Annotated in this window: 66 protein-coding genes (1 of these 66 running past the window's edge); 50 read left to right on the top strand and 16 right to left on the bottom strand. The window is 44.8% G+C overall.

What is annotated here, in order from left to right:
• From rpsC to rplQ, 21 genes are all read left to right on the top strand, one after another.
• On the top strand, positions 1 to 240 hold the 3' portion of the coding sequence (gene rpsC / locus AOQ32_RS05325) for a 30S ribosomal protein S3 (protein WP_047975021.1). The gene continues 429 nt to the left of window position 1, outside the view; only the last 240 of its 669 coding nucleotides appear in the window; its start codon lies off the left edge, out of view; its stop codon occupies positions 238 to 240.
• Between the two features lie 14 nt (positions 241 to 254).
• A complete protein-coding gene (gene rplP, locus AOQ32_RS05320; protein ID WP_047975020.1) occupies positions 255 to 668 on the top strand; it encodes a 50S ribosomal protein L16 in 414 nt (137 codons plus the stop codon).
• The gene (gene rpmC / locus AOQ32_RS05315; RefSeq protein WP_059393923.1) at positions 668 to 874 is read left to right on the top strand and encodes a 50S ribosomal protein L29; all 207 of its coding nucleotides are present in this window, start codon (positions 668 to 670) and stop codon (positions 872 to 874) included. The genes rplP and rpmC overlap by 1 nt, the downstream gene beginning before the upstream one ends.
• A 22-nt stretch (positions 875 to 896) precedes the next feature.
• Positions 897 to 1,163, top strand: coding sequence for a 30S ribosomal protein S17 (gene rpsQ, locus AOQ32_RS05310; protein ID WP_059393922.1), 267 nt, complete (start codon positions 897 to 899; stop codon positions 1,161 to 1,163).
• A 51-nt stretch (positions 1,164 to 1,214) separates the two neighbouring features.
• Positions 1,215 to 1,583 (top strand): 50S ribosomal protein L14, encoded by a 369-nt coding sequence (rplN, locus tag AOQ32_RS05305; RefSeq protein ID WP_047975017.1) that lies wholly within the window; start codon positions 1,215 to 1,217, stop codon positions 1,581 to 1,583.
• A gap of 21 nt (positions 1,584 to 1,604) precedes the next feature.
• A complete protein-coding gene (gene rplX / locus AOQ32_RS05300) occupies positions 1,605 to 1,913 on the top strand; it encodes a 50S ribosomal protein L24 (RefSeq protein WP_047975016.1) in 309 nt (102 codons plus the stop codon).
• Between the two features lie 40 nt (positions 1,914 to 1,953).
• Positions 1,954 to 2,496: a 50S ribosomal protein L5 gene (gene rplE / locus AOQ32_RS05295; protein ID WP_047975015.1), complete on the top strand. Its 543-nt coding sequence runs from the start codon at positions 1,954 to 1,956 to the stop codon at positions 2,494 to 2,496.
• Between the two features lie 127 nt (positions 2,497 to 2,623).
• Complete coding sequence (rpsH, locus tag AOQ32_RS05290) at positions 2,624 to 3,022, top strand: 30S ribosomal protein S8 (RefSeq protein WP_047975014.1); 399 nt, start codon at positions 2,624 to 2,626, stop codon at positions 3,020 to 3,022.
• 24 nt (positions 3,023 to 3,046) lie between these two features.
• Positions 3,047 to 3,583, top strand: a complete 537-nt coding sequence (gene rplF / locus AOQ32_RS05285; RefSeq protein ID WP_059393921.1) for a 50S ribosomal protein L6 — start codon at positions 3,047 to 3,049, stop codon at positions 3,581 to 3,583.
• Between the two features lie 88 nt (positions 3,584 to 3,671).
• A complete protein-coding gene (rplR, locus tag AOQ32_RS05280; protein ID WP_047975012.1) occupies positions 3,672 to 4,025 on the top strand; it encodes a 50S ribosomal protein L18 in 354 nt (117 codons plus the stop codon).
• A gap of 20 nt (positions 4,026 to 4,045) precedes the next feature.
• On the top strand, positions 4,046 to 4,552 hold the full coding sequence (gene rpsE, locus AOQ32_RS05275; protein ID WP_059393920.1) for a 30S ribosomal protein S5: 507 nt from the start codon (positions 4,046 to 4,048) through the stop codon (positions 4,550 to 4,552).
• 11 nt (positions 4,553 to 4,563) lie between these two features.
• Positions 4,564 to 4,746, top strand: coding sequence for a 50S ribosomal protein L30 (gene rpmD / locus AOQ32_RS05270; protein ID WP_047975010.1), 183 nt, complete (start codon positions 4,564 to 4,566; stop codon positions 4,744 to 4,746).
• Between the two features lie 30 nt (positions 4,747 to 4,776).
• Entirely contained in the window at positions 4,777 to 5,211 is a 435-nt protein-coding gene (rplO, locus tag AOQ32_RS05265; RefSeq protein WP_059393919.1) for a 50S ribosomal protein L15, read from the top strand.
• Position 5,212: 1 nt separating this feature from the next.
• Positions 5,213 to 6,511, top strand: coding sequence for a preprotein translocase subunit SecY (secY, locus tag AOQ32_RS05260; RefSeq protein ID WP_059393918.1), 1,299 nt, complete (start codon positions 5,213 to 5,215; stop codon positions 6,509 to 6,511).
• Between the two features lie 23 nt (positions 6,512 to 6,534).
• Entirely contained in the window at positions 6,535 to 7,101 is a 567-nt protein-coding gene (locus AOQ32_RS05255; protein ID WP_059393917.1) for an adenylate kinase, read from the top strand.
• Between the two features lie 99 nt (positions 7,102 to 7,200).
• Positions 7,201 to 7,416 carry a translation initiation factor IF-1 gene (infA, locus tag AOQ32_RS05250; RefSeq protein WP_010691205.1) on the top strand — a complete coding sequence of 72 codons (216 nt, stop codon included), beginning with the start codon at positions 7,201 to 7,203 and terminating at the stop codon, positions 7,414 to 7,416.
• A 50-nt stretch (positions 7,417 to 7,466) separates the two neighbouring features.
• Entirely contained in the window at positions 7,467 to 7,586 is a 120-nt protein-coding gene (gene rpmJ / locus AOQ32_RS05245; protein ID WP_074717856.1) for a 50S ribosomal protein L36, read from the top strand.
• Between the two features lie 78 nt (positions 7,587 to 7,664).
• Positions 7,665 to 8,036, top strand: a complete 372-nt coding sequence (gene rpsM / locus AOQ32_RS05240) for a 30S ribosomal protein S13 (RefSeq protein WP_047975006.1) — start codon at positions 7,665 to 7,667, stop codon at positions 8,034 to 8,036.
• Positions 8,037 to 8,212: 176 nt separating this feature from the next.
• Entirely contained in the window at positions 8,213 to 8,599 is a 387-nt protein-coding gene (gene rpsK, locus AOQ32_RS05235; protein ID WP_047975005.1) for a 30S ribosomal protein S11, read from the top strand.
• Positions 8,600 to 8,645: 46 nt separating this feature from the next.
• A complete protein-coding gene (locus AOQ32_RS05230) occupies positions 8,646 to 9,590 on the top strand; it encodes a DNA-directed RNA polymerase subunit alpha (RefSeq protein WP_047975004.1) in 945 nt (314 codons plus the stop codon).
• A gap of 36 nt (positions 9,591 to 9,626) precedes the next feature.
• Positions 9,627 to 10,010 carry a 50S ribosomal protein L17 gene (gene rplQ, locus AOQ32_RS05225; RefSeq protein WP_047975003.1) on the top strand — a complete coding sequence of 128 codons (384 nt, stop codon included), beginning with the start codon at positions 9,627 to 9,629 and terminating at the stop codon, positions 10,008 to 10,010.
• 145 nt (positions 10,011 to 10,155) lie between these two features.
• On the opposite strand, the gene AOQ32_RS05220 is transcribed toward rplQ, so the two are convergent.
• Positions 10,156 to 11,379 carry an NAD(P)/FAD-dependent oxidoreductase gene (locus tag AOQ32_RS05220; RefSeq protein ID WP_059393916.1) on the bottom strand — a complete coding sequence of 408 codons (1,224 nt, stop codon included), beginning with the start codon at positions 11,377 to 11,379 and terminating at the stop codon, positions 10,156 to 10,158.
• A 243-nt stretch (positions 11,380 to 11,622) separates the two neighbouring features.
• On the opposite strand from AOQ32_RS05220, the gene AOQ32_RS05215 reads away from it, so the two are divergent.
• From AOQ32_RS05215 to AOQ32_RS05175, 9 genes are all read left to right on the top strand, one after another.
• Positions 11,623 to 12,489, top strand: a complete 867-nt coding sequence (locus tag AOQ32_RS05215; RefSeq protein ID WP_059393915.1) for an ABC transporter ATP-binding protein — start codon at positions 11,623 to 11,625, stop codon at positions 12,487 to 12,489.
• On the top strand, positions 12,489 to 13,355 hold the full coding sequence (locus AOQ32_RS05210; RefSeq protein WP_059393914.1) for an ABC transporter permease: 867 nt from the start codon (positions 12,489 to 12,491) through the stop codon (positions 13,353 to 13,355). The genes AOQ32_RS05215 and AOQ32_RS05210 overlap by 1 nt, the downstream gene beginning before the upstream one ends.
• Before the next feature lie 19 nt (positions 13,356 to 13,374).
• The gene (locus AOQ32_RS05205) at positions 13,375 to 13,989 is read left to right on the top strand and encodes a LytTR family DNA-binding domain-containing protein (RefSeq protein WP_239061187.1); all 615 of its coding nucleotides are present in this window, start codon (positions 13,375 to 13,377) and stop codon (positions 13,987 to 13,989) included.
• 8 nt (positions 13,990 to 13,997) lie between these two features.
• Positions 13,998 to 14,390 carry a DUF3021 domain-containing protein gene (locus AOQ32_RS05200; RefSeq protein ID WP_059393913.1) on the top strand — a complete coding sequence of 131 codons (393 nt, stop codon included), beginning with the start codon at positions 13,998 to 14,000 and terminating at the stop codon, positions 14,388 to 14,390.
• A 191-nt stretch (positions 14,391 to 14,581) separates the two neighbouring features.
• A complete protein-coding gene (locus AOQ32_RS05195; RefSeq protein WP_059393912.1) occupies positions 14,582 to 15,403 on the top strand; it encodes an energy-coupling factor transporter ATPase in 822 nt (273 codons plus the stop codon).
• Positions 15,379 to 16,278, top strand: coding sequence for an energy-coupling factor transporter ATPase (locus tag AOQ32_RS05190; protein WP_059393911.1), 900 nt, complete (start codon positions 15,379 to 15,381; stop codon positions 16,276 to 16,278). Before AOQ32_RS05195 ends, AOQ32_RS05190 begins: the two co-directional genes overlap by 25 nt.
• A complete protein-coding gene (locus tag AOQ32_RS05185; RefSeq protein ID WP_059393910.1) occupies positions 16,271 to 17,071 on the top strand; it encodes an energy-coupling factor transporter transmembrane component T family protein in 801 nt (266 codons plus the stop codon). Before AOQ32_RS05190 ends, AOQ32_RS05185 begins: the two co-directional genes overlap by 8 nt.
• Before the next feature lie 27 nt (positions 17,072 to 17,098).
• Positions 17,099 to 17,872, top strand: coding sequence for a tRNA pseudouridine(38-40) synthase TruA (gene truA / locus AOQ32_RS05180; protein ID WP_059393909.1), 774 nt, complete (start codon positions 17,099 to 17,101; stop codon positions 17,870 to 17,872).
• A gap of 84 nt (positions 17,873 to 17,956) precedes the next feature.
• Positions 17,957 to 18,364 (top strand): pyridoxamine 5'-phosphate oxidase family protein, encoded by a 408-nt coding sequence (locus AOQ32_RS05175; protein ID WP_059393908.1) that lies wholly within the window; start codon positions 17,957 to 17,959, stop codon positions 18,362 to 18,364.
• A gap of 344 nt (positions 18,365 to 18,708) precedes the next feature.
• On the opposite strand, the gene AOQ32_RS05170 is transcribed toward AOQ32_RS05175, so the two are convergent.
• A complete protein-coding gene (locus AOQ32_RS05170; protein WP_059393907.1) occupies positions 18,709 to 18,942 on the bottom strand; it encodes a hypothetical protein in 234 nt (77 codons plus the stop codon).
• A gap of 308 nt (positions 18,943 to 19,250) precedes the next feature.
• Between AOQ32_RS05170 and rplM the strand changes: the two genes are divergently transcribed.
• Positions 19,251 to 19,694, top strand: coding sequence for a 50S ribosomal protein L13 (gene rplM / locus AOQ32_RS05165; RefSeq protein WP_059393906.1), 444 nt, complete (start codon positions 19,251 to 19,253; stop codon positions 19,692 to 19,694).
• An 18-nt stretch (positions 19,695 to 19,712) separates the two neighbouring features.
• A complete protein-coding gene (gene rpsI, locus AOQ32_RS05160; protein WP_059393905.1) occupies positions 19,713 to 20,108 on the top strand; it encodes a 30S ribosomal protein S9 in 396 nt (131 codons plus the stop codon).
• 125 nt (positions 20,109 to 20,233) lie between these two features.
• Here the strand turns inward: rpsI and AOQ32_RS05155 are convergent, their stop codons facing one another.
• Positions 20,234 to 21,460, bottom strand: coding sequence for an MFS transporter (locus tag AOQ32_RS05155; protein WP_059393904.1), 1,227 nt, complete (start codon positions 21,458 to 21,460; stop codon positions 20,234 to 20,236).
• Between the two features lie 525 nt (positions 21,461 to 21,985).
• Positions 21,986 to 23,953: an ABC transporter ATP-binding protein/permease gene (locus AOQ32_RS05150; protein WP_059393903.1), complete on the bottom strand. Its 1,968-nt coding sequence runs from the start codon at positions 23,951 to 23,953 to the stop codon at positions 21,986 to 21,988.
• Between the two features lie 110 nt (positions 23,954 to 24,063).
• Here AOQ32_RS05150 and AOQ32_RS05145 point away from each other — a divergent pair, with 110 nt between their 5' ends.
• Positions 24,064 to 24,663, top strand: coding sequence for a TetR/AcrR family transcriptional regulator (locus AOQ32_RS05145; RefSeq protein WP_059393902.1), 600 nt, complete (start codon positions 24,064 to 24,066; stop codon positions 24,661 to 24,663).
• Between the two features lie 45 nt (positions 24,664 to 24,708).
• Here the strand turns inward: AOQ32_RS05145 and AOQ32_RS09065 are convergent, their stop codons facing one another.
• Complete coding sequence (locus AOQ32_RS09065) at positions 24,709 to 24,840, bottom strand: hypothetical protein (protein WP_275542755.1); 132 nt, start codon at positions 24,838 to 24,840, stop codon at positions 24,709 to 24,711.
• A 206-nt stretch (positions 24,841 to 25,046) separates the two neighbouring features.
• Here AOQ32_RS09065 and AOQ32_RS05140 point away from each other — a divergent pair, with 206 nt between their 5' ends.
• The 5 genes from AOQ32_RS05140 to AOQ32_RS05120 are packed head-to-tail and all read left to right on the top strand — an operon-like array spanning position 25,047 to position 29,360.
• Positions 25,047 to 25,352 (top strand): PadR family transcriptional regulator, encoded by a 306-nt coding sequence (locus AOQ32_RS05140; RefSeq protein WP_047975645.1) that lies wholly within the window; start codon positions 25,047 to 25,049, stop codon positions 25,350 to 25,352.
• A gap of 1 nt (position 25,353) precedes the next feature.
• Positions 25,354 to 25,911, top strand: a complete 558-nt coding sequence (locus AOQ32_RS05135; protein WP_059393901.1) for a DUF1700 domain-containing protein — start codon at positions 25,354 to 25,356, stop codon at positions 25,909 to 25,911.
• A 4-nt stretch (positions 25,912 to 25,915) separates the two neighbouring features.
• A complete protein-coding gene (locus tag AOQ32_RS05130) occupies positions 25,916 to 26,614 on the top strand; it encodes a DUF4097 family beta strand repeat-containing protein (RefSeq protein ID WP_059393900.1) in 699 nt (232 codons plus the stop codon).
• Positions 26,615 to 26,626: 12 nt separating this feature from the next.
• A complete protein-coding gene (locus AOQ32_RS05125; RefSeq protein WP_059393899.1) occupies positions 26,627 to 27,376 on the top strand; it encodes an ABC transporter ATP-binding protein in 750 nt (249 codons plus the stop codon).
• Between the two features lies 1 nt (position 27,377).
• On the top strand, positions 27,378 to 29,360 hold the full coding sequence (locus tag AOQ32_RS05120) for an FtsX-like permease family protein (protein WP_059393898.1): 1,983 nt from the start codon (positions 27,378 to 27,380) through the stop codon (positions 29,358 to 29,360).
• A gap of 259 nt (positions 29,361 to 29,619) precedes the next feature.
• On the opposite strand, the gene folP is transcribed toward AOQ32_RS05120, so the two are convergent.
• Entirely contained in the window at positions 29,620 to 30,717 is a 1,098-nt protein-coding gene (folP, locus tag AOQ32_RS05115) for a dihydropteroate synthase (RefSeq protein ID WP_059393897.1), read from the bottom strand.
• A gap of 143 nt (positions 30,718 to 30,860) precedes the next feature.
• On the opposite strand from folP, the gene folB reads away from it, so the two are divergent.
• The 4 genes from folB (at position 30,861) to AOQ32_RS05100 (ending at position 33,887) form a co-directional block, all read left to right on the top strand.
• Positions 30,861 to 31,241: a dihydroneopterin aldolase gene (gene folB, locus AOQ32_RS05110; protein ID WP_059393896.1), complete on the top strand. Its 381-nt coding sequence runs from the start codon at positions 30,861 to 30,863 to the stop codon at positions 31,239 to 31,241.
• 8 nt (positions 31,242 to 31,249) lie between these two features.
• Positions 31,250 to 31,729, top strand: a complete 480-nt coding sequence (gene folK / locus AOQ32_RS09000; protein WP_242976722.1) for a 2-amino-4-hydroxy-6-hydroxymethyldihydropteridine diphosphokinase — start codon at positions 31,250 to 31,252, stop codon at positions 31,727 to 31,729.
• A 15-nt stretch (positions 31,730 to 31,744) separates the two neighbouring features.
• The gene (gene folE / locus AOQ32_RS08995) at positions 31,745 to 32,311 is read left to right on the top strand and encodes a GTP cyclohydrolase I FolE (protein ID WP_047975639.1); all 567 of its coding nucleotides are present in this window, start codon (positions 31,745 to 31,747) and stop codon (positions 32,309 to 32,311) included.
• Positions 32,312 to 32,534: 223 nt separating this feature from the next.
• Complete coding sequence (locus AOQ32_RS05100; RefSeq protein WP_059393894.1) at positions 32,535 to 33,887, top strand: bifunctional folylpolyglutamate synthase/dihydrofolate synthase; 1,353 nt, start codon at positions 32,535 to 32,537, stop codon at positions 33,885 to 33,887.
• Between the two features lie 122 nt (positions 33,888 to 34,009).
• On the opposite strand, the gene AOQ32_RS05095 is transcribed toward AOQ32_RS05100, so the two are convergent.
• The 7 genes from AOQ32_RS05095 to argF form a co-directional block, all read right to left on the bottom strand.
• A complete protein-coding gene (locus tag AOQ32_RS05095; protein WP_059393893.1) occupies positions 34,010 to 34,831 on the bottom strand; it encodes an undecaprenyl-diphosphate phosphatase in 822 nt (273 codons plus the stop codon).
• Between the two features lie 404 nt (positions 34,832 to 35,235).
• Positions 35,236 to 36,621, bottom strand: coding sequence for an amino acid permease (locus tag AOQ32_RS05090; protein ID WP_059393892.1), 1,386 nt, complete (start codon positions 36,619 to 36,621; stop codon positions 35,236 to 35,238).
• Between the two features lie 410 nt (positions 36,622 to 37,031).
• Positions 37,032 to 38,198 (bottom strand): acetylornithine transaminase, encoded by a 1,167-nt coding sequence (locus AOQ32_RS05085; RefSeq protein WP_059393891.1) that lies wholly within the window; start codon positions 38,196 to 38,198, stop codon positions 37,032 to 37,034.
• A gap of 162 nt (positions 38,199 to 38,360) precedes the next feature.
• Entirely contained in the window at positions 38,361 to 39,095 is a 735-nt protein-coding gene (argB, locus tag AOQ32_RS05080; RefSeq protein WP_059393890.1) for an acetylglutamate kinase, read from the bottom strand.
• Positions 39,096 to 39,099: 4 nt separating this feature from the next.
• Complete coding sequence (argJ, locus tag AOQ32_RS05075; RefSeq protein WP_059393889.1) at positions 39,100 to 40,296, bottom strand: bifunctional glutamate N-acetyltransferase/amino-acid acetyltransferase ArgJ; 1,197 nt, start codon at positions 40,294 to 40,296, stop codon at positions 39,100 to 39,102.
• Positions 40,297 to 40,450: 154 nt separating this feature from the next.
• Complete coding sequence (argC, locus tag AOQ32_RS05070) at positions 40,451 to 41,482, bottom strand: N-acetyl-gamma-glutamyl-phosphate reductase (RefSeq protein ID WP_059393888.1); 1,032 nt, start codon at positions 41,480 to 41,482, stop codon at positions 40,451 to 40,453.
• A gap of 77 nt (positions 41,483 to 41,559) precedes the next feature.
• Positions 41,560 to 42,597, bottom strand: a complete 1,038-nt coding sequence (argF, locus tag AOQ32_RS05065) for an ornithine carbamoyltransferase (RefSeq protein ID WP_059393887.1) — start codon at positions 42,595 to 42,597, stop codon at positions 41,560 to 41,562.
• Positions 42,598 to 43,194: 597 nt separating this feature from the next.
• Between argF and AOQ32_RS05060 the strand changes: the two genes are divergently transcribed.
• The 5 genes from AOQ32_RS05060 to AOQ32_RS05040 all read left to right on the top strand — a co-directional run bounded on the left by AOQ32_RS05060 (position 43,195) and on the right by AOQ32_RS05040 (position 49,174).
• Entirely contained in the window at positions 43,195 to 43,728 is a 534-nt protein-coding gene (locus AOQ32_RS05060; protein WP_059393886.1) for an SAV1803-related protein, read from the top strand.
• 387 nt (positions 43,729 to 44,115) lie between these two features.
• Positions 44,116 to 45,288 carry a hypothetical protein gene (locus tag AOQ32_RS05055; protein ID WP_059393885.1) on the top strand — a complete coding sequence of 391 codons (1,173 nt, stop codon included), beginning with the start codon at positions 44,116 to 44,118 and terminating at the stop codon, positions 45,286 to 45,288.
• A 43-nt stretch (positions 45,289 to 45,331) separates the two neighbouring features.
• Entirely contained in the window at positions 45,332 to 46,507 is a 1,176-nt protein-coding gene (locus AOQ32_RS05050; RefSeq protein ID WP_059393884.1) for a metal-dependent hydrolase family protein, read from the top strand.
• 172 nt (positions 46,508 to 46,679) lie between these two features.
• Positions 46,680 to 47,867, top strand: a complete 1,188-nt coding sequence (locus AOQ32_RS05045; protein WP_059393933.1) for an aminotransferase class I/II-fold pyridoxal phosphate-dependent enzyme — start codon at positions 46,680 to 46,682, stop codon at positions 47,865 to 47,867.
• 92 nt (positions 47,868 to 47,959) lie between these two features.
• Positions 47,960 to 49,174: a PucR family transcriptional regulator gene (locus AOQ32_RS05040; protein ID WP_059393883.1), complete on the top strand. Its 1,215-nt coding sequence runs from the start codon at positions 47,960 to 47,962 to the stop codon at positions 49,172 to 49,174.
• A gap of 210 nt (positions 49,175 to 49,384) precedes the next feature.
• On the opposite strand, the gene AOQ32_RS05035 is transcribed toward AOQ32_RS05040, so the two are convergent.
• The 3 genes from AOQ32_RS05035 to AOQ32_RS05025 are packed head-to-tail and all read right to left on the bottom strand — an operon-like array spanning position 49,385 to position 51,930.
• A complete protein-coding gene (locus AOQ32_RS05035) occupies positions 49,385 to 50,308 on the bottom strand; it encodes a type II restriction endonuclease (protein ID WP_059393882.1) in 924 nt (307 codons plus the stop codon).
• The gene (locus AOQ32_RS05030; protein ID WP_059393881.1) at positions 50,305 to 51,072 is read right to left on the bottom strand and encodes a DNA-methyltransferase; all 768 of its coding nucleotides are present in this window, start codon (positions 51,070 to 51,072) and stop codon (positions 50,305 to 50,307) included. The genes AOQ32_RS05035 and AOQ32_RS05030 overlap by 4 nt, the downstream gene beginning before the upstream one ends.
• A 15-nt stretch (positions 51,073 to 51,087) precedes the next feature.
• On the bottom strand, positions 51,088 to 51,930 hold the full coding sequence (locus AOQ32_RS05025; RefSeq protein ID WP_059393880.1) for a DNA adenine methylase: 843 nt from the start codon (positions 51,928 to 51,930) through the stop codon (positions 51,088 to 51,090).
• Between the two features lie 293 nt (positions 51,931 to 52,223).
• On the opposite strand from AOQ32_RS05025, the gene AOQ32_RS05020 reads away from it, so the two are divergent.
• The 3 genes from AOQ32_RS05020 (at position 52,224) to AOQ32_RS05010 (ending at position 54,541) form a co-directional block, all read left to right on the top strand.
• Positions 52,224 to 52,988 carry a PHP domain-containing protein gene (locus tag AOQ32_RS05020; protein WP_148666523.1) on the top strand — a complete coding sequence of 255 codons (765 nt, stop codon included), beginning with the start codon at positions 52,224 to 52,226 and terminating at the stop codon, positions 52,986 to 52,988.
• A gap of 73 nt (positions 52,989 to 53,061) precedes the next feature.
• Positions 53,062 to 54,264 (top strand): AAA family ATPase, encoded by a 1,203-nt coding sequence (locus tag AOQ32_RS05015; RefSeq protein ID WP_059393878.1) that lies wholly within the window; start codon positions 53,062 to 53,064, stop codon positions 54,262 to 54,264.
• The gene (locus tag AOQ32_RS05010) at positions 54,248 to 54,541 is read left to right on the top strand and encodes a hypothetical protein (RefSeq protein ID WP_059393877.1); all 294 of its coding nucleotides are present in this window, start codon (positions 54,248 to 54,250) and stop codon (positions 54,539 to 54,541) included. Before AOQ32_RS05015 ends, AOQ32_RS05010 begins: the two co-directional genes overlap by 17 nt.
• Positions 54,542 to 54,548 lie beyond the last annotated feature (7 nt).

The raw sequence follows: 54,548 nt of genomic DNA, 5'->3' as shown, positions 1-54,548 counted from the left end.
GGTGCTATCCAACGTGCCCGCCGTGCCGGTGCTAAGGGAATCAAGATTGTTGTTTCAGGTCGTTTGAACGGGGCAGATATGTCACGTATCGAACAGTATACTGAAGGAACTGTTCCACTCCACACACTTCGTGCAGACATTGACTACTCATGGGACGAAGCAGCTACTGCTTACGGAAACTTGGGTATCAAGACTTGGATCTACCGTGGTGATGTGTTGCCAAAGAAGAAGAACAAGTAAGGAGGGAAGCAGACATGTTAGTACCAAAGCGTGTTAAATTCCGTCGTGTACACCGTGGTCACATGCGTGGCGAAGCTAAGGGTGGAAAGACGGTGGCTTTTGGTGATTATGGCTTGCAAGCAACAACTTCAAGCTGGATTACCAACCGTCAAATCGAAGCTGCCCGTATTGCAATGACCCGTTATATGAAGCGTGGTGGTAAGGTTTGGATTAAGATCTTCCCTCACAAGTCATATACATCTAAGGGTGTTGGTGTTCGAATGGGTAACGGTAAGGGTGCTCCCGAAGGATGGGTTGCCCCAGTTAAGCGTGGTAAGGTAATGTTTGAAGTTGGTGGCGTGGCTAAGCCTGTTGCCTTAGAAGCATTGCGTCTTGCACAACACAAGTTGCCTGTACGTACAAAGATTATTGCTCGGGAGGCTGAATAATGACGAAAGCAAATGAATTAAAAGCTTTGTCACTTGCGGATTTGCAAAAGCGCGAAGCCGAATTCAAGGAAGAATTGTTCAACCTTCGTTTTCAATTGGCTACTGGTCAATTGGAAAACACGGCCCGTATTTCAAAAGTTCGTAAGGACATCGCACGTGTGAAGACTATCATTCGTGCACAACAATTGGCAGAAGCCAACAAATAAGACGAAAGGAAGAAGCTGAAAAATGAGTGAAGAACGTAACGCTCGTAAGACTTACCGTGGTCGTGTCGTATCTGACAAGATGGACAAGACTATCACTGTTGCCGTTGATACTTATGTCAACCACCCAGTTTATGGTAAGCGAGTTCGCTATACTAAGAAGTTCAAGGCCCATGATGAAAAGAACATCGCTAAGATGAACGATATCGTTGAAATCATGGAAACTCGTCCTTTGTCTGCAACGAAGCACTTCCGTTTGGTAAAGGTTGTTGAAGAGGCAGTTATCCTCTAATCGGACTTTAATCCAATCGTCGTAAACTATTGCTAACAAGGAGGATGAACCATGATTCAACAAGAGAGTCGTTTGAAAGTGGCTGATAACTCTGGCGCACGTGAAATCTTGACGATTAAAGTGCTCGGTGGTTCTGGCCGTAAGGTTGCTGGTATTGGTGACATGATTGTTGCTACTGTCAAGCAAGCTATCCCTGGTGGTAACGTTAAGAAGGGTGACGTCGTTAAGGCTGTCATCGTACGAACTGTATCTGACGTACGTCGGACTGACGGTTCATACATCAACTTCGATGAAAACGCTGCTGTTATCGTTAAGGATGACAAGTCACCAGTTGGAACGCGTATTTTTGGCCCTGTCGCACGTGAATTGCGTGACAACAACTTTACGCGAATCGTTTCATTGGCACCAGAAGTGCTTTAATACTACTAGGAGGAGCCAATCATGTTTGTAAAAACAGGTGATAAGGTTCGCGTCATCGCTGGTAAGGACAAGGGTAAGGAAGGAACAATCACTAAGACTGTTGCTGCCAAGAACCGTGTCGTTGTCGAAGGCGTAAACCTCGTTAAGAAGCATCAAAAGCCTTCTAACGAATACCCACAGGGTGGTGTTATCGATATCGAAGCACCTATCCATGCATCAAACGTACAATTGATTGACCCATCAACTAACGAACCAACCAAGGTTGGCTTCAAGTTTGAAGATGGCAAGAAAGTACGTTTTGCTAAGAAGTCTGGCAATGTGCTAGGCTAAAAAAAGCTATAATCTATTTTGAAAGGTAGAAATCATTATCATGGCAAATGAATTAAAAGTAAAATATGTTAATGAAGTTCAACCTGCTTTGATCAAGAAGTTTAACTTTACTTCACCAATGCAAGCCCCAAAGATCGAAAAGATCGTTTTGAACATGGGTGTTGGTGATGCGGTTTCAAACTCAAAGAACCTCGATGAAGCGGTTGAAGAATTGAAGTTGATTGCTGGACAACAACCAGTTATCACTCGTGCAAAGAAGTCAATCGCCGGATTCCGTCTTCGTGAAGGAATGGCTATCGGTACAAAGGTTACTTTGCGTGGAGAACGTATGTTTGAATTCTTGGACAAGTTGATTAACATCTCTTTGCCTCGAGTTCGTGACTTCCACGGTGTTTCTTCTAAGGCCTTTGATGGTCGCGGAAACTACACTTTGGGAATCCGTGAACAGTTGATTTTCCCTGAAATCGACTTTGACAAGGTTAACCGCGTTCGTGGTTTGGACATCGTTATTGTAACGACTGCTGCAAACGACGAAGAAGGTTTCGAATTGCTTTCTGGCTTGGGCATGCCTTTTGCTAAGTAAGTAATTTAAAAATGCGGTCACTCATTTGGGTGGCGCGTTTTTAAGTGTTTGTGACAAGTGTCTTGAACACTTAAGAGCGTGTCAAATTCTTGATGACGTTCAAAATATAAAAGGAGGATATCGATAGATGTCTATGACTGATCCAATCGCTGATTTTTTGACTCGAATCCGTAACGCCAACATGGCGCGTCACGCTTCCGTTGAAATTCCAGCATCAAAAATGAAGAAGAGCATTGCCGAGATCTTGAAGCAAGAAGGTTTCATCCGTGATGTAGAATACTTGGAAGACAACAAGCAAGGTGTTATCCGTGTATTTTTGAAGTACGGAGAAGATCAAGAGCGTGTCATCACTGGTATTAAGCGTGTTTCAAAGCCTGGTTTGCGTAAGTATGCTAAGGCCGAAGAAATGCCAAAGGTCTTGAATGGTCTTGGTATCGCCATTGTTTCAACATCAAACGGTGTTGTAACTGATAAGGTAGCACGTGCTAAGCAGGTCGGTGGCGAAGTGCTGGCTTACGTTTGGTAATATATCTAAGAAAGGAGACTTACCATGAGCCGTATTGGAAACAAAATCGTTACGATCCCTGCTGGCGTTGAAGTTAAGCAAGATGGTCAATTTGTGACTGTTAAGGGACCTAAGGGTGAATTGAACTACACAATCAACCCTGGAATCACGATGCACATGGATGGTACTGAAGTATCATTTACTCGTGCAGCGGAAGATAAGAAGCACCGTGCATTGCACGGTACGACTACTGCAAACTTCTCAAACATGGTTGAAGGCGTTACTAACGGCTTCTCAAAGACTTTGAAGATGGTCGGTGTTGGTTACCGTGCCGCAAAGTCTGGTTCAAAGTTGACTTTGTCAGTTGGGTATTCACACCCCGTTGACTTTGAAGACCGCGAAGGTTTGACTGTTGAAGTTCCTGATGCCTTGACTATCAAGATTTCTGGAATTTCAAAGCAAGCAGTTGGTGATTTTGCTGCGGAAGTTCGCGCAATTCGCCCACCCGAACCATATAAGGGTAAGGGAATTCGTTACGAAGGCGAAGTTGTCCGTCGTAAGGAAGGTAAGACTGGTAAGTAAGCTTTTAGCTTCTTAACCCGTTTTACATTTAATAAACAAAGATTATTTGAAAGTGGTTTAGCCACTTAAAGAAAAGGAAAGCACAGCTATGATTACGAAACCAGATAAGAATAAGCTTCGCGTACAACGCCACAAGCGTGTCCGCGGCAAGATCTCTGGTACTGCTGCTCGCCCACGTTTGAACGTTTTCCGTTCTAATGTCAACATCTACGCTCAATTAATTGATGACGTAGCGGGTGTAACGCTAGCAAGTGCCTCATCACAAAGTGCCGATGTTACCGGTACAAAGGTTGAACAAGCCGTTAAGGTTGGCGAGATGATCGCTAAGAATGCTAAGGCTGCTAACATCGAAGAAGTTGTCTTCGATCGTGGTGGTTATGTTTATCACGGACGTGTGAAGGCTTTGGCCGACGCTGCTCGTGAAAACGGTTTGAAGTTCTAAGGAAAGGAGGAATAATACAAATGGTTGAATTCGTAAACCCTAAGGAATTAGGCGAATTAGAAGAAAACGTTGTTGCAATTAACCGTGTTACCAAGGTTGTTAAGGGTGGACGTCGTTTGCGCTTCGGTGCTTTGGTTGTCGTTGGTGACAAGCAAGGTCACGTTGGTTTTGGAACTGGTAAGGCACAAGAAGTGCCAGAAGCTATCCGTAAGGCCGTTGAAGACGCAAAGCGTAACTTGATCACTGTACCAACAGTTGGTACTACTATTCCTCACGAAGTTCTTGGTGAATGGGCTGGTGGTAAGATCCTGGTTAAGCCTGCTAAGGAAGGTGCTGGGGTTGCCGCCGGTGGTGCTACTCGTTCCGTAATGGAATTGGCTGGTATCAACGATGTGACTGCTAAGTCATTGGGTTCATCAACTCCTGTCAACGTTGTTCGTGCAACTTTTGATGCATTGAACAACTTGAAGGATGCTGAAAAAGTGGCAAAGTTACGTGGTGTTTCATTGGAACACTTGGCTGAATAAGGAGCGATAACATGGCTGATTTGAAAATCACTTTGATTAAGAGTGCGGCTCATCGCTTGCCTAAGCAACGTGCCATTGTTAAGTCACTTGGACTTAACCGTGTGTCAAGCTCAGTGGTGAAGCCTGATAACGCAGCTACTCGTGGCGCAATTTTCCATATTGCTCACTTGGTTGCTGTTGAAGAAGTAAAATAAAAAAATTTTAGAAAAAGGAGGGACCAAACGATGAATTTGAACGAATTGCAACCTGCTTTGGGTTCACGCCAGACACGTAACCGTGTTGGTCGTGGTACTTCATCTGGAAACGGTAAGACTGCTGGTCGAGGCCAAAAGGGACAAAAGGCCCGTGGTAAGACACGTCTTGGGTTCGAAGGTGGACAAATGCCTTTGTACCGTCGTATTCCAAAGCGTGGATTTACAAACATCTCACGCAAGGAATTCGCAGTTGTTAACTTGGACAAGTTGAACAACTTCGATAACGGCACTGAAGTAACACCTGCTTTGTTGATTGAAAACGGTGTAGTAAAGAACCAAAAAGACGTAATCAAGGTCTTGGGTAATGGTCAATTGGAAAAGAAGTTGACGATTAAGGCCCACAAGTTCTCTGCTGCTGCAGTTAAGGCCATCGAACAAGCTGGTGGTACAACCGAGGTGATCTAAAATGTGGCGCACGCTATTTAATGCAATCCGACAAAAAGATATTCGTAAGAAGATGCTTTGGACGATTTTGATTCTCTTTGTTTACCGCATTGGGACTCATATCACTGTTCCAGGTGTTAATCCTGCTGCCTTGAATTCAGTTTCTGGCTCAGGCTTGCTGAATATTTTAAATATTTTCTCGGGTGGAGGCTTACTGAACTTCTCGCTCTTTGCGATGGGGGTCTCGCCTTATGTTACTGCACAGATTGTTGTGCAGTTGCTGCAGTTAGATATCGTGCCACGTTTTGTTGAATGGAGTAAACAAGGCGAAGTTGGTCGCCGGAAGCTGAATCAAGCTACCCGGTACTTGACCATTATCTTTGCCTTTTTGCAATCAGTGGGAATTACCGCTGGATTCAACTCCTTAGCCGCCTATGGTTTGGTGAAGCAGACCAATAACGTGACCTCCTTCCTACTGATTGGGTCGGTCATGACAATTGGAACTTTCTTTGCCATGTGGTTGGGAGAAATGATTACCGAAAAGGGTCTTGGAAACGGTGTTTCCATGATTATCTTCTCTGGAATTATTTCTCAAATGCCTTCTGGTTTGTGGGAAATTTTCAAGGAAAATGTTCTGCAATCTAGTGGCAACGACAAGGTTACCGGCTGGATTTTCATGGCGGTTTTGCTGACGGCAATCATTTTGGTTGTCGGAATTACGACTTGGTTCTATGAAGCAAGTCGTCGTTTGCAAATCCAATATACACGGTCAGCTTCTTCCTATGGGGCGGAAGCTTACCTACCTTTGAAGTTAAATGTTTCTGGGGTGATTCCTGTGATCTTTGCTTCGTCATTGATTTCAACACCACAGACAATCCTCTTCGCCTTCCAGAGTAAGTATAGTAATGTTGGTTGGTTTAAAATCTTACAACAGATTTTCTCCATGCAAACAACAACCGGAGCGATTTTCTACACCGTTCTGATTATTCTCTTTACTTACTTCTACGCCTTTGTACAGGTTAACCCTGAAAAGTTGGCCGAAAACTTGCAAAAGCAGGGGGCTTACATTGTTGATGTCCGTCCTGGTGTCGAAACGCAAAAGTTCGTCACAAAGTTGCTCTTACGCTTGTCGTTTGTTGGGGCTTTGTACCTTGGCTTTGTTGCCTTGGTACCATTGATTGCATCTGATGTATGGGGACTTAATGAAAAGATTGGCTTGGGTGGAACTTCTTTGCTGATTGCCATCGGGGTTACCCTTGATTTGATTCGTCAAATTGATGGTCTCTTGCAAAAGAAGAACTACGTAGGCTTCATCCGTTAAGCTGGTTTAAAAGGAGTTCAATCATGACGAAAAACCTAATTTTATTGGGTCTACCTGGTGCAGGTAAGGGAACCCAAGCTGAGAAGATTATTGCTGACTACCCAATGGTTCACATTAGTACTGGTGATATCTTCCGGGCCAACATGAAAGAAGAAACTGAGCTTGGACAAAAAGCAAAAGCCTTCATGGATGCTGGAAACTTAGTTCCTGATGAAATTACGAATGCGATGGTCGCTGATCGATTATCACAACCTGACGTAGTTGAAAATGGCTTTATGCTTGACGGCTACCCACGTAATGAAGAACAGGCCAAGTTCTTGGACCAATTCTTAGCCGAAAAGAACGACAAGGTTTCGGCTACCTTGTATTTTGAAGTTCCTGACCAAGTTTTGGTTGACCGGTTAATGAACCGGGGACGGGCCGATGACACAAAGGATGTCATCGCACACCGTTTGGAAGTCAACAAGAAGGCCAACTTGCCTTTGGTTGATTACTATGAAAATCATGGTGTTTTGCACACCATCGATGGTAATGGTGAATTAGATCGAATTTACGCTGATGTAAAATCGGTCTTGGATGCCTTGGACTAAAGGGCTTTTCTTGATAATTCAGGGGAACCCTGGTATAATCAATAAGGTTGACCGCCTTATCGATTATGTTGAATGATGGTTACATAGGAGGTAATCTGCGTGGCCAACGATGTCATTGAAATTGAAGGCAAAGTGAAAGAAACGATGCCAAATGCAATGTTTCAAGTCGAACTTGAAAATGGTGCGGTCATCTTAGCACACGTTTCCGGGAAGATTCGTAAGAATTATATTCGGATCTTGCCAGGTGACCGTGTCACGGTTGAAATGTCACCATACGACTTGACAAAGGGTCGTATTACTTACCGTTTCCGCTAAAAATCAGCGGGGCGGTCTATAATCAGTTAACCGAATAGGAGGAATAGATTATGAAGGTACGTCCATCAGTTAAAAAAATGTGCGAATCTTGCCGTGTGATTAAGCGTAACGGCCGGACAATGATTATTTGCCCAGCTAACCCTAAGCACAAGCAACGCGCAGGTAAGTAATTTTTACTTACAAAGATAAAAAACGCTTGAAAATGAACTTAGAAGTTCTTTCAAAATATTAAAAGGAGGTAAATTGTTATGGCTCGTATTGAAGGTATCGATTTGCCACGTGACAAGCGAATTGTCATTGGTTTAACATACATCTACGGAATCGGTAATACAACTGCCCAAAAGATCTTGGCTACTGCTAAGGTTTCTGAAGACGTTCGAGTTCGCGACTTGACGGTTGATCAAGAAGATCAAATCCGTGAAGCTATCGCTGCTTTGAACTTGCAGTTGGAAGGTGACTTGCGTCGTAAGGTATCACTTGATATCAAGGGATTGCAAGAAATCGCCTCATACCGTGGTATTCGTCACCGTAAGGGATTGCCCGTTCGTGGACAACACACGAAGAACAACGCCCGTACTCGCAAAGGCCCAGCTACGGCAATTGCTGGTAAGAAGAAGTAAAACACTTTTTACCAATCTCTTTAACAAGAAAATGGCATATTGTCGCAAGACTGCTGTCCTTTTCTAAAAGAGCCTCACTTTTGTGAGAAATGATTATCACAACCACAGTTGTGTAATGTTGGTTAGTCATCACTAACCCGAGAAATTATAAAGAATTTGAAAAGGAGGCAAAAATTATGGCAGTTCGTACTACACGCAAGCGTCGTGTGAAAAAGAACATTGAATCTGGTGTGGCACATATCCACGCAACTTTCAATAACACTATCGTCATGATTACCGATGCCCAAGGTAACGCTGTTGCCTGGTCATCAGCTGGTGCCCTTGGATTCAAGGGATCACGTAAGTCAACACCATTCGCTGCTCAACAAGCAGCGGAAGCAGCTGCTAAGTCCGCATTGGAAGTTAACATGCGCACTGTTGCTGTTACGGTTAAGGGCCCTGGTTCCGGTCGTGAATCAGCAATTCGTGCATTGGCCGCAGCTGGTCTTGAAGTAACGTCAATCAAGGATGTTACCCCAGTTCCCCATAACGGATCACGCCCACCAAAGCGTCGTCGTGTTTAATTAATTTCATTGCGCTTGCTTTGAAAGAGGGGGTTAGAGTTAACAGATGATTGAATTTGAAAAGCCAGATATTCATAACATCGAAGAGGATGCCAACTACGGTAAGTTCATCGTGGAACCTCTGGAGCGTGGCTATGGTACGACTTTGGGTAACTCCCTTCGTCGTGTCTTGCTATCATCGCTTCCTGGCGTAGCGGTCAACACAGTCCAAATCGACGGTGTGGTCCACGAATTCTCAACCGTTGATGGTGTCGTAGAAGACGTGACCCAGTTGATTTTGAACTTGAAAAAAGTTGTTTTCGCTACGGACTCAGCTGAAGAGCACGCTTTGGAAATTGATGTTCAAGGACCAAAGGACGTTACTGCAGCTGATTTGACAGGATCAGCTGACATTGAAGTCTTGAACCCAGATTTGCATATTGCAACTTTGGCAGCTGGAAAGTCATTACACATGACCGTTACGGCTGTAAAGGGTCGGGGTTATTCTTCAGCTGAAGAAAACAAGCAATTACGTGATGAAATGCCAATCGGTGTTTTAACGGTTGATTCGATTTATACACCAATCGAACGAGTTAACTACCACGTTGAAAACAAGCGTGTTGGTTCTCGCGACGATTACGATAAGCTGACCATGGAAGTTTGGACTAACGGTTCAATCAAGCCAAGCGATGCTTTGAGTCTTGGTTCAAAGATTCTAACAGAACACTTGAACTTGTTCACGGATATTTCCCCTGTTGCCCAAGAGACTAAAGTCATGGTTGAAACGGAAAAGGCTACAAGTACTGCAGCTGATGCCGCTCCAATCGAAGATTTGGACTTGTCCGTTCGTTCATACAACTGCTTGAAGCGAGCAGGAATCAACACGATTGAAGAGTTGACTGATCGCTCAGAAGCCGACATGATGAAGGTCCGTAACTTAGGACGTAAGTCATTAGACGAAATTCAAGAGAAGTTGACCGAAATGGGCTTAGGCTTCCGTCAAGAAGATTAATATTCATCAAAAGTTTAGAAAAAGGAGGATTAACCGATGTCATACCGTAAGCTAGGCCGTACTTCATCACAACGTAAGGCAATGTTGCGTGACTTGACTACTGACTTGTTGATCAATGGTCGGATTCAAACTACTGAAGCCCGCGCCAAGGAAGTTCGCAAGACAGCTGACAAGATGATCACGCTTGGTAAGCACGCTGATTTGGCAGCCCGTCGTAAGGCCGCTAAGTTCGTGCGTAACGAAGTTGCTGATGTCAAGGAAGATGGCGACAACATTCGCGTACAAACTGCTTTGCAAAAGTTGTTTGAAGAAGTGGCACCACGTTTTGCAGAACGTAATGGTGGTTACACTCGCATCTTAAAGACTGTTCAACGTCGTGGCGACGCTGCACAAATGGTTATCTTGGAGTTAGTTGACTAATTGCTCGATAAGCAAAAAGCTCGAAACCTTAATTGGTTTCGAGCTTTTTTTATCAACTTCGTTTTTAAACTAAAAAAGGTGCAAGTCATTTCGAAAGAAAAGTTTTGCACCTTTTGTGTTGTTAAGTTTGACTGTCACCCAATGATTATCGCTTTGGACGACCATAGCGGAAGTAACGGAAGAACCCGTAAGCAGAACCAATTCCAGCGAAAAAGGATAGGTTAATGGCATGCTTTGCCCAGCGAGCAACTAGTCCCGCAGAACCATTGCGACCATAGGCGTTTGAGAGGCCATAGTTCTTACCAAGGGAAACGAAATAGCCGGGATTCTTTTGCTCCTTGGCGCTCTTACCATGGTCCTTTGCTAAACCTAATTGGTAAATCAGTCTGTTGATAATGATGTTACCAGCGTATTCGGCCGCTAGCGCTAATTGGGGTAGTCCTTCCTGATTGTTTTGAGTAAAGGCAGCGATGTTACCAGCCGCAAACACATTGGATAGTGGCACACCTTCTTCGGTGAGGACACGGAAGTGCTTATCGACGGTTAGCTGGCCATGATCGTTGATGGCAATTCCCCAACGATTAGAAATTGGTTCAACTTGTAAACCGGTTGCCCAGTAGACCTTGTCGGTTAATAGTTGCTGTCCGTCTAGCAGAGTTAGTCGATGCTTGGTCATCCCCAGTACCCGCGTATCATTCAAGACTTCAACACCTCGTCTCGTCAAAAAATCTTTTGCCTTTTGACTTAACTCAGGCTCTGTTAAGGCTGGCAAGAGAACTTGACTCGCATTAACCAAGGTCAATGTAATGCGCTCTGGGTCAATTTGGTGATGATTTTTAAAGCTTGCTAGTTCGGCCATTAGTTCGACCCCGCTTGGGCCACCACCAACAACTGTAATATTTAAGCTTTGCTCAGGATTGGTTTTTTGCTGTTCCAAAAATTCCTCTAAATCAGCTCGAACCGCCAATGCCCCATCAAATGAGTTAAATAATGTGGCGTGTTCGACAACACCTGGAATACCAAAGGCAGAACCGATACTACCAGTTGTTAAAATCAGATAGTCATAGTGGTAATCGTTTTTCTTAGTCATCAATAGGTGATGGTTAAAGTTGATATCGTCAACTCGTTGGTTGATAAAGGTGACGTTTTTGTCGTTTTTAAAAAGCTGGTAGAGGTCGTAACGAGCACTTTCAATGGGAACAGTATTAACGGCAATCTGTGGTAAAACGCTTTGTAAGGTCATCGCGTCGCTGCCATCATTAAAAAGCAGAACTTGGTGATCAGTTCTGCGGAGTTTGCGGGCTAACCGCTTAGCAATGTAAACGCCAGATAATCCTGCTCCGACGATTGCAATGGTTTTTTTGGACATTCATGGATCCCTTTTTTCCTCTATTTCGACCTATTATACACAGGTTTTTTACAAAAATGCAGGTAATGTGGAATATACTGGCATATATTAGAATTAATTCGAAAAATATTCAAAATACAGATGGGAAATCAGCCAACACTACTGATTTTTTAACCGCTTGGGGCCAAAACAAAACCGCTTAGCGGGGATTGCGAGACAGCAAACTAAGATATGGTTAGAATAAAGACGTTGGAGGAGAGACAAATGATTTTAAAAGCGATTAACTTAAGTCAATGCTATGGCAGCTTTGAGGCTGTTAAGCAAATAAATTTATCAATACAAAAGGGTTCCTTAACGGCCCTGCTCGGACCAAACGGTGCCGGTAAATCGACCACGATGCGAATGCTGACGGGTTTGGATCAAGCAGCCGGTGGAGAAGTCGTTTACGCAGAAAAGACCAAGATTGGTGTTGTCTTTCAGAACAGTGTCCTAGACGGGGAATTAACTGTTCATGAAAACCTGGCAATTCGGGCTGCCCAGTACAAGGGGGTTCCCACAGATCGAATAGAGATCTTAATCCACGATTTAGGACTAACGTCCTTTGCTGATCAACGTTATGGGACATTATCCGGTGGCCAAAAACGACGGGTTGATATTGCCAGGGCATTGCTGAACAAGCCGGATATTCTTTTCTTAGATGAACCGACGACCGGCTTGGATATCCAGACAAGGCGGGCAATTTGGCACTTGTTAGCGGACTTACAGAAAAAAGACCAGCTCACGATTGTTTTGACGACGCATTACTTGGATGAAACGGACCAGGCTGATCAAGTTTATATCATCGATCACGGCCAGGTGATTGCCAGTGGGTCCTCAAAGGAAATTAAACATCAGTATGCGCCGAGTCAATTGCGCTTGGAGGTCCAGAAGGATGGAGCAGAACGGTTGTTGAGCCAGGGATATGACTTTGAGAGCAACCAAGGCGAGGGCCAGTTACTGATCAAGGGACTAACGGCTAGCGAAGTGATTGCCTTGCTGAGTCAAAATAAAGACGTCGTGACTGATTTTGAATACTTACAAGGCACAATGGACGATGCCTTTATCGCCTTAACCGGGCAGGAGGTGCGCTAATGTTTGCCCTAATGAAACGAAACCAATTATTGTATTTCCGTAACCGCAGTGGTGTGGTGATGTCCTTGATGGGCGCTTTGATTTCCTTTATTCTTTACATTGTTTTCCTGAAGAAGGGGATTAGTTCGGATTGGACCGGTGTTCCCCATAAAAATAAGCTCCTTGATACTTGGTTGATTGGTGGAACTCTGGCCATTACGGGCGTCACAACGACGCTGACAGCCCTCTCACAGCTGGTGAAGGACAAGGAGACCCATGTCAGTGCGGACCTCTTCTTGACGGACACCAAGCCAATTGTCCGTCGTGCTGCCTATCTTTTGAGTGCAGCGGTTGTGGGCTTCTTGATGCAGGTAGCAGTATTTGCAGTGATGGCGGTTTACTTTATTATCGTTGATGGTATGAGTTTGACGGTTGAAAGCTTGGTGGGCCTCGTTTGGGTCATGCTGTTAAGCGCTGTTCTATCAACGATTATGAATGCCTTGATTCTGAACCGAATTGAAACGGTCGATAATTTGTCAAAGGTGGCAACGATTGTCGGGACTGCCAGTGGCTTTTTGGTCGGCGGTTATATTCCAATCGGCTCCTTGCCTGATTTTGCCCAGACATTGATGAAGCTGACCCCGAGCTTCTATGTGGCGACACTTTTCCGTCAGGTACTGATGAACAAGACAATTTCATCCTCTTTTGCCGGACAGAGCACGGTCATTAAGAGCTTTGACCAAGAAATGGGCATTCGGGCTCAATGGGGCCACTTGTTGACGGGGCTGGAAAGCAACCTAGTTGTGTTAGGATTAATAGGAATCGGTTGTCTCTTATTATTGGCACAGGTTCTGCATGACGGTGGGAGCCGGGCGAAGACTAAATAAAATTTGTTGGAGAAGCTTAGTGGAAGTTCATTTTCGAAAAAATCAGCAAATGAAAGTTGACCAGGTGGAGGTCACGGTAGAAGCGGTAGAAACTACCCAAGAGGTGACCAACTTGTTAGCTTATTTGCGACGCTACCAATCGAGAGAAGTAGCTAATTCAGACACATCGCTAAAATCGTCTGTCGTAATGGCTGACCAATCCCTGTTGGCGGATTCACAGGAGCCCACGGCCCAGCCAGCAAATTCAAACTCGGATGAGAGTGGTGACCACTCGGCGCCTTCTGCCAAACAGGCAACGACCGCCCAATCCGGTATTCTCTCGGTCAAAACGGCCGATGAAATTATTTTGTTGAAGGTCGCCGACCTGATTTTGATTGATGTGGAAGCCGGTCAGCTCGTGATTACGACTACAAACCGGCAGGTTTTGGCGAAGGAGCGGTTAGGACATTTTGTTGACCGGTTGGGTCAGGCGAACTTTGTTCAAATTTCCAAGCACTCCGTGATTAACCTCGACCACTTGCAATCGCTGTCAAACAGCTTTTCTGGCAATATGACGGCGGAATTGGCTGGTGGCAATCAAGCTTTAGTCAGCCGGCGTTATGTGAAGGCCCTGATGGCCCACTTAGGCTTATAGGAGACAAAATGAAGAAAATATTCTTAAAAATAATTCGTGGTATGGAATATGGTTCGTTAACCTATTTACTGGCCCTGCTGGTTTCTGTCCAGACAATTGAAATCACAACAAAGGATATCGTTGGCGTCTTGCTGATGAGTGCTGCGATTGGCCTATTAACTTTGATTGTTACCATTGACCGCCTATCTTATTTGGCGGCCATTATCATTCATCTGTTGGGGACCTTTGCCTTGGTCGTCCTTACTGACCGGTTGACGGGTGTCTTTCATGGTATCTTAAACCTGAACTTTTGGTTGATTTTTGTGACCGCCTACTTGGTGATCTGGTTGATTATCAAGGTTGACCAGCAGACGCAGGTTGACCGAATCAACGCCGCCTTGAAAAAGGCGCAAACAAAATGAACTCCGCGCTTCACGAAAAGCTTAAGGGCTGCCGCCTAAGGATTGAATAACAAGTCGACCAGAATGGTCGGCTTTTTTAGTAGCGCTCGTCAACTATCTCAGTCAAACAAAAATTGGTTCATTTCAAACTTGTTGCCAAGCAAGGCACCGCGACCGGCCCTTAGCCTACAAATATGGTAAAATGTTTGATAATGACAAACGCAATTACAATTAACAATTTGACTTATGGGTACCCAGACCAGGACCCACTCTTTCATGATTTTGACGTCGAAGTCCAAGAGGGCCAGTGGCTGTCGATTGTCGGCCATAACGGATCGGGGAAATCGACGCTCGCCAAGCTAATCCTGGGCCTCTTAGAAGCCAACAGTGGTACGATTAGTATCTTTGGTCAGCAACTGACCGTTGAGACACTGGCAGAAGCCCGTGCCCAGGTGGGGATGGTTTTTCAAAACCCAGATAACCAGTTTGTCGGCGCTACCGTCGCCGATGATGTTGCCTTTGGCCTGGAAAACCGCCAGGTACCGTCTGAGGAAATGCCGAAGATGATTGAGGCAGCCCTGAAGCAGGTGGGGATGGCTGATTTTGCCGACCGGGAACCACACACGCTCTCGGGTGGCCAGAAGCAGCGAGTCGCTTTGGCATCCGTCTTGGCCCTGAAGCCCAAAGTGATTATTTTAGATGAAGCAACAGCCATGCTCGACCCAGCCGGGAAGAGTGCTGTTTTGCAGACTTTAAAGGACCTGAAAAATCAGTATCAGGACCAATTAACCCTCATCGTCATCACTCACGATATGGCGGAGGCCGCCTTGGCAGACCGCGTGGTCGTCATCAATGACGGTCAGTTAGCCTTTGACGAACGACCACAGGACCTCTTTGTCCAGGGGCAGGCACTCAAAGAGCTTGGTTTAGACCAACCGTTTGAGTCTCAACTAGCTCAAGCCCTGCCAAAGGCACCTAACCAGTATTTAACGAAGCAGGAGTTGGCAGCATGGCTATCAACATTGAAGGATTAAGCTTTCATTATGGCGCCGGGAAAAATGTAAAGCAGATTCTCGACGATATCAATTTAACGGTTGAACCCGGTCAGATTACCGCCATTGTCGGCCAAACTGGTTCGGGCAAGTCAACCTTGGTTCAACACCTGAATGCGCTCTTGTTGCCAAGCGGTGGACAAGTCGTGGTTGGCGACCAAGTTGTCACCAGCAAGACCAAGGAAAAGGCGTTGGGACCAGTCCGCGCGCAAGTGGGAATGGTTTTCCAATTTCCGGAAAATCAGCTCTTCGCCAGCACAGTTTTAGAGGATGTCATGTACGGTCCTAAGAACTTTGGCAAGAATGACGAGGAGGCGGAAGCTCTCGCGAAAAAAGCATTAATCCAGGTTGGCCTGAAGGAAGAATTTTGGCAGCACTCGCCCTTTGACCTTTCGGGTGGACAAATGCGCCGGGTGGCACTGGCAGGTGTCTTAGCGATGGACCCACAGGCCATGGTTTTTGATGAGCCAGCTGCCGGTCTCGACCCCAAGGGCCAAGAGGAACTTTTGGATTTGCTGCAGGAGTTAAAGGCTGCCCAGAAGACGGTGGTCCTGATTTCTCACCAGATGGACCAGGTGCTAGCGCTCGCAGACCAAGTGGTCGTGATGCAAGACGGCCGCGTGGCGGCCATCGAAGCCCCCGACCAGCTTTTTTTGCGTGACCGACAATGGTTCTTGGACCACGCCTTAGACTTGCCGGAGCCAGTGGCTTTCGCCAAGGACCTCGAAGACCATGGTTATCATTTTGACCATTTGCCAAAATCAGTGGCGGACTTGGCCGAGCAAATTAAGGTCCAGGTCAATTGGGACCGGGTGACCGTGCCAAATTCTTTGACGGGAGGTGACCGAGATGAATAACCTCGTGATTGGTCAATTTATTCCTGGCAAAGCCTGGCTTTACCGGGTTGATCCCAGAACCAAAATTTTGGTCACGGTAGTCTATGTCTTTCTCTTAATTTTTGCCAATACCTGGCCGGCCTATGCCCTTGCCACTTTGTTTTTGGCCCTAACGCTGGTCTTAACGGGTCAAAGCCTGGGGCTTTATTGGCGGGGGATTAAGCCCGTGATGTGGCTCATTATCTTTACCGTCTGCCTTCAGCTCTTCTTTACTGGTGGCACGCCCGTCTTGTTCCACTGGCAGTTCTTAAAAATTACGTTGCCGGGCTTGATTAACGCCCTCTATGTAGTTTTGCGCTTTGTGCTGATTGTCCTGATGTCAACGGCCCTAACGCTGACAACACCGCCAACGGCCATTGCCAGTGCCATCGAGTCGCTCTTAAAGCCCTTGAAGGCGATTAAGGTACCAGTTGCTGAACTGGCCTTGATGCTTTCGATTGCCTTGCGTTTTGTGCCATTGCTGATGCTGGAAACGGATAAGGTGATGAAGGCACAAAAGTCGCGGGGGATGTCACTGTCTACTGGATCACTTATCAAGCGGTCGAAGGCCGTTTTGCCCTTGTTGATTCCGCTCTTTATTGGGGCCTTGCAACGGGCACTGGACTTAGCCAATGCCATGGAAGTTCGTGGTTTTGAATCTGCGGATAACCGGACACGGTACCGGGTCTTATCCTTTAGCAAGCAAGACTTAGTGGCTGCTTTGGGTACTGGACTGTTTGTCCTTCTTTTTATCGGATTACTATGGATCAATTAAACAACATTAGCAGGAAGGGAGCCGCCGATGCCGCGTTATCGTGCGATTGTCGCTTACGACGGGTCTGATTTTTTAGGCTTTCAAGTACAAAGTAAAAATGGGGTGGAACGCCACCGCACAGTTCAGGGGGAATTAATCAAGGCCGTCAACCAGATGGGCAAGAATCCTGCTGAACGAATTAAGGTTGTCGGGGCCTCACGGACCGATACTGGTGTTCACGCCAATGGTCAGGTCGTTCACTTCGACCTGCCTTTTAATATTCCGGGTGAGGGCGTCCGCAAGGGGCTAAACACCATTTTGCCCAGGGACATTTTGATTAAGCAGGTAGACCAGGTCTCAGACGACTTCCATGCCCGCTTTGCTTCCCATCAGAAGCGTTATTACTACCGGGTTTCGACCCAAGACTATGTGGATCCCTTTAAGCGCCGGTATACCGGTCACTTCCACTGGCATTTGGACCCGAAACGGATTGAGCAGGCCATGCCTGATTTGATTGGCGAACACGATTTTGCCACCTTTGCTGCTTCAGGCAATCAGACGGCGACAACCGTGCGGACCATCACGAAGGCCGAAATTGAGGTCAAAGAAGACGAGCACGAACTGGTCTTTACCTTCGAGGGCAACGCCTTCTTGTATAACCAGATTCGCATTATGGTTGGCGTTTTGCTGGAAATCGGCACGGGCCGCCGGCCGGTTGATGCCATTCCTGCTTTGATTGCTGCCAAGGACCGTGAGCAGGCGCGCTACACAGCGCCCGCAGCCGGTTTATATTTGGATGAAGTAGCGTATAATAGTTTGTGAGTTAGGATAATTTTTCGCTTTAAAAAATCAGCTTGCGCTTTTGCAGGTTGATTAGGTGATGGTAGTCGACACACGGAGGTTAACATGACATTATTTGAGGAATATATTCAGGCTGCTCGGGGACTGATTTTTGTGGCAACGGCCAAGGATGATCAACCAAGCCTGCGGATTATGGGCTTTGCGGCTGATCCGGACCGCCCCAATGTTTGGTACCTGGTTTCACAACCAGATACGGCGAAGATTGCCGATTTGGACCAAAATGCCAAGGTGGCTATCATGACGCCTTTGAATGAAAACGGTGCCCGAATCGAATCCAACCAGGTGACGATGGTGCGTTCCAAGAAGACTTGGCAGGATGTGCAATCTTACTTTACCAACCCTGTTTTCTTGAAGAACCACCCACACCCTGAAGAAGAAGTGTTGTTGGAATTAACCTTTAGGTCTGCTCGTTTAGCCGCCTATGCCGGTACTGAAGTGGTAACTTTTGCTTAATTAGCGGGCGATAGCCTGCAGCCAAGCAGTAACGGTGTTAGTAGCGAAGGCCAGGCGATTAATCGTAATCTTTTTTACCTTTAAATTGAAACAACAAAAAGCCCCAACCGATGAATCACGGTTGGGGCTCCTTTTTATCAGTGCTGCCAGTGAACTGAAAAGTTTAATGAGGAGAAGTAGGGTCGTGGCTAGGCCGACGGTTTGCTAATGGGGATGACGGGGAGAAGAGTATGGGACTCCAATTTGTCTTTGTTAGCAAACTGGGCAGCATTCGGGTAGCCAGTGTTCTTAATTATTGAATCTGAATTTTGTCGATAGCAGAAGTAAACCAATGCACACCCACATTACTCAGCATGTTTTTTTGCGATATCTACCTGCTTCATCAGGATGTGCTTAGCACTGGTATTTGTAATCGGTGTGCTTGGTTGAGCGACCTTGGTGGGGGCTTGCTGTTGCTGCTGTAAGGGGTTAGGCCCAACTGAAGCAATGGCGGTGTTACCACCGAGGACGATTAAGCTCATTAAGGCGATAAAAATCCAGAAGGGTTTTGTTTTCCATATATCTCTAAGATGTAGCATACGGATTCCTCCTATAAAGGTACTATAACACGACGGTGACTTGTTTGTCACATTAAATTAAATACTTTGTAACATAACGTTGAACATTAGAATTTTTTGGGCTCTTTTCTGAAGCAAATGAGCTTGAATAGAACTGATTTTTTTGATGGAAAATCAGCAAGAAAATCGGGAAAATAATTGACAGTGCCGGCCTTAATGGATATAATAGTTGTTGGTATTGTTTACCTCACGATAAGCCCCGGAAACTTATTGTAAAAGTTAGGTAAGGAACGACCTAACATGTAAACAACTAATCAAAGGAGCGCGCCATGCGTACAACATTTTTAGCAAAGCCTAGCGAAATCGAAAAGAAGTGGTACATTATTGATGCCAAGGACGTCGTTTTGGGACGTTTGTCAACAGTAGTTGCTTCTATTTTGCGCGGTAAGAACAAGCCAACTTTCACACCTAACGTTGATATGGGTGACAACGTCATCATCATCAATGCTGGTGAAGTAAAGTTGACTGGTAAGAAAGCAACTGACAAGATTTACTACCATCACTCAAACCACCCAGGTGGATTGAAGGAACGTACTGCCGGTAACTACCGTCAATATGATCCAGAAAAGTTGTTGGAATTGTCAATCAAGGGTATGTTGCCTAAGACATCTTTGGGACGTAAGCAAGGCTTGAACTTGCACGTATACGCTGGAGCAGACCACAACCATGCTGCCCAGAAGCCTGAAGTACTTGACATCAACAAGTTGGTCTAAGAAAGGAGTGCCGATAATATGACTGCAGCAGTACAATATGCCGGAACTGGTCGTCGTAAGAACTCAGTTGCTCGGGTCCGTTTGGTTCCTGGTAACGGTGCCATCACTATGAATGGCAAGTCAATCGAAGACTACATTCCTTTCCCTAACTTGCGTGAAGTTGTTTTGCAACCATTCAACGCTACAGATACATTGGGTAACTATGACGTTTTGGTTAACGTTAATGGTGGTGGTTTCTCTGGTCAAGCCGGAGCCACTCGTCACGGTATCGCCCGTGCCTTGCTCGTTGTTGACCCAGACTTCCGTCCTGCATTGAAGCAAGCTGGTCTTTTGACCCGTGATGCTCGTATGAAGGAACGTAAGAAGCCAGGTTTGAAGAAGGCCCGTAAGGCTTCACAATTCTCAAAGCGTTAATCTTTACATTATCGTTTTACGAGAACATGGAAAAGCACCAACCGCAATCGGTTGGTGCTTTTTTTGTGTTTAACACGTAGACAGCCGATTTCTTTGGGACTAAAGCAATTAACAGTTTTGTTCTTTTATTTTTTCAGCCTAGGACCAGTGCTTTTTTGAATCAAAATAACAACGGCTATTGAAACAACCATCGATAATAAAAGGATTGGTAATTTTCCAAAAATGGGGTAACCACCAACTAAAATAACACTTCCTAGAGGGGCTGCGACCGTTAACACGCTATTTAATACGCCTAATATGATGCTAAGAGACTTGGAATCGCTATTTTTCATTAGCAGTGCGTATAATTTTGGGTTCACCTTTCCTGTGATATACGTAATGGAAAAAGCTGCTATTAAGATCAGCAATACATTGAGGTTTAATAATAGGACAACGTATAGCAAGAAGATAATGCTGGCGGCCAGGGTAATTAACGTTTTAATGCTGGCCTTTTTGAGAATGTCGTTAACCGTAATGGATCCCAAAATACTGCCTAAAACAAAGGTGATATTGATTAGCAGAATGGTTGTACCAAAACTAAACGGCGAGACCGTCGGATTGTCTAAGATATATAAGTTTAAAATACCATCAATACTAGTACCTAAGGCATTAACTAAAATAATCGATAGTAAAATGTTAAAAATCGGGACTTCGGTTATGTCGGAAAATAAGTTAAGTACCGCCCGAATTTTTATTTTGTGATTGTCACCATCCTCTACATTTTTTTCTTCATATGTCAGATACTTACGATGAATAAATAAAATAAAGGCAGAAATCAGGAAGGTGATGGCATTGATGATACTTCCCACCACGTAGTTATGAGTAGCCATAATATAACTAACACCAATCGCTTGACCGACTGGTTCAATAATTAAGGAAATACTCTGGTACATACCCATCGCCTGTTGTTGATTTTCTCCGGAAACCTTATTTTGAATAATTGGCATCTTCATTAAACTAATGACGATGCCAATAATATCCGACAAGAGGTTAACGAGAATCGCAACGGCAATGTATTGATCTGTTGTAAAAAAGAGAATAGCTAGTAATACAAAGAATAGACTTTGAGTTAAGGTCAGAAGAATAACCCACTTGGTTTTATTTCTGATACCGCCTGAAATTCTGCCAAGAAAAATGGAAGTAATGCCAGGTAGGACTGTTGCGATTGATACTAATGAAACCCAAAAAGATGGCATTTTGGTATTTTTGGCCATTAGTAGCAGAACAATATTAAAGAAACTAATACCAATAACCTGGAAAAATGTACTTAGACTCAACCCTCTAAATGCTTTATTTCGTAATAAATTAATCATGATTTATACCTCTTAAAACCAAAAAACTATTTTCCATTCTATCTTCTCTGCTTGATTAAAATGTTTCTATTATTCTATCATCTAACTGTAATAAAAAAATAGAAAATATTGATTTTAAAATCATTTAGATTGAAATAATCAATCTGAAAATCATGGTATTTAAAGAATATTTTGGGATAGTTGAGTGTAAAAATAAATGATTTTATGTTTTATTCTAAACAAAACGGCCACCAAAATTTAGGGATTCAATGTCATGTACCCTTTTCGATGTCATTTTGCGCCTTTTGACATCGAAGATATCATTTAGGGTTGATTAGCTTGATGAACTCGGTCTGGATACGTATGATCAATTCTTTTCAACAATTGATCGGTTTTAGGAACTAGTAGAGAACTCACTAATCCCATTAGAACCTGTGCTACCATGACCGTGACCTACGATTCCGAAATTTGCCCATAATAAAACCCCAGAATTTTGCTTTAATTCTGAGGTCCATATCATTTATTTATCCATTCAACGATGTAAGCTTAGTCAGCTGACAATGCATCGATTGGGTTCAACTTAGAAGCTCGACGGGCTGGCAGCATAGCGGCCAACAATGAAATCAAGATTGCTAAGACGAACGCAGTTGTCACGTTGCCGGCAGTAATTTGAACGAAGGCATAGTCGGCAGTACCCTTCAAAGCAGCGTTGACACCAGCTTCGGCCAGGAATGCCAAACCAGTTGCAAAGACTGCTGAAATCAGACCAGTGATCAATGATTCAGTGATGAACAACCATTGGATGTCACCCTTTGATTCACCAATGGCACGGAGAATTCCGATTTCCTTGGTCCGGGCTGAAACTGACATGTACATTGTCACGATAATCATCAATGCTGAAACAATCAATGAGATACCGGCGATGGTTGCCAAAACGTTAGTTGCCAAGTTGACGTAAGTTTGAGCTTGGTCGATGATGCTCATAACAGAAGAAGTCTTGTAAAGGCGGTTAGAAGAACCATCCTTGATTTTGTCAATCTTCTTCGTGGTTGCCTTGACGTTGTCCATATCATCAACCTTCAAATTCAATGAAGTTGGGGCAGTTGATAAGCCAGACTTTTCCATAGCAGCTTGCATAGTCTTTGTGCTGGTAAATCCTTGTGGAATACCTTGGCTGTTAGCCTTTGTTACACCAGAAATCTTAGCAGTGAATGTCACTGGAGTAGCGGATTGTCCGTTTTGGACTTGGTAAGTCATCGTGACTTCCTTGCCAATAGCATCCTTGTAGTTGCTGAAGCCAAGACGCTTTGTCACGGTTGTTTCGTCTAAGAGCACTTCGTTGGCCTTCGGTGCGTTACCGGCCTTGATTGAGTCGGTCGTGTCTTCTGAAGTCCAGTTCTTCAATGAGGTAACGGTTGCTGATTTACCATTATAAGTCGTATTGACGTTGGTAGCACTATAAGAGTTTTCAACCTTTGACACGTGGGAAGTGTCTTTGATTTGCTTGATTTGGTCAGCAGTAAAGGCTTCCTTGCTACCACCACCAAGAAGAGCGGCAGCGTTTGACTCGCCGTCAGTTTCTTTATTATAACGAGAAACGGTGACTGACTGTGGGTTGGCTACCTTGGCAATCTGATCACCAATATAGCCGGAAATTCCATTTCCAAGTCCTGAGAACAAGACCACGGCAAACAACCCGATGGCAGTTCCCAAGATAATCAATGAGTTGTGCTTGATGTTGTACTTAAAGTGCTTAGCGGCTGTTCGCACACTAGCCATCAAAGGCAATGGGCGAGAACCAAGCATTTCTTTATCGGCCGTTTCAAAGGCAGGCTTGAGACGTTCGTCAGACTCGATTTGACCATCAGCCAAACGCACAATTCGCGTACCGGCATCGGCAACGGCCTGTGAGTGGGTAACGGTAATCACCAAACGACCTTCTTTGGCGATGTCGTTTAATAATTCCAATACTTCGAGCGTATTTTCAGCATCCAAGGCACCAGTTGGTTCATCGGCAATGATGACTTTAGGATCAGAGGCCAAGGCACGGGCGATAGCCACTCGTTGCTTCTGTCCACCAGACAGCTGATTTGGATACTGTTTGATTTGCTTTTCTAGGCCAACCTTTTGCAAGAGTTCTTTAGCTCGGTCTTCACGTTCCTTCTTGTTTAACGTCGTCATGTCTAATGAAACTAAGACGTTGTCTAAGACGGACAGGTGTGAAACCAGGTTATAGGACTGGTAAATGTAGCCAATCGTTTCTCGACGGTAACGATCCAATTCCTTTTCTTGCTTGTGGTCGAGCAACTTGCCCTTGACCAAAACTTCACCAGAGAAATTACGATCTAGCCCACCAATGATGTTCATCAATGTTGACTTACCACCACCTGATTCACCCAGGATGGAAACGAAGTCACCAAGGTCGAAGTTTAAATCGATGCCTTTTAAGACCGGAAATTCTTCCTTTCCGAGGAAATAGGATTTCCTAATGTTCTTTAATTCTAAATATGCCATACGTGTCCTTTCACAATAAACTTTAATATTGCTAAGCTATATTAAACCTTTTATTGAAAATAAAGTCAACCTATAATAAAATAAATTATCGACTAAGGAGACAAACCCCTGTGAAAAGAGAAGAATTAAAACAATTAAACCGGCAGAAAATCTTAGCTGCCGCCACAGACTTGATGACGCACCAGGGTATTCGAGCTACCAGTATGAAAGATGTTAGCTCAAAAGCAGATATTTCAATCGTCACTATGTATAAGTATTTTCCGACAAAAGAGGAGCTAACCGAGCAAGTCGTTTTGGACTTTTATAAAACCCGATTTAAGCCGATTATTGCGATGGCAGACGGGTCAGATGCAACCTTTGCCAAAATTATTAATGCCTTTAAAAAGGAGAAGAAAGAGTGTGAACGGCTTTTGGGTGAGAATATCTTTTTCGAATTCCAACGAGTGATTAAGCATTCCAAGATTGTTTACGATTACTTATATAATACCCAAATGTCTTTGATATCGACTTTGATTAAAAAGGGTCGAGCAAGTGGCGAAATCAATACGCCTGCTAGTGACGATGTGATGTTGATGGTCGCTTCGTGGGTCTTTACTTACCTTGGTAAGATGGAAGAAAATTTGAGCAAGCAAAAGATTGAAGGACTCCAATTATTTTTGCAGTACGGGGCGTTGGGCCGACCAGAGGATCGGAAAAAGCCTTTGGGATAAGATGAAGCGATTCCATAATTTTTATTGAATGGGGATGATTAAAAATCAGAACAAGATGAGGCCAGCTTTTTTAATGGCTTTGTATTTTTGCATGATTTGCTGAATTGGTTTGTCATCAGCATGAACATGTTTATCCGTATTATATGAAATCAAGATAATTGTCTGTTTGATTATCATGATTGCCAGAAGTCAACGCTATCATCGATGGTGTTGGCTTTTTTGTGCTGCCATGAAGGTAATGGTTGGATGAAATAAACCTTATAAGTGGCGAGTTATAGCATCTTTTCTTCAAAATGGAAGAAATAAGTATTTAAAAATTGTTTCAACCTATTTGACAAACTATATTATATGACATATAGTATTAGATGTTAAGGAGTATGATGATGAAAATAAAGATTCCGAATCTGGTTCTTGAGGCGGTTGTTTTACAGACATTGTCCGAAGAAGAACTTTACGGCTACGTAATCACAAAAAAAATACAGGAAGTCATTCCGATTTCTGATTCGACAACCTATCCCATCTTACGACGGCTCGAACAAAAAGGCTTTGTCACCACCCGGTCGGCAATCTTTGATGAACGAACCCGGAAATACTATCAGTTAACGAAAGAGGGAGAGGCGCAACTGGCTGACGCTAAAAAAGAGTGGCAGACCTTTGTTGAGCAGGTGAACGGCATTTTGGGAGAGTAACATGAACTATTTAGAAAAATTAGCAGCAGCACTTAAAGGATTACCAACAAAAGAAAAAGACGATATCTTAGAGTATTATCGTGAATACCTTGAGGATGGTGGATTGTCCGATGCAGAGGCAATCGAAAGTCTGGGCACACCGGAAGAGTTAGCAACAAAAATCAAGACAGACTATTACACCGAAAACGGCGAGCAGGTTCCGCCTTATGAACCGCAGCACACAACGGCTTATCGGGTTCTGATTTTAGCCCTGATCATCATCACGTTACCATTGACTCTACCATTCTTTGGTGGCATCTTCTTTTCACTCTTTATGCTCATCTTCGTCTTCTCGATTTTGATGCTATTGGCCACGGCTGCGGGAGTCGCCTTCTTTATTTACGGCCTCTTCACGTTATTCCACATTTTCTGGTCGGGACTGTTCTTTACTGGCTTGGGTATCATCTTTATCGGTCTGATGTTCTTGGTAATTCCGGGTATTATCTTTGTCACGAAAAAGGTGATTCAGGGCATTGTTGCTCTGAGTCGCTGGCTTGTAGAACTTTGGGAAAGGATTTAAGACAATGAAAAAATCGTTGAAATTAGGTGTCTTTTTGATGGGTGTTGGGGTAGTGCTATCCAGTGTTTCCTTTGTCTTAGCCAAGCCTGGAGAGATTGATTTTGCCAGGGTGCTGACGCGTGACTTATCTCACGTCAAAACAGAAACACACGATATTAGCCCGGATAAGAGTCAGCTGACAAACGAAAATATCCAAGGATTGAAAGTTGATACCAATAGCTTTGACATCGTGGTTAAAAGTGGTGACAAGTACGCTGTGGAGGAAACGGATTCCTCTGAACACGCGCTCTTTGAGACCAAGATTGAAAATCAGCAGTTAGTTGTGGTTAAAAAATCAGGAAAGGCCAATAACTTTCAAGCTGGGGACCAGCGATTAGAAATCACGGTACCAAAGAATATCAAGCTGCAAACGTTGGACATCCAAACCAAGAATGGCGATATTAAGCTCAAAAACATCAGCACGAACCAAGTTCAATTAACCAACATAAATGGTGACATTGAATTGAAGCAAGTGACCATCGACGGTGGTGGCAATGTTACCAACAAAAATGGTGATATCGAAGTGGAACAAAGCCAGTTGCCAACCGTTGAGGCTGAGACGAAGTCTGGGTCGCTTTCAATGAAGCGGGCCTACCATGTCAGTTACGGCGATGGCGCTAATTTACATTTAATGAATCAGTCCGGCGATGTTGATCTGGACTAAAGGAGAATAACAATGGCAATACTAGAACTAACACACGTACAGAAGTCCTATCCGGACAGCCAAAACAAGCAGGTCTTGCAGGATATTTCACTGACAATTAATGAAGGGGACTATGTCGCTATCATGGGTGAGTCCGGTGCGGGTAAGACCACGCTGTTAAACATTATGGCCACCCTTGATAACCCAACCAATGGATCCATTAAGTTAAACGGGGTAGAGACCACTGATTTATCAGACGGCAAGAAGGCAGTCTTTCGACGAGAAAACCTCGGCTTTATCTTCCAGTCCTTTGATCTTTTGGACATTTTCAACAACCGTGACAATATTTATTTGCCATTGGTTTTGACTAAGGCTCCTAAGTCCGAAATGGACAGTCGCTTGAGCGAATTGGCTCCACGACTGGGGATCCAAGAGCTTTTGGATAAGTATCCCAGCCAGATTTCTGGTGGACAGCGGCAACGAGTGACTGCTGCTCGTGCTTTGATTACGCGGCCGGCACTGATTTTGGCCGATGAACCAACAGGGGCATTGGATTCTAAGACTGCTCAAGAAATGCTATCAATTTTCCAGGACGTGAACGCGGCGGGGCAGACCATCGTCATGGTCACTCACTCATCATTGTCCGCTTCCTATGCTAAGAAGACCCTCTTTATCAAAGACGGTCGGATTCAAACTGCCTTAGACCGGGGCGAAATGGGTCAGGAGGAATACCTGTCAGCCATTTCCAACCAGCTAACGGAGTTGACGAAAGTAGGTGCATAAGATGTTGAGTCTTCGTTTTGCACTGCAAACACTCAAAAAGGATTTTCGCCACTACGCCTTATTTATTTTTGCCAATGCTTTCTTGTTGATGGTTAACGCGATGTTCTTTGCCATTCGCAACAACCACAGCATCGCTACTTCCGAATATGGCAAGATTATCAAGGCTGTGATGGTCTTAGGCTTAGTCTTGTCACTGTTGGTTGGTGCAGTCTTTATTTTCTATGCCAACTCTTTTGTCTCCGGTCGGCGGCAACGGCAAATCGGGACGCTCTCGATGTTGGGGATGTCGCGCTTTCAGGGCTTTATGGTGGTGGCCTGGCAGTCACTTGGCCTGTGGTTCATCACGACGATTATCGGACTGGCGGCTTCGTTTGGCGCCCTGTTCATTGCCTTTCCCGTGTTAAATCAGTTAGCAGGTGGCCAGGATTACCGGGTTGCCTTTGACTGGAATACGGTGGTCACGGTTGGGCTGATTTACGCAGCATTGTTTTTCCTGATGACCATGATTGAAGGATTTAAAATCGGTCGGACAAGCTTGATTGATTTGACCAAGTCCGACCAAAAGGTTGCCAAAGAACCAAAGGCGAAGGCCTTCCTGGGCATTACGGGCTTTGTGATCCTAATCGCTGGTTACTGGTTGGCTTTGACAACGAAGCCAAGCTTGAATGCCTTGTTCTCCTTTATCTGGGCAGTCGGCCTGGTGATTGTCGGGACTTATCTGGTGATGATTGTTGGTATTGGTTGGCTCTTAAAGCGTTTGCGCAAGAACCAAAAGTACTACTATCAGGACAAGCACTTTGTCCCCGTTTCGGGACTCTTATTCCGAGTGAAGAACAATGGGGCCGGCTTGGCCACCGTTGCCTTGCTATTCACAACCATCGTTGTGGCTTTGACGGCAGCAATTTCCATGCAGCAGGTGACCAGCAAGTTTGGCCAGTACCTGCCTTACGATACAACGATTACGAGTACCCAGGCCTTGTCACAGGACCAGTTAAAGCAGGTCCAACAGAGCGCCCAAGAGCACAACTTAACTTTGAGCGCTAGTCATGAATTGGAAGCAACCAATGCCATCTTGGCTAATGTCAGCGACGAGGGTAAGATCAGCCGTTTTACTGGCACGGGCGACGTTATGGCGACACCGGTTTTCCGAGCTATGACGGCTACGAGCTTGAAACAGTGGCAGGGACAATCCGTTTCGTTGGCTAGCGATGAGGTTGGGATTTACGCAACGCATCAAAAGCAGGTGCCAACAAAACTGCAAATTGGGGGTAAGACCTACAAGGTAAAAACGATTAACCAATTTACCTCACCTGATTCAACCGCACCATCCGGTCCAAGCTACTATTACTTGGTCGTGAACCAGCAAAGCCAGCTGAATGATTTCTTGAAGGATGTTCAGGTACCGGCAAGCAATGACGGTGGTGTCCAAGTTTCAATCTCGGACATGCCGGATGCAGTGACTCATCTCTATGCCTATGACGTGAAGGGCACGAAGAAAAATGAAATTGCCTTTAGCAAGGACTTGAGCAAGATTTTCCAACAGACGGGTGGCCAGGTCACGGACCGAGCCGACGCCGTGCAAAGCATCGAAACTGTCTTTGGTAGCTTGGTCTTCGTCGGTGTCTTGACGGCGGTTGTGTTGACCTTTACCACGGTCTTGATTGTTTACTATAAGCAAGTTGCTGAGGGAATGGTTGACCGACAAAACTTCAAGAAGATGCAACGAATTGGCCTCAGCCTGGCGGAAACCAAGCAAATGATTAACCGCCAAATTCGTCTGCTCTTCGGTTTGCCACTCTTGTTATTGGTCTTGAATGCGGCCTTTGCCTTCCCAATCTTGAAGACGGTCTTCAAGACTTTGGGGATGTTTGACCCAACGATTTTCATCCCAGTTATGGTCACGATGATGGTGATTGTCATCCTGATTTACCTGGTGATTTACTGGCTAACATCCAAGCGTTATCAACAAATTGTTAACCAATAAAAAGATAGTCTGGACTCTGAAAAATCAGTTTCCATGATTTCAAAATAAAGACGAACTCTACTGCAATGGCGGTCGGGTTCGTCTTTTTCTGTGCACAAAAAATAGACAGCCACGTTGGTGACTGTCTATTGGTGCTGGCTTATAGGCTCTGCGACCGCATTGACGCAGATGTTGCTAGGTCGGTGGCTGTCGTTTTGCCCTGGTTTACAGGGCCTTGTGACCGCGTTGACACGGATGCTGCCACGTTAGCGACCGTGGCTTACAAAGCCAAAGTATTGAAAATATCCATCAGCAAGCGCGTTTCTTCGATGTTGTGAACACGAATCAACCGGCCACCATTCATGACCATGTTGTATTCAACTAACAAAGATGAGATAAGGCGGTCATCGATCTCGCGGTCGAAGAGTGTGCCCATAAAGCTCTTGTTGGAAACACCAACCAAGATTGGCAGACGGCGGTCAGCCATGGCCCGAATGGCCTTAATCTTAGTGACGTCTTCGGCAGCAATTTCTTCCTTGGTGATACCTTCGTAGCGGGAAGTAAAGCCAACCCCTGGATCCAAGATGATGTTTTCGTCCTTCAGACCACGGGCCTTCAATGCAGTTACTTGGTCGTCGAGGTAGTCAAGCAAGGATTGGTGGACATTGTCGGTTGGCTTGTCACGGTTGTTGTAGGTTGTAATCACTGGTGCCTGGTAGCGTTCAACTAAGCCGATCATTTCTGGCGTGTCAAAGCCGGAGATACTATTAATCACTTGAACGCCGTGATCCAAGGCCCGTTCGATGGTAATTGGATTGTTGGAATCAACTGACAAGATAATGTCGGGGAAAGCTTTTCTGATTTCCTTCAAGTAGGGCTCCATTCGGCTGAATTCCTCATCAGCACTCATATCACCGGCCTTGGGGTTGGTGGACTTACCACCGATATCAAAGAAGGAAATGCCCATGGCGATTTGCTCTTCGATGCGACCAAGGTATTCCTTTAAGTTGTGGTCCTTGCCGTCGTAAAAGGACTCGGGTGACAGGTTCATGATGGAGTGAATCATGGGCTTATCCGTAATATCAAAGGACCGGTTACCGGCCGCAAAAAAGATTTGGCTGTCTTTGTAGATAGCCTCGAGTTCGTTCGTGGCGATGATTGCGTTTTGCTTGAAGTCGGCAATCACTGTTTCCAGGTCGCGGTGAGTGATTTGGAGTAGGTCCTGATTTTCCTGAGTGATAAAGCGTTGGTTGTGCTGGGCAAAATAGTTGGCCAGGCCGCTTTTTTGGTCCGCGGTTAAATCAGTGAAGGAAATCGTCATCTGACTGCCGGCAATTAAGGGATTGTATGTTGCTTGATCAATGTGCTTGATGGACATTGCTAGTCTCCTCGTTCTTTCGGTCATTAAGGGGCACTTTTAAGGTATAATGGTAAGTAATTCGTTAAAACCCTATCGATTAATCATATCATCATTTTTATGATAAGAAATAGGGTTTTCTGTTTACATTATGAGGTCGTGTCATGTTGACAATTAAGTTAAATAATATGAAGTTCCATTCCTATATCGGCGTTTACGCCGAGGAAAAGAAAATCGGACAAAACATCGAAATTGATTTGGCCTGTCAAATGCAGTCGGACCAGTCGCGTTACACGGATGACCTGACGGATACGGTCAGCTATGGGGCCATTTATCGAATAATCGAAAAGACCGTTGCCGATAGCCGGGTTGACCTCGTCGAACGCTTGGGCCAACAAATCTTTGATGATATTCGGGCCGTCTACGATGCTGAAATCGTGGCCATGTCACTGAATATTCGCAAATTAGCCGTGCCGGTTAATGGGATTTTCGATAGCGTGGAAATTACGTTGACGGATACTGGCAAGCGGGGTGCCGACCAATGATCACTTATTTGAGTATTGGTAGTAACCTGAATGACCGGTTGGCGGCCATCAATGCTGCTTTGCAGGCGTTGGCTGACGATGACCAAATCACGGTGGACCAGGTGTCACGGATTTACGAAACGAGCCCAGTTGGTGGTGTTAAGCAGGATGACTTCTATAACATCGCCGCTAAGGTGGAAACGACTTATTCGGCCCACGACCTCTTGGATAAAATTCATCAAATTGAAGCCGATTTGCACCGCGTCCGTGAGATTCATTGGGGGCCGCGAACCATTGATTTGGATATTCTCTTCTATGGGGATGAACAAATCGATGATGAGGTGTTGCAGGTCCCACATCCGGAACTTTACCGACGGAAGTTTGTCTTAGTGCCGCTGTTAGACCTTTTTGAGGCTGGCGACCCAGCCTATCAAAAGTTTCAGGAAGCCAGTCAGGCCTTACCGGCCGACCAGGCGGTCCGAGTTGTTGCTGAAAAATTAGAATATTAATTAATGGAAAAGACCATGGATAGTAAAAATCAAAAAATTATTGAAGATGCAGTGCGGACCATTTTGACGGCGGTCGGCGAAGATGTGAACCGAGAAGGGTTGTTGGAAACACCAGAGCGGGTGGCCAAGATGTATGCCGAAGTCTTTGGCGCCGTCAATACTGATTTCACCAACTTTACCGTTTTTGACTCAACGGAAGACGATGTCGACCAGGAAGTTATTACGGTCAAGAAGATTCCTTTCTACTCAATGTGTGAGCACCACCTCTTGCCATTCTTTGGCGAGGTTTCGCTGGCCTATATCCCGAATGACGGGAAGATTGTCGGCTTGAGTAAGGTGCCCCGGTTGATTGGCCACGTGGCCAAGAAGCCCAATGTTCAGGAACGCTTGACCTCTGAGGTTGCCCAGAAGTTAGACGAGTTAATCCACCCCAAGGGGATTGCCATCGTTGTCCGTGCCCGCCACATGTGCATGGAAATGCGCGGGGTGCGCAGTGTTGGCAATATCACGGAAACAACCTACTATATGGGTGAGTTCAAGGGCGATTTGGCCAAGCAAAGTCTCTTTTTGCAACAGGCATAAGAGTCGCTTAAAAAAATCAGAATCGGACTGTCGGCTGCGGCTTGCAGTCTAGCTAGATTAGTTGATGGCTGGTGTTGGGCTAGTTAACCAGCAGCGTGAGCAGTTTGTAGTTCGTTCAGTCAGTTGGGCAGTAGCGTGAGCAGTTTGCAGTTCGTTCAGTCAGTTGAGCAGCAACGCAAGCGGTTTGCAGTTCGTCTAGCCAGTGAAAGCACGGGAGGTCACGGTGAAAAAGGTAAATAAAGACCAAACTTATCAACAGGCGTTGGCCATCTTGGAGAGCATTCCGGCCGGCATGAAGTACAAGGAAGAGATTGACCGAGTGGCCTTCTTGCGCCAAATTATTGGTTGGTTAAGTTTTGACCGCTTTTCAAGCAAGGTCATTCGTCTGGCCGGTACGAACGGTAAGGGTTCGACCGGAAAGATGGTGACAAACTTCTTGGTGGCCAGTGGGCTGACCGTTGCCGGTTTTAATAGCCCGCACTTGTTTGAAGTCCGGGAAGAGATTACCTGGAATGGGGATGTGATTGCGAAGGCTGATTTTGCCCGGGCCTTCTTTGATTTGTTGTCCGTCTTGGATGACCACGAGGTGGACTTGCTGACTGAGATTTCCAGTTTTGAGGCGTCCTTCTTAACGGCCATGGCCTTTTACATTCGCCAAAACCCAGACTACCTGGTTTTGGAGGCCGGTCTGGGTGGCGAGTTGGATGCAACCAATGCGATTCCCCGATCAGACTACACGATTTTGACCCGGATTGGCATGGATCATATGCGGATTTTGGGTGATAATTTAACCGCCATCGCCCAAACGAAAGTGCGAATGGTCCGTGAGGGTGAAACTATTATTTCCTATGCCCCACAACGGCCGGAGGTCGATCAGGTAGTGGCTGAAATTGCGCAAGAGCGGGGCAACCGCGTCTTTTCAGCCGCCATGGTCGAAATTGATCAGGTGGCTGAAAGTGGCACGAAGCGAACGGTGACCGTCACGGTTGGGGACCAGGAAATCAAGGATATCCAGCTGGGGTTGCAAGGGTCCTACCAATTGGGGAACTTGCAGACGGCCATCGCCACCTGGCAGGTCCTGTCCCAAATCGATGGGGTTAGTCAGATCCCATTGGCCGCCTTAAAATCAGGGATTGCCACAGCCCACATGCCTGGGCGCTTTGAATACTTACAAGAGGAGCCCCGGCCGGTAATTGTCGATGGCGCCCACAACGTTGATGGGATTAACGCCCTGATTGAAACCGTGCAGGGCTCTTTTGCCAACCGGCGTAAGGTCCTGATCGTTGGTTTTTTGGCCGATAAGGATACGCTAACTTGCGTTCAAGACCTGTGTGCCTTGGAGAATACGACTTTCATCGTGACCACGCCAGATAATCAAGACCGGCAGTTAGCCGCTGAGGACCTGTACCAAGAATTCTTGAAGTTTACCGATGCAAAGCGGGTGCTGACGATGGCCAATCCGGCTCAGGCAACCCAATATGCGCTGGCACACTTTGACCAGGAGAACGATGTTGTCTTGGCGACGGGCTCTTTTTACCTCGTCAAAGAGGTTATTAAGGCCGTTCACAACCAATAAACCAGTAAAAAAACCAGCAGTTGCTGGTTTTTTTTGTTGCTTGAAAAGCCGGCGGCTAAGCTGATTTTTACTAGATTTTTGACCATAAAAAAAGCCCCCAAGCGGGGACTTTCAAAATAAAATTACATAAACATCACGGCGAAGACGATCAAACCAACGACGATTCGGTACCAACCAAAGGCCTTGAAATCGTGTGTTTGCACGAACTTCAACAACCACTTGATAGCGATAACCGCAACGATGAAGGAAACCAAAGTTCCGGTTGCCAAGACGGCCCATTGTTCGCCCGTGAAGGTGTTGCCCTTCAAGAGGTAAGAACCAACCTTCAGGATGGTAACCCCAACCATGGTTGGGATAGCCAGGAAGAAACTAAATTCAGTGGCCACGTAACGGCTGGCACCTAAGATGATGGCACCTAAGATGGTTGCCCCCGAACGACTTGTACCAGGCACGATTGACAAAGCTTGGAACAACCCGATGTAGAAGGCTGTGCTGTAGCCAATGTTTGCTAAGCTGCTGATCTTAGGGGCCTTGTTCTTGTAGATGTTTTCAATCACGATGAACAAGATACCATAAACAATCAAAGCAGTAGCAACAACGGCTGGCTTGTGCAAGTGCTCATCCATGAAATCATTCAATGGCAAACCAATAATGATTGATGGGAGGCAGGCGATAATCACCTTGAACCAAAGGACCCAAGTATCTTGGCGTTCCCGCACGGTCTTCTTTGCGCTAAATGGGTTCAGCTTGCTGAAGTACAAAATCACAACGGCCATGATGGCCCCAAATTGAATCACGTATTCAAACATGTTTTCAAAGGCTTTTCCTTGGCTGATTTGCACAAATTGGCTTACCAAGTCGATGTGGCCAGTCGAACTGACTGGTAAGAATTCTGTTAATCCTTCGACAATACCAATAATAATGGCTTTAAAAATGTCAAGCATAATCTCTCCTAGTATTTCTGGAATGCAAAACGCAACCGAATACCCACAGGCATTCGGTTACGGTTTGTAATAACAAACAAGAGCCACCCGTTTCTCACAAAAGAAGGGTCAGGCGACATCTGGCGGTGCTTTAGCCTTAATAGGTTAGAATTCATCGTCAAAATCAGTTTACCACAAAGCCTCGTGTTCAAACCTGAGTTTTGGATAAACTTAAACAGTTTTTATCAAATCAGCAGATTAACAATCTCGGAGTGTAGAATCAGTTTGAATTAATGGCAAAAGAAGGGGATTGGTACGGGGTTTTTGTAAGAGAAAATACTTCATATAATAGAAGGAAGCTGATTTAAAGGCATAAAAAAGCGCCCGTGTAAATACGGACACTTTGATTAACTAAACACAGTGAATTAAATTGTTGCCACTTCTTGGTTGCGGAAGCGTAAGTAGCAGTAGCCACCGAAGACGATTACCCAAATGATAGCCCCGGTTGCGGGGATAACGTCGTTTGGATTAGCGAAGAGTGACAAGAAGACGAGCACGAAGGCCCCGATGGTGATTGGGCTCGTGTAACGATACCAAGGCATCTTGAAGCCATCCGGCATGAATTCCGGTGAAACGCGGAAACGTCGGTGAGCAACCATCGTCATCAGGTAAACCACCAAGTAAAGGTCACTGGCACCACCAGTAACGAACTGGAAGGCATCGTTGATGGATGGGATGGAAGCAATCACGGGTGCGAAGAGCAACAGTGCACCGGAGAAGAGAATGGCAGGTGTTGGAATACCAGCCTTCGCAATCTTAGCCAATGGCTTCCAGTCTAGTTCTCGAGAAAGCTGGTAGAGGTGTCGACCACTTGAGAAGAGGACACTGTTCAAAGCTGAGGAAGCAGAAGTCAAAACCACGAAGTTAATCACGGCTGCGGCTGCTGGCAAACCAGCCAACTTGAAGACTTGCACGAATGGACTGTTACCGGCAGTGATGCTCGTCCATGGCATGATGGACATGATGATGATCAAGGCACCGATGTAGAACAACAAGACCCGGTAAACCGTTTCGTTAATGGCCTTCTTCAAGACCTTACGAGGGTTCTTGGTTTCACCAATGGTGATACCAACGAATTCCATTCCGGCCATCGCGAAGAAGACCATCGGGATCGAACCGAGGAAGGCTTGAAAGCCGTTAGGGAAGAGGCTGAAATTATGGAAAATGTTACCAAAGCTAGCCGTCGCCCCACCGGGACTCTTAAAGCCGGTCATGACCATGAAGATTCCGGTCACAATCAGGGAAATGATGGCGATGATTTTGATCATTGCGAACCAGAATTCCGTTTCACCGAAGGCCCTGGCTGCCAAGATGTTTAGCAAAACCAAGACGGCGAGGAAAGAGATTTCAATTGCAGCCGTGTTCCAGGTTGGAAACCAGAACTTGACGTAGGTTGCAATGGCCGTCAATTCAGACATGCCGGCGAAAATCAGTGCCAGCCAATAAGTCAAACCGGCAAAGACCCCGGGACCTTTGCCCAAATACTTAGAAATAAAACCAACGAAGGTATGTTGGTCGGGTTGTGAGTAAAGCATTTCACCGATGGCGCGCATCATGAAGAAAAAGAGCGTGCCCAATACGGCGTAGAGAATTAAAATTGTGGGGCCTGATTTTGAAATCGTTGAGCCCGCACCTAAGAAAAGTCCGGTTCCAATAGTACCGCCGATGGCAATCATTTGCACGTGACGGTTGCTCAAGGAGCGCTTGGTTCCGTCTTGGTTCACCTCGATCTCCTGAATAGGTTGTGCCATAAGCATCCTCCTTCTACTTTGAATCTTAGATTCAAACGAACAATTATCATTAATTCCTAATATAAGTCTGTGTTTCGTTGCGATTTCGTCTATCATAAGATGAAAAAATTATGCGAAAAGGATTTTTGTTAGGAAATATGACATTTGCTCTTGGGTTAGCAAAGGGGAAGTGTTATGAAAAAAGGCGAAAATTTGGCGTTTTGGGGATTTTTATGAAAGAAAAAATGATTCTAAAAAAATTGGTCAAAAAGATAAAAAAGTGGGGGATTTCATCTTGTTGAGAAAATAACTTGACGATTTTTTGACAAAATGTTTTGAATTCAGATGAGCTAATCAAATTGTTGCGGACGAAAATTTTAAACCTTAAATTCATCAGAAAATTGCCAAAAAATAAAAAATGACCACGAAGGTCATTTAACGGCAACGGCTTGGTCAGCAGCGCTAAGTTGTTGAATGGTTTGGCTGATTTTATCGATAGCCTGGGCCAAATCAGCTTGGTCCACAATCAATGGTGGCAAAAGACGCAACGTGTTGCCACGGGCTGAAAGGGTCAAGATGCCTTCTTTGTGGAGGGCCTGAATAACCTGGCCAACGGGCAGAGAATGAGCCAAGTGAATACCAACCATTAAGCCGGCACCACTGATGCCGGTTACAGCTTCTAGCGGACTGAGCTTCTTTTCTAGCTGGTCAAAGAGCCAGTCACCCTTGGCCTGAACAGTGGCTAAGAATTCTGGGTTCAGTTGCTTCAGGACTTCTTTCGCGGCAGACATCACGACCTTGTTGCCACCAAAGGTCGTACCGTGGTCACCGGGCTGGAAGTGCTTGGCAACACTTTCCTTGGCGAGGAGGGCCCCAACAGGCAAACCATTGGCCAATCCCTTAGCAACTGTAATCATATCTGGTTCCAAGCCGTAGTGTTCAAAGGCAAAACGATGGCCAGTCCGCCCCATGCCGCTTTGGACTTCATCAATAATCAACAAGGTACCGGTTGCATGACATTTTTCTTGGACTTGGTGCAGCCAGTCGGCCTGACCAACATTAATGCCGCCTTCACCCTGGATGACTTCAAGGATCACGGCAGCGGTGTCTTCGGTAATCGCATCGAGGGCAGCTGGATCGTTAAAGGGCACCATCTTGACTGCCGGCATCAAAGGCGCGAAGCCTTCTTGGATGTGGGGGTAACCAGTAACGGACAAGGAGCCGGTGGTCCGGCCATGGAAACCATAGTCAAAGGCAACGAGTTCGTGCTTGCCAGTCGCCTTGTGGGCTAATTTAATCGCAGCCTCGTTGGCCTCGGTCCCAGAGTTACAGAAAAAGGCCTGGTAACCGGCTGGACAGAGGTCTTCTGCGACTTCTTCTGCGAGCTGGTTTTGGTATAAGTTGGTAATATGCCAGACCTTTTCCACCTGGTCAGCCACGGCTTGCTTAATTTGCTGGTTGCTGTAGCCAAAGTTGCAGACACCGATACCGGCAGTCAGGTCAAGGTATTCTTTACCCTGGTCGTCGATGAGATAAGCATCGTGTCCATCCACGATATCAAAGGGGAATTGGTTGTAAGTATGCATAGTCGTTGTCATGGTAAAGCCTCCTGTTGGTTCTACTGGTTTGTTTTGAAATTGGAAAAATCAGGAACTTGTTCGCCATTTTTTACTACTAAGCGGTCAAGAAGGCGCACTTAAAAAAGCTTGGGCTTGCAGTCCCCAAAAAAGCGAGATAAAATTGTCGATTTTTTGTCCGTATCATAGTTCTAACTTTGTTCCTTGGCCAAGGTGATTGGTGATGGTAATCTTGTGGACACCATGGTGGAGGGCGGAAAAGGCGGCCTGGAGCTTGGGCACCATGCCAGCTGTAATCAATTCCTGGTCAATCAATTGGTTGGCTTTGAGCGGGTTGAGGGCTGTGACGACCTCTTCGTTGACGAGGACTCCAGGGACATCGGTTAAGAGGACCAATTGGTCGGCTGATGCCATGGTAGCCAGTGCCTGAGCCGCTGAGTCGGCGTTCACGTTCAGCGGGCCATTTGGTCCGCTAGCGAGTGAGTTGACTAGTAAGACGGGGTTCTGCTCGTTTCCGTCTTGGCTCACCTGTGCCAGCACCGCTTCATCGATGCCGGTTACTTCGCCGACCTCACCATAGGTGTCCTGATCAAGGTAGTCGGCGGTGAAGAGGGGGCCGGCTTTCTGGTTCACGGCCAGGGCCGGGATACCCGCTTCAGCCAGCTGATTTTGAAAATGAGGCTGGATGACGTTAGTCAGCAGGTGGCTGGTGAGGGCCAGCACGCTTGGTGGTGTGACCCGAATCCCGTCAATCTTTTCGGTTGGTAGGTCAAAGAAGGCGCAGGTGGAAGAAATTAGTTGCCCACCACCGTGTAGGATGACCACTTGTTGGCCTTCCTTGGTCCATTCCTTGACTTGGTGGAAGAAATCGTCTTTGAGTTGGCTGATGGCATTGCCACCGATTTTAATGACAATCATGGTCTTAACCCTCGTAGGCGGCGTTAATCTCAACGTACTTGTAGGTCAAGTCACAACCCCAGGCCTGGCCTGTTGCTTCGCCAACGTGCAAGTCAATGGTCAAATCAATTTTGTCTTGGGCGAGGATGGTTGCCACCTGGTCTTGGTCAGCCAAGACTTTTTGGCTGTCCTTGACGAGGGGCACATCGGCCAAGAAAATATCGAGGTGGTTGGGGCTGATTTGCGCTTGGGTTTGGCCAATGGCCTGAACGATTCGGCCCCAATTGTTTTCTTCGCCAAAGAGCATGGCCTTAATGAGGTTGGAGCCGACGATGGCCCGGGCGACCTGGTTGGCTTCAACCACTGAAGCCGCGTTGACAACGGTTGCTTGGACAAATTTGTTGGATCCTTCGCCATCCTGGGCAACCATCTTGGCCAAGGCGACCAAAACCGCCTTCAATCCAGCTTTGAAATCAGCTAAGTCGTTGGCCTGAGTAGTGCTTTGGTCAAGCAGTGCGTTTTCTGCCTGGCCATTAGCAAGGACAAGGACCATGTCGTTGGTGGACATGCAGCCATCGACCGTGATTTGGTTGAAGGAAGATTGAATCAAATCAGACAGAAGGCCTTGGAGGACTTCACCTGTGATGTTGGCATCCGTGGTAATAAAGCCCAAAGTGGTGCCCATGTTGGGGTGAATCATGCCAGAACCCTTAGCAATCCCTGTAATGGTAACGGGTTGGCCAGCAATCATGACGGAAACCGTTGTTTTCTTTTCGCAGGAATCGGTTGTCAAAATGGCGTGGGCAATGTCTGATTCGGGGGCCAAACCTAATTGGTCAAGGCCGTTTTCAATTTTGTCCATTTCCAATTGCTTACCAATGACACCGGTAGAGGCAACGGCCACGAGATTGGGGTCGATAGCTAATTTATTGGCGGCTAGTTGGTGGGTTTCATTTGCGTGATCCAAGCCTTCCTGGCCGGTGAAGGAGTTCGCATTATCAGAATTAATCACGATGGCTTGGAGCTCGTGGTTTTGGTTAATCAGATTTTTGGTGAACTGCACCGGAGCCGCTTGGAATTGGTTTTTGGTATAAACGCCAGCAGCTACGGCTGGAACGTCCGAAACAATCCAGGCCATGTCGAGTTGCTGGTCTTCTTTAAAGCCCGCATGGGCCGTGCCCGTTTGGAAACCTTTGGGCCAGGTAAAGTCAATTTCTTGCATAAGAAGTTCTCCTTTTCTTCTATATAAAGAGGGGCTTTTGTCTGTGTTGGTTTTGGTCTAGGTGCTGGCAAGATTGGTGGGATGATGAAAGGGTCGAAGTGACCTCTTTGTGGCTCAGCAGAAGTTTTATTTGCTTCATGCTGCCCCAAAATTCTTAAAAGGCCAGGGCCGTTAATTCCAGTCCAGCAGTTACTGGGTAGTTCAGCAACTGGTTCATGTTTTGGATGGCTTGGCCGGCTGCGCCCTTGAGCATATTGTCAATCACGGCGTCGATGGTCAGGTAACCCGTAACGGGGTTAAAGGTCAGGCCAATCTTGCAGTTGTTGGTTCCGATGACGGACTTGATGTCGGGCAGGTAATCGTCGCAAATTTGGACGAATGGATCCTCGTCGTAGAGGTCATGGTAGTAGTTGAGGATCGCCATCTCATCAATGCCGGGCTTAACCTTGGCATAAATCGTGGCCATGATACCGCGGTCAATGGGGACCAGGGTGGTCATGAATTGCAGGTGTTGCACCTTGGGATTCCACTTGCTGAGTTCGGCCAAGATTTCTGGAATGTGCTTGTGCTGGTTCGCCTTGTAAATCTGCAGGTTTTCGTTCGACCGGCTAAAGTGTGATGACGAGCTTAGTGACTTGCCGGCACCGGACAATCCTGATTTGGCATCCACGACGATTGAGTCGGGTTCGATCAAATCACCCATGACGGCGGGGGCTAGTCCCAAGAGGGTTGCCGTTGCATAGCAGCCAGGGTTGGCGATGTATGAGGCACCCGGATTTTCGTAGATGTCGGCCAAGCCGTAGTAGGCGTTTTGCAAATCAGTTTCCTTAGCTGGGCTAAGGTGGTACCACTTCTCATATTCGGCTGGGTCCTTCAAACGGAAGTCGCCGGAAAGGTCAATCACGGGGAAGTGGGCCTTCAAGAAAGGTTCGGCCAAGTTGATGGCCACCCCGGCTGGCGTTGCTAGGAAAATCAGGTCGTTGTTGGCCATGATTTCTTGGCTATCGTAAGGATAGGCGAGCTGGGGATGTGGCAGGTTCAACCGGGGGTTGAGGTCGACAAGGGGGATGGCGTCGTCTAAATCGTGTTGGTAGACGTTAATCGTCTCGACTTCGGGGTGTTCTTGTAAGAGGGCGTAAAGTTGCATGCCGGCATAACCGGTAACGCCTGTAATCGCGGCATTCATAGCAAGCTTCCTTTCTGTGTTACTAGGTAGGGGTTTTGGCCGCGTGGGTCATTTCCCCGCTTGGCCAATCAATGTCATTAAATTTTTGGAATAAATTGGGTGCCGAGCGTGGCGGCCATCATGGCTTTGATACCGTGCTTCCGGTTTTCGGCTTCATCGAATTGACGACCGTATTGGCTTTGGAAGACCTCGTCTGTGATTTCCATTTCCTTAAGGCCGTACTTGACGTAAACTTCCTTACCAACTTCGGTCCGAAGGTCGTGGAAGGCAGGCAAGCAGTGGAGGACAATCAATTGACCGTCATCAAGGTGTCCGGTCATAGCCAAGGCGTTCATGTTGACCTGGTAGGGAAGGAGTAAGTCGATGCGTTCCTTCCAGTTATCCTCACCCATGGAAACCCAAACGTCAGTGGTGACAACGTTGGCATCCTTTAAGCCGGTGGCCAAATCAGAAGTGATGGTGATTTCGGCGCCGGTTTCCTTGGCATAGCCCTGGGCAATTTCTAAGACTTCAGCAGCCGGTTGCAATGATTCCGGACTAACAATGGCAACGTTGACCCCGGCCATGGCACAACCAACTAGTAAGGAGTGGGCAACGTTGTTGCGGCCATCACCGAGGTAAGCAACCTTTAAGCCGGCCAAGTGACCGAAGTTTTCCTTGATAGTCATCAAGTCGGGGATGGTTTGCGTTGGGTGCCAGTCATCTGTGAGGCCGTTCCAAACGGGAACGCCGGAGTACTTAGCCAAAGCTTCGACACTTGATTGGCGGAAGCCACGGAATTCAATGGCGTCGTACATGGAACCCAAGACCTTAGCGGTATCTTCAATCGATTCCTTGTGGAATAAGTGGATTTCATTCTTGCCCAAGAAAACGGGATGGGCACCAAGTTCGTTGGCGGCCGTGGTAAAGGCTGACATGGTTCGCGTTGAGTTCTTTTCAAAAATCAAGGCGATGTTCTTGTCAGCCAATAGCTTGGTATGAATGTTTTGCTTGGCCAATCCCTTAAGGTGCAAGCCGTAATCGACCAAGTAGTTTAGTTCGTTGACTGATAAATCAGTCTCCTTCAAAATGCTCTTACCGTAAAATTGGTTTTGAAAAAATGTTGTTGTTGTCATAATCTGTTCTCCTCTAGCCGATAAATCAAATAAAAAACGCCCTCTGACAGACGATTATTCTGTCAGAGGGCGTTTTTGCGCGGTACCACCTCAGTTCCTAGAAGGTTTGCACACTCCTAGCTCAGCAAGTCAAAAAAGACTTTGGCGGTAACGGGCCATTGACCGATTCTTTCTACTCGTTTCGAAAGATAACTCACGGGCACGATTTAGTTGGTTTGTTTGGCCGGTTCTCACGAATTAACATCCAGCTTTTCTGTGAAAACAAAGTCAACTAAAATTTCCGATCATCGTTTTTTGATTAACATTGGCTTTTCGCCAACTTGTTGACAACAGCATAATGAATTTTTTTTCGCCTGTCAAGCATTAATTAGAGAAAAGTGAGAAAAATGTGATCTATTTCTTGGTTAAAATTCATCTATAAAATCAGTCTGGGAGCGACTTTGGCGGATTTTTTTTTGCCACTGATAAAAAATATTTAGCATTAGGCTGATTTTTCGATGGGAAATTTTTGTAAAACAGGTGATTGACCAGAAATTTTGTAGTTGTTGCGGTAAGATGGGGGAAGAAAGTTTATCAACAGCCAAAAGGAGACATGCCATGACAGAACAACTCGACCAATATATGCAATTGCTGAAATTATCCTATTCGGATGCCGTGGCGGAACTTTTGCAAAAGTACGGTCCGGCCAAGGACAGTTACTTTGCTGAGGATAACTACCAGGCATTTTTGGCTGGTGAAACGTATGATTTGCCAAAAAATCCAGCGACTGATCGAACAGCAGAGGGCCTTTATTGCCACCATATCGATGAAAGTCGGTACCTGAACCTGGCCGATCCGGCCATGATTAAGGTCCAACAATACCCTTATGCCAGTCAACAAAAGACCCGCTTGGTGTATTGTAATTTAATTGAGCACGCCATCCTGCATGCTTTGATTGCCATTGAAAGCAAGCAAGAGTTTGGCTACGCCGAACTAGAGAAAGAACTCAAGCCACAAATTGAAAAGTGGTATATCGAGGGCGAACAGCCAACTAGTCCGGCCGGGATAGTCGAGTGCTACCAAAAAGCCTACTTGTCGGCTGACGAAACCTTTAAGCTGATGATTTTTATCAAGGAATTGGTCAAGGCATAGGTCAGGGGTGATCGAGCGCCCGCAAACCTAAGACTCAGGGAAAATGGGCAGAAAAACAATAAATTGTGGAGCAAGCGCTCTTCTTCATCAGCCATGCGGTGGATGAGGAGGGGCGCTTTTTTACGTCTTTGTAACAGAAACAAGACGAGAAAAAGTCAAAAAGAAGGTCAAAGAGAAAGGGCTTTCAACCCCCAATTTAGCAATTGTTTGGAATGAATTTTCATACGGGTGCTGATTTTCGTCAAAGATTACATGCGGATTTCTTTTAGCCATTGTTCACGAGGACCTACTGCACTTTTTGTTCATTTGTTCAAATTATTATTTTTTGGAAGTCTCTATACTTGGGACCAAGCAATACAAATCCACGCATGAAATGAGGTGATTCATATGCAGACTGTCATTGCTCTTAGCGTCATCATGCTCTTTCTCTTCGTTGGGGAGTGGGTGTCGACGCTAAGTAAGGCCTATATTCCATCGGTCTTTGTCACAGCCGTGCTGTTTTTAATTGGTTATTGGACGATTGTTCCAAAGAACGTGACCACTACCGCGACCTTTACGCCAGCATTTACGACCATGATTCAGGCGGCCTTGCTGGTTCACATGGGAACGCTGATGGACTTTAAAACTTTGCTCCACCAATGGCGTGCCGTCGTGATTGCCCTGTGTGGCGTTGCCGGTACAGCCCTGTTGGCCATGGGTGGTGGCTTGATACTCTTCAACTGGAAGACGGTCATTGCCAGTGTGCCACCGTTGACCGGTGGTATCGTGGCCGCTTTCTTGATGAGTAACGGGTTAAAGGCGGCCCACATCACGGCCCTGGTTTCCTTCCCAGTTTCGATGTTCGTTGTTCACAGCATCATCGGTTACCCATTAACCGCCTTTCTGTTGAAGAAAGAGGGTAAGCGCCTGCTCACGAATTACCATCGTGGTGAATTCGAGGAGGTCGTCGAACCCGAACAACCAGAGGAAAGTAAGCCAAAGTTCGTTGATCGACTACCCAAAATTTATCAAACATCGGCCTTTCAAATCTTTACGGTCATGGCTCTCGCCGGTTTGGCCCTTGGTTTGGGAACATTGTTGAAAAACACGATTAACCCTTACATCATTCGCTTGGTCTTTGGGGTTATCGGTCACCAGGCTGGTTTGCTTCCTAGCCACGTTTTGGAAAAGGCCGGTGTCTTTAACTGGTTGATGTACGGTCTGCTTTCCTACATCTTCTCGTTCTTGGCAACCGTCACGCCACAGAACTTGGTCAACATTTTGATTCCAATCGTGACAATGATTCTTCTTGGAATCTTGGGCATGTTCATCGTTTCCTTCCTCTTGGCTAAGCCGCTAGGTTTCTCACGGGAAATGGCCTTTGCCAGTGCCTTAACCGCACTCTTTGGCTTCCCAGCTGACTACATTGTGACGCATGAGTCAGCCAAGAACCTGGCCAAAACGCCGGAGGAAGAAAGCTATATTTTGGCGAACACGCTGCCAAAGATGTTGGTCGGTGGGTTTGCGACAGTCTCCGTTGCCTCCGTTATTATCGCTTCGATTTTCTTGAAGTTGTTGTAATTGTTTCGTCGTTGTTTTAAACAAAAGAAAGGACAAATTTCTTATGAGTACGGTATTTACAAATGCAAACATTTTCGATGGTATCAAAGATGAAATCGCCAAGGACGCTTGGTTCTTGGTCGATGACGACGGTAAAATCAGTGAAACGGGCACTGGCGCGGCGCCAACTGCCAGCGAAACTGTTGATTTGAATGGTCAATACGTGATGCCTGGCTTGATTAATGCCCATACCCATGTATCCTTGGACCCCAATACCCATGATGGGGATGAGTTCGCTGATATCGTGACCGTCACGGTTCGTTCGGTTGAACACTTGCGTCAGTTGTTGAAATCAGGTGTGACCTATGTCCGCGGCTGTGGTAGTAGCTATGGGGTTGATCGGACCCTGGCGAAGTTGCAACGAGAAGGAAAGTTGGAAAAAGTACCACAAATCATGCCTTCCGGTGCACCAATGACCATGTCTGGTGGGCACGGTATTTTGTTCCACGGCGGTAATGTCACGGACTCACCCGACGAGATGCGCAAGCAAGTTCGCGAAAACTTTGCCGATGGAGCACAGTGTACCAAGGTCATGTCAACCGGTGGTGTCATGTCGATCAACGATAACATGGTCCAGCCCCAGTTGAAGATTCCTGAAATTGCTGTGGCGGTTGAAGAAACTCACAGTAAGGGCAGCATCGTCGCCGCCCACGCTGAAGCAAACCCAGGAATCATGAATGCCTTGAAGGCCAAGGTGGATTCCATTGAGCACGGTGACTATCTGACGGATGAAGAAATTCAGATGATGGTTGACCAGGGGACCTACCTGACCCCAACGTTGTTGGTTGTCCAAAGCATGGTCGACCACAGTGATGAGTTGCCCGATTGGGAAGCTCAAAAGAACGCGGAGGTCAAAGAAGCTGGTTTCCGCAATTTCCGCAAGGCTTACAAGGCGGGCGTTAAGCTGACCTTGGGAACTGACGCTGGCTGCCCATTCACTAATTTTGATGAAACGCCAAAGGAATTTGAAATCATGGTCGACCAACTCGGCATGACGAATTTTGACGCTTTGTCGAGTTCACATAACTCAGCGACTTTGATGAAGCTCGGGGAATATGGTGAATTGGCTGCCGGTAAGTATGCTGACTTCTTGGTTTTGAAGGACAACCCATTGGCAGACGTCAAGGCTGTTCAACAAGAAGACAAGCAGGTTTACCAAGCCGGCCAGCGCCAATTTTAATTAGATAATCGACTTCGTTGGCTACTTTTCAACTGTTAGGGGCGTTGTGTTTCGTTGCGATTGATGAAAAAGAACGGAACCTAACGGACGGAAGCAGACAACGAATTGGATTACTGTAATTAAAAAGATGTTGTCTGATCATGAATCGAATGAAAAGAATCGAGGTGTGAAAATGAACCAAAACAGTATTATTCGCGATGCGATTTTGTCGATGCCACCAGAGGGCATTTCAACCTTTAGTAAGCAAATTGAAGATATTCCGGGCATCATTAAATTGACCGTCGGGGAACCGGATTTCGATACCCCCGACCATATTAAATCAGCTGGGATTTGGGCGATTCAAGAAAACGACACCCACTACACGGATCCGCTGGGGACCTTGGCGGTCCGCCAGGCGGCGGCCGACTTCGTAGCAAAAAAGTATGGGATTTTCTACGATGCGAAAACGGAAGTCGTCACGACGATTGGCGTGAGTGAGGCCATCTTGGATGTTTTCTTGGCACTGCTTGAACCGGGCGATGAGGTCTTCTTGCCTTCACCAGTTTTCCCAGTCTACCAAGGGGCAATCAGTATCGCCGGTGGGAAAGTTGACTATATCAACCTGGCCAACGATAACTTCAAGCTGACCCCTGAGCGTCTCCGCCAGGAGGCTCAGGAAAACCCAAGGGCGAAGACAATTTTGTTGACGACGCCTAGCAACCCAACCGGCGTTAGCTATGAAGATGATGAGTTGGAGGCCCTGGCGGCCGTTGCCCGTGAATTTGACTTGACGGTGATTAGCGATGAAATCTATGCGGAAATCACCTATGACAAGGTGCATAGCTCGATTGCCAAATTTATTCCGGAGCGGACGATTGTCTTTAATGGTTTGTCCAAGTCGCATGCGATGACCGGTTGGCGTTTTGGGGTTATTTTTGCCCCCGAATCCTTGATGGAAGGCATCGCCAAGGTGCACGTCTTTAATAGCTACGATGTGTCTTCGATTGTGCAAAAAGCAGCGATTGAGGCCTTCACGGTGGGAATTAATGACATCGATCCAATGAAAAAAATTTACAAAGAACGACGAGACTTGGTTCTGGCTGCCCTTGAAAAAGTGGGCATTGAGGCGGTCACTCCTGAGGGCGCCTTCTATATCTTTGCCAAAATTCCGGCGAACTACGAAAGTAGCTTGGAATTCTGCACGGCCTTGGCGGAGCAGGCCCGGGTTGGCGTGGTGCCGGGGGATGCTTTTGGCCCCGGTGGCGAAGGCTATTTCCGGATTAGTTATGCCACGAGTACGGCTAACTTAGAAATGGCCATGGACCGCTTGACTGATTTTTTAGCGGCAGATGACCTTGCATTAAAATCGCAAGAGGCTTAAGATATGTGAAACAAATCGAAGGGAAGAGGGTCGAGAAAAAAGATGTTGGGATAAGTAAGTGAAGATTCTTTTGAGTGGACCCGAGAATCACTATGCTGCATAAAGTTGAAAATGCCATTTTGGCGGAAGAAAACGAGCAACTATCGGCGATTATGGATCAAAATTTGGCCATTTCGAAGTACATTCTTGCCAAACAGCCGGATGATCAGATTCTAAATCAGATTACAGCGATGCTCGGCGTCGATGCCTATATCATCGACTCCTTTGGCCGGCTGAAAGCCAAGAATAGTACGGCCGCTATTGACGAAGAACTCCTTGCTTACACCAGTAAAGATCTTGATTTAATCAACATGGAAGAGTCTCAAACGCTCTTCGATCGTTACACCATTTACCCCCTTAAGACCATCGATAAGCTGACGCGTCGGTTTGTCATTTTTGCGGCAATTCCTGCTAAAAAATCAGCGGAGGACTTGCTGATTTCAAACATGGTCAACCTGCTTAGTCTTGAAAGTTTGCAGGTCCACATCAACGTCAAAAATGAACGCCAACGCAAGAGCGAGGTCTTTGAAACAATCATCGCCCAACCGATTGCCAAGGAATCGTTTGCTAGCATTCTCAAGTTAAATGGTTTAAATATTGATGACCAGTACCAGGCCTTTGCGGTCGATGAGGCGCGGTCACAAAATACCGGCAACCATCAATTTGTCATGCATCGGGTCGCGGACTATATTTATTGGTATTTCAATAAAATTAACCAGCCAGTCATTTTAATGAATTGGAATTTCAAAATTTTCGCCTTGGTGAAGGAAACACCTGATTTGCCGGATATCTTACCGGATTTGGAAAAATTCCTGCTTGCCCATTTCCCCAATGAGCGCAATCTAATTGGCTATACGATGTACCAAAAATCGTTGATCAACTTCCAACAATTGCTCGACGAGGCCGATAAGGCCCTTGATACGGCCAAAAATCGCCAGTTGCAAAAGCCGCACCAGTACAACCCCCAACAGGTAACGGACGTCTTGCGACTGGTTCCCAAAAAAGAAGCGACCATCTTTATCGATGCGGTCCTCCAACCGCTCTTCGAGCTCAAGGTCGCTGACCAAGAACAGTACCTTTCCCTTTTAATGACCTTCTTTTCTTCCAACGAATCCATCGCCAAAGCGGCTGAAGCGCTCTTCATCCACCGCAACACGGCCTTTTACCGCCTGCAAAAAATTGAAAAAATCCTCGACATGGACCTCAACAATGCAGACGACAATGAAAAGATTCGCTTGGCCATTCAGCTGTATGAAATTTGGTATTAGGGTGGTTTCTACTCGCCGCCTGACTAACCAATCTTAATCATCCATCAGCTCAAACTAGATAAAACAAAACCCCTTCAAACTCGGTAGCGGCGTGGGCTGCGAGATGAGTGTGAGGGGGTTTTGAGTGTGTGTATGAAAGTACGTTGAGATTGTTTAATATAGTTATCGTTGTATATGGGCTATGAATTTAAATTTTTATTGAATCAATACTTATAGATTAACGATATCCGAAATAAATCCTTGATTGACCATATTAAGGTTGATGATATTTGGGATAACGTTAAAAGCTTCCCACATTGGATTTTTTGCTGTATCCCATCCAGGACCATCACTAATCCAAATAAAATCAATATTTGGTGAGTCTTTTAAGTATTGTCCGTACATCTCACTAAATTCACCAGAAACAGCCTTTAGTTTTGAACCGCCGCCTCCGTAAAAATTAGTTTCGATAACTACTAGTTTGTTTGTTTTGCTATTATAAATTACGCCATCATAGCGTCGACCACCCTTGCGCTTATCATCGAGTGCTTCAGGAACTTCAATGTTCCATTTTTCTTTAATACTTTTTGCGGTTGCCTGTGTATCATATTCACAGTGAGGGTTATGATTAACGACAAGTTTTAAATTTTGCTCTAGAATGTTTTCATTTTCGGTACCGCCACGATTTTTACGTGCATTGGAATCTAATCCAACTTCAACACCAAAAACATAGTCAACAAGGGACCGAGTTACGTTGTTCTGTAAAAAGGATAGTAGTCCGCTATCCTCCATGAAGTCGATATAGGCACTAATGTCTTTATTTGGGAGAGAAAAATTTAAATTGTAGGAATTTAGTTTGTGATCGGTACCATAGGTTAAAATATCCAAATCTAAATCACGGCATGCAAGCAAGATTGGGATAGTAGCAATTAGGTATGGTTGGGATTCAAACAATTCTTTAGTTTTTTGTTTGATGTCCTTTTTTCCAACTAAATAATTCATGGTGTTAAGCATGAGTTCGTAGGATTCAGTGTTATCAATTACTTTTTGCCAATTTACCCAATATTTTGGTGTGCGGTTTGTTGGAAATCTTGTTTCCATGAAGTAGTTAAATTTATCGTCAACATTCATGTTGATGTATTCAGAATAGTTCATTTTATTTTCCCAACCTTTTCATTTTCGAAATCAGCTACCCGTTGTCGTGCAATATCTAGATAATCTTCATTATTATCAATACCGACCGATTTTATGCCTAGTTGTGAACATGCAACCGATGTTGTACCACTGCCAACAAATGGATCAACGACAAATGAATCTTTCGTTGTCGAGGCAGATATAATTCTTTTTAATAGAGCTAATGGCTTTTGGGAAGGGTGTTTGCCAAAACGTTTCTCTGATTTGGCGGTATTTGACGTTAACCAAACATCCTTCATCTGTTTATTATCGTTGATTTCTTTCATCAGCGTGTAATTAAATATTTGTTTTCCTTTTGGCCGCTTAGCCCAAAGGATTGTTTCTGTCGAATGAGTGAACATTCGGCAACTCAGGTTCGGAGCGGGATTGGTTTTTTGCCAGGTGATATTATTCAATATTTTGAAATTCTTCTTTTGTATTAGATAACCCAAAATATAAATATTATGCATGGACCCAAAAATCCAAAAACTACCATCGGGTGTTAAAATGCGATCGAATTCTTCTAATAGTTTTTCGTAGAATTGTTCTGGATCAGGATTTTGATCCCAGTCTCCTTTATTAACGCTAACCATCTTACCACCACTATTAGAAAATCCTCCGTTACTAAGAAAGTAAGGAGGATCTGTAACGATAAGATCGACAGAGTGGTCTTCTAAAGTTGCTAAATATTTAAAAGCATCAGATTGGATGAGAGTATTTAATTTATCGGTATAAATGGTTTTCATTGTCTATTTTTACATTTAGTAACTGGTTATGATTACTTCGCCTACTTTTCCACGTTTTGTACCAACCGAATTTATAAAGCGGTTAGCCTGAACGGAATGAATATTGGCTTCTTTGTATAAATCTCTTACGATATCGACATCAGAATTGCTTAGCATCACCTTGACGCCTTTGTTACTGAGTCGGAAGAAAAGGTCTTTAAGACGAACTTGTTCATTATAATTAAACCCATCTGAAGTATAGGAAGTAAAGGAAGAAGTTTCGTTTACAGGGACATAAGGAGGGTCAAAGTAAACAAGATCATCACTTTTTGCATTTCTTACTGCATTTTCAAAATCGCCAGAAAGAATTTCAATATTTGATGAATTAAAATAGCGACTAACGTTTAAGATTGTCTCGCTATCAGCAATATTTGGATTTTTATATCGCCCGTAAGGAACGTTAAATTGGTTCTTGCTATTAACACGATACATGCCATTGAAATCAACCTTGAGCATATAGAGTATTCGAGCGGCTTTTTCAACGTTTGATAGTTCATTTATTTTGTCACTACGGTCTAAACCGCGGACTTCCAAATAGTAATCTTTCGTGTTTTTTTCGCTATGTTCTTGTAGTAATGATAGAAGTTCGTTTGGATTATTTTTAACTACCTGGTATAGGTTTATCAAATCAGTGTTGAAGTCATTAATAGTCGCATGTTTAGGTGCTAAAGAAAAAAGTAATGCTCCGCCACCAATAAATGGTTCAAAATAGTGATTGTACTTTTCGGGCATTAATTCTTGTAAGGAGGGAAGTAACTGTCTCTTTCCACCGACCCATTTGGTAATAGGTTTTAATTGTGTTGTGTTGCTTAATTCCATTGCGTAGTATATTCCTGTTAAAAATAAAGTAAATATTTGTTCAATCTATTATCACATAGTATTGTGTTAATAAGGTGAACGATTCTTGGAAAGTTTTATTTTTAAAAATAAAATTTATAAGTAAGTCGGAACGTTTAGTCACAGCGACCAAACATTCCGACTTACTTTTTATTTGCCGAAACTTTATATGTAATTGTTCAATGCAAGTCATTTATCAGGTAAAATATAGATAATATGTAAAAGAATATATTAATTTTAAATATTGGATGCATTTGATAATTGGTGAATTGACTATGGTAAAAAAAATCGACTTTCATATTCATACTATTCCAGATGAACAAAAGGATAATCTATTTTCGTTTTCAATGAAATGGTTAAAAGAATATACTGCTAAGAATGAAATTGATGCAATCGCCATAACTAACCATAATTTATTTGACGAGGAAAATTTTAATCTAATTAAGCAACAATTGTCCCCAATAAAAGTCTTTCCTGGAATCGAATTATCTCTTAATACTGGCCATGTCAATGTTGTAGCTAATAATGATAGTTATGGATTGGAAGTTATCAAGAATATCGCTATGCAAGCTGTCGAATTAGATAGTAGAGGGGGCCTATCGATAGATCAATATCTCCAAATTGAAGGAATCAAAGATTTAATTTATATTTTTGAATATGGAAAATCCAAAGAATTAGAAATTCCGACAGATTTGAAAGATGTTACCGCTACTTTTGGAGTTGCTAATTCAATGAAATTTAGTCGATTTAGACATCAGTTTCCGGAAAAGGTTCCAGTACTTTTTTCAGATGCCCATGCGACTTATGAGGATAAAGATTCAAGTAGAAATGATTTAGATAAGCTATCTTCTAAACAAACATTTGTACAAGTAGATGCCCCTTCTTTTGCTGAAATAAAAAGTTGCTTGTCAAATCCCCAAAAAGTCTCTTTGAATAAAGAATTTTTAAAGGATGTTGTCAGCGTGAATGGCGTTAATGTATCGACTGGCTTAAACCTAATAGTAGGAAAACGAGGAACAGGTAAGACGTTTTTTTATTAACTCTATTGAAAAATCAAACATTGGTACAACAGATCATATTCGTCAATTTGAAACATCAAAACAAGATGAATTTTTGTCAAATAAGAAAAAAGAAAAAGGGGATAGAGCCTTTAATGAAAAGTGGGTTCAAAAATATAGCGTTACTTTAGAATCGATTCGTAATTGGTTGCAAGAAGATATTGATAATTCTGATTTTGATAATTATTTATCAGAATTAGTGGATTTTGCCAAAAATATTCAACAACAAAAGACAGCAAATAGTATCAAATTATTCAAAGAACCATTATATAGTGACATTGATTTAGCCGGCATAGAATTTTCATTAAAAAACTTAAATAAAGTCATAGATGATGAGCCACTTTGGACAAAGTTTACTGAAAAGACGAGTGGATATAAAAAACATGTTATTAGCGTATATAATGAAGCACGTAAAAAATATATTGAGACTTATAAAATTCAAAAAATACAAAAAGAAGCAAATAGCATAATATCAGCTATTAAATCGATTGTTCAAAATAAAACAGGTGCAACACAACCGCCTGAAGCCGATTTTGGAAAAGTCATAAAACAGCAAAAGGTTGAAGAGGCAATTAACAAAAGTGTAACAAAGATGGTTCAACCCCAAGAAATTGAGCGTGAAAATATATTGGGATACTCGATAGTTGTAAAAATTCGTCAATTTTCTGGTGCGAAGGAATTTAAAAATGATGCAAAAATAACAGAGGCCGTTAAGGATGACGTATTTGGTGCTTACGAATCTAATGACTATGTAACATTTTTAAGAAATCTTAGAACGAAACAATCATTTCGTATAGGTAATCTACATCAATACTTTGTTCATACTTGTATTCAGCTTTTAACTCCAGAGAATATTCCTGCTTCTGGGGGGCAGTCAACTGCTTTTGCCTTAATCCTTCGGCTTGAAGAAGCAAAAAATAAAGAAATTATTTTGATAGATGAGCCAGAAGCGTCATTAGATAATGCGTTTATAAAAGAAGAATTAATTCAAAAAATTCAGGATTTAAAGAATAATAGTACTGTCTTTGTAATTACACATAATTCTACACTTGGAGCATTAATTAATCCCGATTATTTGATTGTAGCTAAATATGATAAGAATAAGGAATACCAAATACTTTCTGGAGAATTTGATTCTAAAAGAATAACTGATAAAGATGGTAATACTATGAATAGCTATAACGATTTCGTTGAAGCGATGGAAGCCGGCTTTACAACGTATGAAGAGAAGGGAAGCCAATATGAATCTCTTAGATAATAGTTCGGGTCAAATAAAGTTTGTGATCAACGATCACGAAAGCATTGAAGTAGAAAATTTAAATAAAGATCAGCTTAAAACAATTTTGAGTAATATATACGACAAAAGTGATTTTTACGATATTAATTGGAATGATGAAATAAAAAATCAAGTTCATAATACGGTTCATAAAGAAATTGTTGAACAAATAGTATCTAAAATTATAGATTTTAAAAGTAATGTAGACAATATAAAAAATAATATTGAAAGTTCTTTTCCACTAATTAATGACAAATAAAAAAATT

Origin of the sequence: Fructobacillus tropaeoli, assembly GCF_001047135.2 — a bacterium.
Classification (GTDB): domain Bacteria; phylum Bacillota; class Bacilli; order Lactobacillales; family Lactobacillaceae; genus Fructobacillus; species Fructobacillus tropaeoli.
This window is presented reverse-complemented; position numbering and strand designations above follow the sequence as displayed.

What these genes read in the sequence shown, in the direction of transcription:
- rplP (WP_047975020.1), top strand. Translation starts at nt 255, where the DNA reads ATGTTAGTACCAAAGCGTGTTAAATTCCGTCGTGTACACCGTGGTCAC.
- rpmC (WP_059393923.1), top strand. Translation starts at nt 668, where the DNA reads ATGACGAAAGCAAATGAATTAAAAGCTTTGTCACTTGCGGATTTGCAA.
- rpsQ (WP_059393922.1), top strand. Translation starts at nt 897, where the DNA reads ATGAGTGAAGAACGTAACGCTCGTAAGACTTACCGTGGTCGTGTCGTA.
- rplN (WP_047975017.1), top strand. Translation starts at nt 1,215, where the DNA reads ATGATTCAACAAGAGAGTCGTTTGAAAGTGGCTGATAACTCTGGCGCA.
- rplX (WP_047975016.1), top strand. Translation starts at nt 1,605, where the DNA reads ATGTTTGTAAAAACAGGTGATAAGGTTCGCGTCATCGCTGGTAAGGAC.
- rplE (WP_047975015.1), top strand. Translation starts at nt 1,954, where the DNA reads ATGGCAAATGAATTAAAAGTAAAATATGTTAATGAAGTTCAACCTGCT.
- rpsH (WP_047975014.1), top strand. Translation starts at nt 2,624, where the DNA reads ATGTCTATGACTGATCCAATCGCTGATTTTTTGACTCGAATCCGTAAC.
- rplF (WP_059393921.1), top strand. Translation starts at nt 3,047, where the DNA reads ATGAGCCGTATTGGAAACAAAATCGTTACGATCCCTGCTGGCGTTGAA.
- rplR (WP_047975012.1), top strand. Translation starts at nt 3,672, where the DNA reads ATGATTACGAAACCAGATAAGAATAAGCTTCGCGTACAACGCCACAAG.
- rpsE (WP_059393920.1), top strand. Translation starts at nt 4,046, where the DNA reads ATGGTTGAATTCGTAAACCCTAAGGAATTAGGCGAATTAGAAGAAAAC.
- rpmD (WP_047975010.1), top strand. Translation starts at nt 4,564, where the DNA reads ATGGCTGATTTGAAAATCACTTTGATTAAGAGTGCGGCTCATCGCTTG.
- rplO (WP_059393919.1), top strand. Translation starts at nt 4,777, where the DNA reads ATGAATTTGAACGAATTGCAACCTGCTTTGGGTTCACGCCAGACACGT.
- secY (WP_059393918.1), top strand. Translation starts at nt 5,213, where the DNA reads ATGTGGCGCACGCTATTTAATGCAATCCGACAAAAAGATATTCGTAAG.
- AOQ32_RS05255 (WP_059393917.1), top strand. Translation starts at nt 6,535, where the DNA reads ATGACGAAAAACCTAATTTTATTGGGTCTACCTGGTGCAGGTAAGGGA.
- rpmJ (WP_074717856.1), top strand. Translation starts at nt 7,467, where the DNA reads ATGAAGGTACGTCCATCAGTTAAAAAAATGTGCGAATCTTGCCGTGTG.
- rpsM (WP_047975006.1), top strand. Translation starts at nt 7,665, where the DNA reads ATGGCTCGTATTGAAGGTATCGATTTGCCACGTGACAAGCGAATTGTC.
- rpsK (WP_047975005.1), top strand. Translation starts at nt 8,213, where the DNA reads ATGGCAGTTCGTACTACACGCAAGCGTCGTGTGAAAAAGAACATTGAA.
- AOQ32_RS05230 (WP_047975004.1), top strand. Translation starts at nt 8,646, where the DNA reads ATGATTGAATTTGAAAAGCCAGATATTCATAACATCGAAGAGGATGCC.
- rplQ (WP_047975003.1), top strand. Translation starts at nt 9,627, where the DNA reads ATGTCATACCGTAAGCTAGGCCGTACTTCATCACAACGTAAGGCAATG.
- AOQ32_RS05220 (WP_059393916.1), bottom strand. Translation starts at nt 11,379, where the DNA reads ATGTCCAAAAAAACCATTGCAATCGTCGGAGCAGGATTATCTGGCGTT.
- AOQ32_RS05215 (WP_059393915.1), top strand. Translation starts at nt 11,623, where the DNA reads ATGATTTTAAAAGCGATTAACTTAAGTCAATGCTATGGCAGCTTTGAG.
- AOQ32_RS05210 (WP_059393914.1), top strand. Translation starts at nt 12,489, where the DNA reads ATGTTTGCCCTAATGAAACGAAACCAATTATTGTATTTCCGTAACCGC.
- AOQ32_RS05200 (WP_059393913.1), top strand. Translation starts at nt 13,998, where the DNA reads ATGAAGAAAATATTCTTAAAAATAATTCGTGGTATGGAATATGGTTCG.
- AOQ32_RS05195 (WP_059393912.1), top strand. Translation starts at nt 14,582, where the DNA reads ATGACAAACGCAATTACAATTAACAATTTGACTTATGGGTACCCAGAC.
- AOQ32_RS05190 (WP_059393911.1), top strand. Translation starts at nt 15,379, where the DNA reads ATGGCTATCAACATTGAAGGATTAAGCTTTCATTATGGCGCCGGGAAA.
- AOQ32_RS05185 (WP_059393910.1), top strand. Translation starts at nt 16,271, where the DNA reads ATGAATAACCTCGTGATTGGTCAATTTATTCCTGGCAAAGCCTGGCTT.
- truA (WP_059393909.1), top strand. Translation starts at nt 17,099, where the DNA reads ATGCCGCGTTATCGTGCGATTGTCGCTTACGACGGGTCTGATTTTTTA.
- AOQ32_RS05175 (WP_059393908.1), top strand. Translation starts at nt 17,957, where the DNA reads ATGACATTATTTGAGGAATATATTCAGGCTGCTCGGGGACTGATTTTT.
- AOQ32_RS05170 (WP_059393907.1), bottom strand. Translation starts at nt 18,942, where the DNA reads ATGCTACATCTTAGAGATATATGGAAAACAAAACCCTTCTGGATTTTT.
- rplM (WP_059393906.1), top strand. Translation starts at nt 19,251, where the DNA reads ATGCGTACAACATTTTTAGCAAAGCCTAGCGAAATCGAAAAGAAGTGG.
- rpsI (WP_059393905.1), top strand. Translation starts at nt 19,713, where the DNA reads ATGACTGCAGCAGTACAATATGCCGGAACTGGTCGTCGTAAGAACTCA.
- AOQ32_RS05155 (WP_059393904.1), bottom strand. Translation starts at nt 21,460, where the DNA reads ATGATTAATTTATTACGAAATAAAGCATTTAGAGGGTTGAGTCTAAGT.
- AOQ32_RS05150 (WP_059393903.1), bottom strand. Translation starts at nt 23,953, where the DNA reads ATGGCATATTTAGAATTAAAGAACATTAGGAAATCCTATTTCCTCGGA.
- AOQ32_RS09065 (WP_275542755.1), bottom strand. Translation starts at nt 24,840, where the DNA reads ATGATAATCAAACAGACAATTATCTTGATTTCATATAATACGGATAAA.
- AOQ32_RS05140 (WP_047975645.1), top strand. Translation starts at nt 25,047, where the DNA reads ATGAAAATAAAGATTCCGAATCTGGTTCTTGAGGCGGTTGTTTTACAG.
- AOQ32_RS05135 (WP_059393901.1), top strand. Translation starts at nt 25,354, where the DNA reads ATGAACTATTTAGAAAAATTAGCAGCAGCACTTAAAGGATTACCAACA.
- AOQ32_RS05130 (WP_059393900.1), top strand. Translation starts at nt 25,916, where the DNA reads ATGAAAAAATCGTTGAAATTAGGTGTCTTTTTGATGGGTGTTGGGGTA.
- AOQ32_RS05125 (WP_059393899.1), top strand. Translation starts at nt 26,627, where the DNA reads ATGGCAATACTAGAACTAACACACGTACAGAAGTCCTATCCGGACAGC.
- AOQ32_RS05120 (WP_059393898.1), top strand. Translation starts at nt 27,378, where the DNA reads ATGTTGAGTCTTCGTTTTGCACTGCAAACACTCAAAAAGGATTTTCGC.
- folP (WP_059393897.1), bottom strand. Translation starts at nt 30,717, where the DNA reads ATGTCCATCAAGCACATTGATCAAGCAACATACAATCCCTTAATTGCC.
- folB (WP_059393896.1), top strand. Translation starts at nt 30,861, where the DNA reads ATGTTGACAATTAAGTTAAATAATATGAAGTTCCATTCCTATATCGGC.
- folE (WP_047975639.1), top strand. Translation starts at nt 31,745, where the DNA reads ATGGATAGTAAAAATCAAAAAATTATTGAAGATGCAGTGCGGACCATT.
- AOQ32_RS05095 (WP_059393893.1), bottom strand. Translation starts at nt 34,831, where the DNA reads ATGCTTGACATTTTTAAAGCCATTATTATTGGTATTGTCGAAGGATTA.
- AOQ32_RS05090 (WP_059393892.1), bottom strand. Translation starts at nt 36,621, where the DNA reads ATGGCACAACCTATTCAGGAGATCGAGGTGAACCAAGACGGAACCAAG.
- AOQ32_RS05085 (WP_059393891.1), bottom strand. Translation starts at nt 38,198, where the DNA reads ATGACAACGACTATGCATACTTACAACCAATTCCCCTTTGATATCGTG.
- argB (WP_059393890.1), bottom strand. Translation starts at nt 39,095, where the DNA reads ATGATTGTCATTAAAATCGGTGGCAATGCCATCAGCCAACTCAAAGAC.
- argJ (WP_059393889.1), bottom strand. Translation starts at nt 40,296, where the DNA reads ATGCAAGAAATTGACTTTACCTGGCCCAAAGGTTTCCAAACGGGCACG.
- argC (WP_059393888.1), bottom strand. Translation starts at nt 41,482, where the DNA reads ATGAATGCCGCGATTACAGGCGTTACCGGTTATGCCGGCATGCAACTT.
- argF (WP_059393887.1), bottom strand. Translation starts at nt 42,597, where the DNA reads ATGACAACAACAACATTTTTTCAAAACCAATTTTACGGTAAGAGCATT.
- AOQ32_RS05060 (WP_059393886.1), top strand. Translation starts at nt 43,195, where the DNA reads ATGACAGAACAACTCGACCAATATATGCAATTGCTGAAATTATCCTAT.
- AOQ32_RS05055 (WP_059393885.1), top strand. Translation starts at nt 44,116, where the DNA reads ATGCAGACTGTCATTGCTCTTAGCGTCATCATGCTCTTTCTCTTCGTT.
- AOQ32_RS05050 (WP_059393884.1), top strand. Translation starts at nt 45,332, where the DNA reads ATGAGTACGGTATTTACAAATGCAAACATTTTCGATGGTATCAAAGAT.
- AOQ32_RS05045 (WP_059393933.1), top strand. Translation starts at nt 46,680, where the DNA reads ATGAACCAAAACAGTATTATTCGCGATGCGATTTTGTCGATGCCACCA.
- AOQ32_RS05040 (WP_059393883.1), top strand. Translation starts at nt 47,960, where the DNA reads ATGCTGCATAAAGTTGAAAATGCCATTTTGGCGGAAGAAAACGAGCAA.
- AOQ32_RS05035 (WP_059393882.1), bottom strand. Translation starts at nt 50,308, where the DNA reads ATGAACTATTCTGAATACATCAACATGAATGTTGACGATAAATTTAAC.
- AOQ32_RS05030 (WP_059393881.1), bottom strand. Translation starts at nt 51,072, where the DNA reads ATGAAAACCATTTATACCGATAAATTAAATACTCTCATCCAATCTGAT.
- AOQ32_RS05025 (WP_059393880.1), bottom strand. Translation starts at nt 51,930, where the DNA reads ATGGAATTAAGCAACACAACACAATTAAAACCTATTACCAAATGGGTC.
- AOQ32_RS05020 (WP_148666523.1), top strand. Translation starts at nt 52,224, where the DNA reads ATGGTAAAAAAAATCGACTTTCATATTCATACTATTCCAGATGAACAA.
- AOQ32_RS05010 (WP_059393877.1), top strand. Translation starts at nt 54,248, where the DNA reads ATGAATCTCTTAGATAATAGTTCGGGTCAAATAAAGTTTGTGATCAAC.